Below are 57,671 nucleotides of genomic sequence, written 5' to 3'. Positions count from 1 at the left end.
TATACTGATAACAAGCAGAAAATGCAATTTAATGAGTAGCGGAGGAATGTCAGTATGTCATTACTATTATCGCCAGTTGAACTGGCGGGGTTATCGTTAGAGAATCGTGTTGTCCTTTCACCAATGTGCATGTATGAAGTGAAAAAAGAGGATGGGATTGCCACGCCATTTCACTTTGTTCACTATGGTGCTCGTGCATTAAGTAAAGTTGGCTTGCTGATCATTGAGTCAACTGCTGTGGAAGCAGATGGACGAATCACCAAGAATGATCTTGGTTTATGGAATGAAGCGCAACAAGTTGAGTTATCAAAACTCGTTGCATTGCTTCATGGTTTCGGTAGCAAAGTGGGGCTTCAGTTGAACCATGCTGGGCGCAAAGCAGCGGATGCAGGTTACCCAATAGCACCTAGCGCCGTTCGCTTTAACGAAAGCTATGCTGTTCCTCACGAAATGACGCTTGCTGAAATCAATCGTGTCCAAGAATCCTTTGTGGCAGCAGCCAAACGTGCGCAAGCTGCTGGCGTAGACATGATTGAATTGCACGGAGCTCACGGATATTTGATTGATCAATTTCTCTCACCAATCGTGAATCAGCGGACAGATGAATATGGCGGATCATTAGCAAGCCGCTATCGTTTCGTCAAAGAAATTGTTCAAGCGGTTCGAGCTGTCTTTGATGGGTCACTTTGGATGCGGTTGTCGTTAACCGATTATGAAACAGAGGATAAACAAAATTCAATCACAGAATGGCAACAAATTGGACAGTGGCTTGAAGCAGATGGGATTGATTGTTTAGATATCTCTACGGGCGGTTTGTTAGATAGAAAGCCAACGATCCCGGTTTATGAAGGGTATCAAACACCTTTTGCAACAGCTATGAAAGCAGCTGTTAAGATCCCAGTGGCTACCGTTGGGATGCTGGATAACCCTAATTTATGTGAACACATTCTGCAAACCAAGCAAGCGGATTTAATTTTACAAGGACGAGCGTTGATTAGAAATATTCACTGGTTGGCAGATGCCGCTACCCAGCTCCACGATCGCTCATTTCAACCTTATAATGATTCCTATGGGCGAGGAATCAAAAGATAACCGAAAACACAGTATGTTTACACGTACTGTGTTTTTATTTTTTTAGCTAGTATGCTTTACATACTAGATGCTTTTTGATATACTCAAATCAACTAATAGGTAAAACATACTAGTAGGAGATGATTCGTGGAGGTGAATGTCGTGAGAGAAACGCAACTGTTAAAGGGCGTCTTAGATGGATGTGTCTTGCAGATTATTTCAAAAAAAGAAATTTATGGGTACGAGCTTGTACAAGAATTGAGAGGATATGGTTTTGAAACGATCGTTGGCGGTACGATTTACCCCTTACTTCAGAAACTGGAGAAACAACGTTTGATCAAAGCTGAACTGAAAAAATCACCAGATGGACCAGACAGGAAATATTTTTCATTGACAGAAGCTGGAGAAGAGTACCTAAACAGCTTTAAACAACAGTGGGAAAACCTAGTGAGTAAAGTAGAACGAATTATTGAGGAGTGAGAACATGAATAAGAAAAAACAACTAGCTTATTACCGAGACAAAACAAATGAGATTTCAAAACAACTGTCAGCAAGCAATCAGAAATATTTTGAAGATTTGAGGGAGTACTTATTTTTTTCTAGCCTGTTTCAAGATGAATATGCTGTGGTTGCTCAAGTCTATGAGATAGCCAATGATTTACTTGAAGCCCAAAATCATGGTGAAACAGCAGAAGAATATTTTGGGAAAAATCCTAAAGAAATGGCAGATGAGCTGTTGCGTAACACACCTAAAAGCCGTTTGATCGATCAGTTGAATTTGATTTATATTATGGTCGGCGTCTCATGGCTGGTCAAACTGTTTAATGACTTTTCTTCTGATAGTGTCTTGCAGTTAAATCTTTATTCTTATGTGACAACTGCTGTTTTTTCAGTCGTTTTGGTCATCCTTTTTTTCTTTGGGGTGCAAAAAACGATTTATTTAAAGCAAGGTTTTTTTCAGAGTAAGTTAAAGAAATTTTTGGTTTTGTGGGTGATAGCGATGGTCTGGATTGGTGGTTTGGTTTTACTGAATCTATATACCCCTAACCTTTTTGTGGTGACGTTATCTTATCCAATGGATATGGTGCTAATGTTGGTGCTATTAGTCGCTGCCTGCGCCTTGATTTTCTTGCGCAAGGAAAAAGACTTTTATCCCGTCGCCTTTATGCTAACGATTTTCGTTATACTTGGAATCCTTCAACGATGGGCCTCCAAAGAGAATTTGACAAATGATAATCGGTTTAAAGGGCTGTTGATTGCATTGCTTGTGGCAGCTTTTGCTGTTTATATCCTTTGGACCAGACGTTCTGCAAAAGATAAGTAAGCCGTGATCGAGAATACGAACAGAAAAATCGTAGATCTTACAATCCTGGATTGGTGAAAACGTCATAACCCATCTTTTGTGCCATTCATGCTACACTAGTTGTAGCTGAATGGAGGGAACGTATGGCGATTACAACAGATCTTTTTTTTCATGGCAATACGAAGAAAGCTGCATTTTTTGAAGGATGGTATTTCAAACATCAAATTGGGGATGAGGTGTATGCATTTATTCCAGGGCTATCGATTGAATCGGATGGAAGAAAACAGCCATTTATTCAAGTGATCAGCCATGAAGGATCCCATTATTTCCCCTTTAGTGAAGCGGAATTTTCAGCTGCTGAAGACCAGTTATTAATTAAGATCGGGGAGAATTACTTTAGTGAACGAGGAATTTCGCTATCATTAGAGAGTACTGAATTATCAGTTAAAGGCACATTGACCTACGGTGCCTTTCATCCAATATCTCGGAGTCGCTATGCCCCAAGTATTATGGGGCCTTTTTCCTACCTTTCATTTATGGAATGCTACCATGGTATTTTAAGTATGGCTCATAGCCTCTCGGGAACTTTGCTATGGAATGAGCAGTCACTTGATTTCTCTGAAGGAATCGGGTATCTCGAAAAAGACTGGGGAACCTCGTTTCCTGCTGCCTATCTATGGGTACAATGCAATCGATTTGAGGCACCTGATGTCCGTTTCTTTTTCTCAGCAGCAGACATTCCTTTTTTAGGAACGGCTTTTTTAGGGATTATTTCAGTCTTACAAATAGGGGATAAAGAATATCGCTTGGCAACGTATTATGGTGCCCGCTTAGATTCTGTGACTCGCAAACAAGGTCGATTAGTGATTATTGTTAGGCAAAAAGTGCTTGAACTAACGATTGAAGTTGCAGAAAAAGAGGGCCATTCCTTGATGGCACCAACGGATGGTGTGATGAATCGAATTATTCGGGAAAGTGCCAGTACGGAGATTTTGCTGACGTTGATAGAAAATGGTCAGACGATTTTCCGACAAACGGGTTTCTCTGCCGGTTTTGAAGAATCCGGCATCGTTCGTGGATATACCTATTAAGAATAAAGAGTAAATCCGCTGACATCACGTCAGCGGATTTTGCTATAATGGAATTATCCTAATTTTGGAGGCGGGTAAATGAAAATAAAAAAAGAGTCGTTGTTTGAGTTGAAGAGTGTGGCACAGCCAGTAGCGGCTGGGAACCGTATCTTTTATCTTGAGAATACGGTTAACGAAGAAAAGAACTGCTATCAATCAGAAATTTTCAGTGTTGATCGAGAGACAAAAGAAAGGCAGGTATGGGGCAACCAATTAAAAAATAGTACCGAGCTAAAAGTTTCTCCCGATGAAAAATGGCTGAGCTTTCTGTCGACAGAGAAAGAAACAGAAAAAAATCAACTAATGATTATGCCGTTAAACGGTGGACGAGCTTCTGTCTTAGTAGCAGAGCAGGGAATCAGCAATTATTTTTGGACAGACGATGCTACAGCGGTCTATTATCAAGTCTCAGCAGATAAATCAAAAGAACGAGTGGATGACTCTGAGAAAAAATACGATACGTCAAAAGAAAAAGCTGCTGAAAACGATTTTCCTAAAATAAAAATGACGACCAAATTAGGCTATCAAGCAGATGGTGCGGGCTTTTTATCTGAGAAAATCACGCGCGTAAAGAAAGTCTTATTAACGACGAAAGAATCAGCAACTATTTTTGAAACAGATCTGGAAATCCATCTTGAAGCAATCATGGAAAAAGAGCAAGGTCTACTCTATACCGCAGAGACGAAACCCGAACGAGAATGGCATTATGGAAGTATGCTGTATGCGTATGATCTGACAACGAATCAGCATCACTCATTTGAATCTGATCTGCCTGAAGGGACTTATTCTTTTGCTGCTTTATCTGGCAACCAACTGCTGCTTTTGGGGAATGACCTAACCTATGGATTTGTTACCCAGGAAGATCTTTATCTCATGGACCTTGAAACAAAGGAAGTAGTCAACCTCTCAAATGAACAAGACCTTGCCATCGGCAATACGATCATCGGTGATTTTCAACAAAAAAATCGTGGTGTTTCAGTAACCTGGATCAACAAACAACAGTTTATTGTACCAGTGACTACTCATGGAAAATTGCAATTGTACCGTGTCGATACGAAAGGACAATGGACATTACTATTTGACCAATTAATGGATATCACTGATGCAGCAAAGATTGATGAAACCCACTTAGCAATCACTTATTCGACACTAACGATCCCAAGTCGACTAGCGGTGCTTGACTTAACTAGTGGCGAGCTAGAACTAGTAGCTGATCCGAATGAAGCTCTGATGAATGAACTGTCGATCAGTGAACCGCAGCGTTTTTGGTATGAGGGAGCAGATGGTTGGCAAATCCAAGGATGGTATCTACCACCGATCGAGACCAGTCAAGAGCACCCTGCGATTTTATATATTCACGGTGGACCGCAAGTTTGCTACGGGGAGACTTTCTTTCACGAAATGCAAGTTCATGCAGCCAATGGTTACGGAGTGATATTGCTGAATCCTCGCGGTGGGCAAGGCTATGGTCAGGAGTTTGTTCGCTCGATCCTAGGAGATTATGGCAATAAAGATTACCAAGACTTGCTCTTAGGTGTGGATGACGTGCTTAATCATCATCCAGAGATCGATCCCCAAAAAATTCATGTCGTTGGCGGTAGTTATGGGGGCTTTATGACCAATTGGATCGTAGGGCACACGGATCGTTTCTGCTCTGCCGTCACACAGCGGTCGATCTCCAATTGGATCAGTTTCTATGGAACCAGCGACATTGGACCATTTTTCGTAAAATATCAGTTGCTGCATGACCTAGATGAGTCTAAGACACTCTGGGAAATGTCACCATTAGCGTATGCAGATCATGTCAGCACACCAACGCTTGTTTTACATGGCGAAAATGATCTGCGTTGTCCGCAAGAACAAGGGCAACAATTTTATACGGCATTAAAACGGAATGACATTGACACGAAATTGATCCTCTTTCCGCATTCTAGTCATGGCCTTTCTCGCAGCGGGTTGCCCAATCTACGTCTTGAACGCTTATCGGCTATCACGGAATGGATGAAGACACACGAATAATAAAAAACAAGATACCAGTAAAGTATTGGATAATTACTAGAACAATTTTTAAGAAGTTGTTCTAAAATACCAGCTTGCGGGTATCTTATTTTTTTGTTAAATCAAAGTTTTTAAAGAGAGAAACAGCTATTTTTATTTCTGGTATTTTATTAAATAGAATTTTTTTCAGAAACGATCAACGACTCATATGAAACATCTTTCATTTATAAAATAACAAAAATATAAAAAACTTCTTGAATCTTCTACTCTTCTATGATAAGGTTTAAAACGTAATCGTTACGTTTTGTTTTTGAAGAGATTTTTGGAAGGAGTTTGAGGATGCAAAATAATATTATATTGGAATGTGTAGAAACCGGAGAACGACTCTATCTGACTAGCAAAAATCAGCGCAACACACCCTATCGATTGGAATTAAAAAAATATTCACCAAAACTACGGCGAAAAGCAATTTTTCGTGAAATAAAGAAGTGAGTAAAGAATACAGATGAATCTTAAAGAGAGAAGTAGGACGATAAAGGAGGAAAAATGATTGGAAAAAACAGATCTGGCAAGTGCTTATCGCCGCTTGAAAAGTCCAAATATCAAGACTCGCAAGCGTGCGCTAAAAATTATCCATGAATACAAGCGGAACAAGAAAAAAATTAGCTAACGAAACTATTTTTCCAAGAAAGGATTAAAAAATGGCAGTACCAGCTAGAAAAACTTCAAAGGCAAAGAAAAACCGGCGGCGGAGAAATCAACAATTGAAGAAGCCAGCCATCCATTTTGACAGTACCAGTGGGAATTATACACGAAGTCACCATGTGTCATTAAAGGAATATCTTTTGAAGAAACTGATCATAACGAAAGCAAATGACTGAAAGGAAGTAGAGAATAATGATGATCCAATATCCATCATTGGTTGAAGAGGCTTATTGCTACAAAAAGAAAGTTGATCCGACAGTCACTAAAGCAGAAATTTTTCAGCTGTTATATCACAAAGGATTGATTGGGCCAAAGGGTGAACCAACCAAAGAAGCATTAGATTCAGGTTACGTAAAGGATTATACAGAGTCCATGGACCTGACATACACTGACTTCTTGATTCTTTATCCAGTATTTGCCAGGTTTTCGGCTGACCATTTCAAAAAGATCGACCATTTCTGGGAAATGGATCGAACACTGCAAGAAAGGATTTTAGGTGAAGTAGAAATGAATCAGTTTACAGAGGATGAATTGATTGATTTATCGGCTTATTTTGAAGACCGTAGATTATCAGAACCAACTATCGAATAGAAAGATCAATTGAAAAAAGCTTTTTTCAATAGAAGATATGCAAATACTTTAACAAAAAAACGGTGTTGTTTTCCATCCGAAAAATAGCCCTTCCTACTTTCGTTTTTCTTTTGGAGATATTAAAACTGGGAAAAACAAAGCAAATCAATTTGGTTTTTAAATAGAAGTTGCTACAATAAGATTCAGGAGGGGAAGTACAATGAAAAAAATTGAAGATGTGAAAGAAACTGAGGTGCTTGCCAAAGCCTATATCGCTGTAAAAGGGTATCAAGACCAAATCAATGTTTCAGGGGATGAAGTAAGTTTTTCCGGAGAAGTCGACAGTGGTAAGCATGATGGGGTACCAAGCAAATTACCCGATACAGAAGATGAAATCAAACAAGCAATCGATCAAATGATTGAAACCATTAAAAAAGAAACGATTTAAGTAGCCACAGCTGACAATGATGCAAAAACAGGAAGCATCCATTGAAACGCATAATGAGCACAACCAATCATTTATGATTTTAATTGTATTCAATAAAAAGGCATTGGCAAAATCAGGTGATTTTTGCCAATGCCTTTTTATTCAATTATTGAAATCAGCAAAGGACATAACTAGACGACTAGCTGTTTTAAAGAAAAAACAGTAAAAAAAGAAAGAGGTGATACGAATGAGGCTGCTAGATTCTTTTATTCGTTTATTAAAACCCTTTGATTACCTCCTCTTTGCTGCATTGATTGTAGGATCTTTTCTGCCAGTCTTTTTCTCTGCCCAAGCTACGGAACATACAGGTGATCGTTACGCCATTGTTCGAATCAACGGGCAGGAGGTTGATCGATTCAACCTCGAAAAAATAGAATCATTGACAAAAACGTATGTTCCGTCTAGAAAACAATATAATATTATCGAAATAAATAACGGGAACATTCGCGTGAAAGAAGACAATAGTCCAGATCAGATTGCTGTTAAAACGGGCTGGATCTCTCAAAATGGACAAACCAGTATCTGTTTGCCTCATAAATTAGTGATCGAGATCTATCAAGCAGGAAGCGATGACTATTATATTTACTGATTGAGACCGTCTGGATTGAATAGTATTTATCGTAGAAGCAGTTGAAAAGTGCTCTTGCCAGTCATTCTAAACAAGAGTTAGTTCTGCCTTTTTGAATGATCAACAACTCGTCTTTGTTCTTCTAAAAAATAGTTGAATGTTTCGTCATTGTTTCCGGTAATATCGATGGTGCCTCTATTGATTTTAACGAGTGCACCATTTGCACCGCCGGATCCGGTATCGACCATGGGGTGCCACCCTTTATGAGGATCTTTTCCTCTTTCACGTAATTCAAAGTTCTTTTTTCTTAAAATCAGTTTTTTTTGCTCTTTTTTCTTTTGGTGATTTTCAATGGAGTTCTTGATGATTTTCATGAGAATACGCCCTTTCACGGTGTGTTGTCGGCCTTTTGATCCTATATAGCTTTATTGTAATGTTTTTTTGCTTTAAATACAATAAAACACCTTCTCAACTGAATTGAGAAGGTGTTTTGCCTTTTACGATGCATCAATAGATTTTTTTTGTAAAATATTTCAAAATCAGTGGGGAGATCAGTGTGCTCAATAAAACCACAATTACTAAGGGTGAATAAAGAGCAGGTGTGATCAAGTTATTTTGTTGTCCGATTTGTAAAATGATCAGAGCCATTTCGCCGCGAGATATCATCCCTGCACCAACCATCCAAGCACTATTGTTGGAGAACTGAGCGATTTTTCCGCCAGCAAAACCTCCGACAAGTTTAGTCAAAATAGCTACTACCGTAAAGGCTAAGATAAAGAGTAATTGCTCATTCAACAAAGAAAAGTCTACTTCTAAGCCGACACTAACAAAGAATACTGGAATAAACACGGCATATCCCAATGCTTCTACACTGTGTTCCACTTCTTCTTTGACTTTTGTTTGGCTAACAGCGATCCCGGCAAAGAAAGCACCAATCACAGAGCTCAAGCCGACTAAGTCAGCAAGATAAGCCATACCTAAACAGATGATCAGAGACATGATGATGACTGAGGCATTGGCAAAGAGCTTTTCTGCTAAAGAAAGTAAGAACGGCGCAATCCATTTAACAAGTAAGAAGATCAAAACAAAATAAATAAGTTCTACAAATAGTGTGACAGGCAAAGGGGTGCTTTGCGTACCAGAACCTCCCAAAAAGGAAAGGCTGAGGCTCAATACCAAAACGACCAAAATATCGTCGACAACTGAGGCGCCTAGAATCGTCGAACCCTCTTTGGTATTAACAACATTTAGTTCTTTGAGTACCTCGACAGAGATACTGACAGAAGTTGCTGCTAGAACAATACCAAAAAAGAAGGCTTCCGTTCCGCTGCTTTGAAATCCGATACCTGTGAGATAGCCGAATAACATCGGGAAGAGGATCCCCAAGATCGCTACAAACATTCCAGGGCGAAAATAGCGTTTCAGTAAAGAAATATCACTTTCTAAACCAGCTAAAAACATTAGCAAAATAACACCGATCTCAGAAAAATCGTGTACTAAAATGTCTGGATGTACCCAATTAAGTCCTGCACCTCCTAATAAAACACCAGCCAACAATTGCCCAATTACAGCAGGGACGCCAATCCGTCTTGCTATATGAGAGAAAAGAGTTGTTGTGAGGAGGATTAGGCATAAGATACCCACAAATTCCATTAAATTCATCCTTCTTTCTTTCAAATAATCATTTTTAGTATAGCATGTAACCAGCAATCTTGGTGTAAGTAAGCATTATTTGCTGATTTTCAAGTTGAAAGAGAAGAAAAATTGATCAAAGGCAGCAGAGGGTTCTTTTTATAACACTCTGCTGCCTGTCAAAAATGATTTTGTTTTAGTTTTTTTGTCAGTGGTCATTTAACCAGGTATTTAAACGGGAAAAAACCATTTGGACTTGGTCATCATCTGTTTCTTTCAGGAAGTCATGCGGCAGGTCATAAACAGCTATAAATTTACTATCTGGAATTTTCTTTAATGCCTTACTATAGCGAAATGGGACTTCTTCATCGGTACTGCTGGCTGTACTAAAAACAGGAGGAAAGAGTTGTAGCTCTTCCGCTGGGAGCGCATAATCCGTCAACTGATTGGAGGAAATGCCATATACCTCAGTCAATTTTTGTTGCTGAAGTGCATAAATATAAAAGAGATAACGCTGAAACTGGGGATCATCCCATACTTTCTCTGTTAACTCGATTTTTGGCAGAAGGGACTCAGACAATGGTGGTTGAGTCGTCTGACGAGAAGTTTCAATGAAAGCTAAGTCTGTATAGCCATAAAAGTTAATTAGGCTTTCGGGCATTGGCAGTTTTTCAGCAAAAATTTTTTTCGTCAATGCCATCATCAAATACCCTCCCGCTGAACGACCGCAGATTCGATAAGGGTGCTCCTTGATTACTTTCGCTTTTAATTCCAAGAAATTCTCCCAGGTAGCGGCAATAATTTCAGAAAGTGAACTGTTTGGTGCCAACAAATAGTCCATAGATAGGATCGTATAGTTGTGTTCATGAAACAATTCGATCAATGGTTTGGGAATATCCTGCCGACTGCCGTAAACGAATCCACCGCCATGCAAGTAAATCAGATAGCTCTCTTGCTCAATGGAATCAGCAGGATAAAGACTAACTGAGGCACCGGTAGATAATAAAAAGTCTGTTTTCATTTATAAACGACTCCTTTTCTTCAATTCTAATAAATACGTACCGATTTCATAATTGACCAATTGGATAGGATTTGTCAAATCAATCTCCAGCAACTGCTCGATTTTGTTGAGACGATAGCGAATCGTTTTCGAATGCAGAAAAAGAGCCTCGGCAGTTTTCTTGTAATTGCGGTTGCTGATAAAAAAAGTATAGAAAGTAGTGAATAATTCCTCGTCTTCTTCTGACATTTGGTACAACTTTGGGGGAATGCTTTGCTGCAGTCGTTCCAGCTGATTTTCTTTGATAAAGGAGCTAAAGATTCCTAAATCACTGTAAGTTAAGATCGGTCCTAGATAGAACTGGCGGTTGAAGCGAATGGCATCGAGACATTGGGGCAAGATTTCCTTGATATGTTCTTTAGTGAAGACTTCGCTGACTGCTAAGCAAGCAGATTCTTCTGATAAGAGAGAGACTTCAAATTGTTTTTCCAAGTTCTTTTTACTGATTTCTTGGGCTAGCTGCTGAAAATTATACAGGACGACTAAATAATTATGATGCTCAAAAAACACATGGGCAGTTTTCAATGCCCGTAATTTGTGCAGGACAGCTATTTTTCTTTGCTTATCTTTAAAGGTATTGGAGGCAAAAGCAATTCCTTGGTAGTAATCATAACGATCTAATTGTGCCTCTTGCAGCAATGCAGCTAATTCTTCGGAATTATTCGGTGTACTTTGCAAAATGGCTTCGGCCAGATTGTTCATCCGATTATAGCGCTCTTTTTTTAGAAGATATTCCATTTGCAGCCGTTCGTAAATAACGTCTACGACATTCTCGATAATCATGACCTTTGCTTCGGGGATCTGAGAATCTTTTTGATAAACGATCAATGTACATAAGTCATTGAATGGGTTGATGATATCCACTTTGATTGCAGTGACATACTGATTGTTCTCATGAGAAAAAAGCTCTAGATATTCATAATGATTTTTTGTGAATTCGATGGTTTTCATTGGTTCACTCTTTGTGACTACATAATTCTTAAAGGATTGACCGATCGCAACTTGAACATCCAAATGGGGGATCCGTAATGAACAAGGTTTTTCGATCAACTGATAAAACTCTTGCATGATCTGCTCAAAGGACGAATGGTTGCGTTCAACCTTCATGAAACGCTGACGGACCTCATAGTAGGTTCGCAAGAGATGTGTTTGGTGATTCAAAAGCGGTTCATAAACCGCCAACATGATTGCTTCGTAACTAACATCTTGCTGTACTTTGATCAATGGGATCTGATAATCAAAACTAAGACCAATGATCCATTCAGGAATCATTGGAATCAGGCGATCGACTTTGACGACTAACCCACTGACCCCAATCTGCTGCATCTTTTCAAAAAAAACACGCAACTGATCCATAGAAAGATCCGTGAAGGCATAGAATGAAGTCAAGATCAACTGATCTTTCTTACTCCATTTTTCAATATCGATGGCTTCAAGCACCATGACAGAGGCCACTGGATTTGTTAAACCAATCGTGCCAGTCAGTGTCTTGCTATTTTTGAAAAGCGGCAGCTCAATCAATCCTTTTAATTGCATAAGATTCTCCTTTTTCCCCTTTTGGATAAAAAGTATAGCATTTTTTTAGACTTTTATCCAATGAAAACGCAAACAAGTCGCGTTAGAATAAAAATATAAGAAAAGGAGGAGAACAAATGTTAAACACAGTGATCTTAAAGAACAACTATCAAGATTCGATCAATCTCATGTTGTTGACGAATACGATCAATGATCTTGATGGCGTGACAATGAGTCAGATCATGATGGGGACAGATGCAAACAAAGATATTTTAAATAACACTGGCTTGCTGACGCCTGAAGCAGAAGCTGCTTCCCCGAATGACATGATGATCGTTGTCGACAGTGAAGACGAGCAAATCATGGAGGAAGTTTTACCGGCGATCGATACCTTTCTAGCTGATCTTTCCGCTAAAGGTGACGACAAAGAGAAACCTGCTGCAGCTTCTTGGCAAGAAGCACTGACTGCTTTGCCGGATGCCAATGTGGCGTTGTTCAGTATTCCGGGAGAATATGGCGCAGCCGAGATGGAAAAGGCTTTGAAGAATGGTCTGCATGTTTTTTCTTTTACGGACAATGTAGCTATTGAAGATGAAGTTCGCTTAAAGAAATTAGCACATGAAAAAGGACTATTAATGATGGGACCAGATTGCGGAACAGGGATCATCTCTAGTATCCCGATTGCCTTCACCAATGTGGTTTCACCTGGAAATATTGGTGTAGTTGGTGCATCAGGGACAGGGATCCAAGAAGTCACAACGATCATCGATCGTCTAGGTGGCGGGGTAGTACATGCAATCGGAACTGGTGGACGTGATCTCAGTGATAAGGTGGGAGCCATCACTGTGAAAGATGCGATCGTCGCTCTGGAAAATCATGAACCAACCGATGTGATTTGTGTCATCTCGAAGCCACCTGCAAAAGAAGTGCGGGATGAAGTCGTTCAATTGCTGCAAAGCATCAGCAAGCCAGTCGTTGCTATTTTCTTAGGAGAAAAACCTGAAGCCCATGAAGGAAAAGTTTACTTGGCACACACATTGGAAGAAACTGCACAAATCGCTGTTGATTTAGCAAATGAAGAAGCTGTCAAACGGAATTATTTTACAAAATTGGACAAACCAAACGTATCCACTTTAGACAAAGACAAAGTTGTTAAAGGCCTTTATTCTGGCGGCACACTAGCTGCTGAAGCGGGCATGTTGATTTCGGAAGCGTTGAACTTAGAAGGTTTAGTCAAGCAAGAAGGATATATTTTGCATTCTCACGGCTACGATGTGATCGATTTAGGCGATGATATTTATACGCAAGGAAAACCTCATCCAATGATCGATCCAGAGGTACGGATTCAAAAAATCGAAGAGTATGCAGAGGATGAACAAACAGGAATTATTTTGTTCGATGTGGTTTTAGGTTACGGTGCACATGAAGATATGGTCGGAGCATTGCTACCTGCCATCGAAGCAGCACAAACAAAAGCTAAAACAGCTGGGGGTGATCTTTACTTCGTGGCTACAGTCTGCGGAACCACGAAAGATCCGCAAAATTATCAAGATGCAGTCGATCGCTTGAAAGCAGCGGGGGTTTATGTAGCAGAAAGCAACGCGAAAGCTGTTCAATTAGCACTCTTGTTAAAAGGTGTCGAAATGTCAGAAGCAGATAAAGCGGTGGAAGACTACACGGGGACAACGATTGATGTACCAACGGTTAGTGAGCAAGTGATGGAATTATTGACAACAAAACCGCGAATCATCAATGTCGGCTTACAAAGTTTTAATGAATCAATCTTGCAATATGGTGGACAAACGGAGCAATTTAACTGGCGTCCTAGAGCGAGCGGCAATAAAAAAATGATTCGCATTCTGGATGCACTGGAAGATTTTGAGGATCAAATTACAGCGGACAACCAAGAAGTGACAGACAAAATCAAGAATGCGCAACCTTTCTTGATCGATGTGGTACCTGCTAAAACAGTCATTGCTGAACTAAATGAGCAGCAAAAAACGTTATTACATGCTGGACCTCCAATTGAGTGGTCAGAAATGACTGGACCGATGCAAGGTTCTTGTATTGGCGCGGCGTTATTTGAACGGTGGGCAACGAATGAAGAAGAAGCACGCCGATTGTTGGAAAGCGGAGAAGTTCGTTTCATGCCTTGTCATCATGTACAAGCTGTCGGCCCGATGGGAGGGATCACTTCTGCAAACATGCCTGTCTTTGTGGTTGAAAATCGTCTGACAGGAAATCGTGCTTACTGTATTTTGAACGAGGGTATCGGTAAAGTGTTACGTTTTGGTGCTTATTCCCAAGAAGTCATTGATCGCTTGGATTGGATCAAAGATGTTTTAGGACCGACGATCGCTAAAGCATTGCAGTTGACAGAAGAAGGCATCAATTTGAATGTCTTGATCGCGCGTTCGATCACGATGGGGGATGAATTCCACCAACGAAACATTGCGGCCTCATTGAACTTCTTGAAAGAAATTTCGCCACTAATCATTCAAACAGATATTCCGGAAGATCAAAAGTACGAAGTTATCAAGTTCTTAGCAGATACTGATCAATTCTTCTTGAATATCATGATGGCTACCGGTAAGGCCATCGTTGACGGTGCTCGTTCAGAAACAAAAGGGACAGTGGTGACAACGATGACCCGTAACGGTGTCAATTTTGGGATTCGTATCGCAGAAACAGAGGACGAATGGCACATTGCCCCGGTCAATACGCCAAAAGGTCTGTACTTTACCGGCTTTACTGAAGCAGACGGTAATCCTGATATCGGAGACAGCGCCATTACGGAAACCGTCGGTGTTGGGGCAATGGCCATGGTTGCTGCACCAGGCGTGACGCGTTTTGTCGGTGCCGGCGGTTTTGAAGATGCCTTGGAAACATCGAATGAAATGGCAAAAATTTGTCTGGGACACAATTCGACATTTTCGATCCCAACATGGGACTTCCAAGGAACATGTTTAGGAATTGACATTCGAAAAGTAGTCGAAACAGGGATCACACCAGTGATCAATACTGGAATCGCCCACAAAGAAGCTGGAGTAGGACAAGTTGGTGCGGGAACGGTTAGAGCACCTCTAGGCTGTTTTGAAAATGCTCTAACAGCTTATGCGAAGAAACTAGGGATCGACGTTGACTGAAAAAATCATTGCGAGTGATTACCTGTCTCCGATCCAGCAATTTGGAGGAATGGGGAAAATCCATAGTGTATTTGATCGTTCATTTAATATTCAAGTCAATGAACAGTTGATCAACATCAATAATTACCGCAGCTATCTGGCAGGATTTGGGATGTATTTACCTGAAGAACAGTTTCGGGCAATCATGCCTTATGTGGAGCCGGGAAATTTAGTCAAGATACGTAGTCATAGTTTGACATTTTATAGTACCAAAGGAACGATTGTTTTGCCTTTGACAGATGTTGCTTTTGTTTCGCTGCAAGTGAAGGACCTTACCTTCACTGCAGCGGAGCGAAACAGCTTAAAAGAAATACTGACCCAGCAAAATTTAGTAGAAAAAATTGGACTTCCTTTAGAAAAACGAGCCTTAGAAATTTTTGAAGTGTTGCGGCATCCCGAGCCAGATTGGCAGCAAGTGACTGCTTATCTAATTGGCCGAGGGAAGGGATTGACACCTAGCGGAGATGATCTATTGGTTGCTTACCAAGCAATGTTTTATGCCTTTGACCAATCAGCGGAGAAGTTAGCAACTGCTCTAGCGGTTCCTTTGTCTACTACTGATGTCAGTAAAGCCTATATTTCCGCCTCTATCAAAGGTTATGTCAATTCATTGATCTATCGATTATTGACTGATTTGAAAAGCCAAGATCAGCAGCTGATCGAAAAAGATGTAAAGGATGTCATGAAAATCGGCCATTCATCGGGCATTGATTTGTGTTTTGGCATGCTGCTAGCATTGGAATCAATCACTTTAGAATAGAAAAGAGGAGAAATCATGGAATCTATCAACCAGCGACCAGCTGAAAAAGTAAGTAACAATTATTGGAAAAAAGTTGTTGCCATTTTCTTTGTGGGTTGGATCTTAATGTATGCCACAAGGACGATCTTTAATCCAATCATGGGTGTGATCGGAGAACAATTCAATTTAAGCAATACGCAACTAGGTCTAGCAAATAGTATCTTCTTCTTGACCTATGCCATCGCCCAAATTCCTTTTGGGATCGTTGGGGACAAAATCGGTCGAAAGCTAGTCATTGCCATTGGTTTTGTACTGCTGGCCGTGACCACGTATTTCAGTGGATTAGCTACGAGTTTTGTCTTGTTCTTAGTCATTCGCGCAGTTGCCGGTATCGGTCAAGGTGCGTATTATGGGCCTCAATACGCGTTATCAACAGAAGCGATTCCAGATAACAAACGAACCGTTGGGAATGCGATTATCAACAGCGGAATGGCTTTTGGGACTTCTGGCGGGTATCTATTGTCAAGTAAACTTGTTTTGGATAATGGCGATCATTGGAGCAAACCATTCTTTATCATGGCGATCCCAACATTGATTCTCGGTATCTTGTTTTACACGGTATTGAAAGAGAAAGTCATCCGTCCTGAAGATGAAGAAAAAGTGGTTAAAGAAGAAGGACCAAAAGAAAAAATCTCTCTTAAACAAATTTTTTCTAATCGTAATTTAGTGGCTGCCTTTATCTTATGTTTTACTAGCATTTATGCAAATTTTGTTATCATTACATGGTTACCACAATTTTTGATCGCAGAACGTGGATTTGAAGGAGCAAGTGTTGGATTTATTGCTTCTCTCGTCCCATGGGCTTCGATTCCTGGTGCCTTGATTTTTGCTCGGTTGAACGACAAAACAGGAGCAACGAAAAAACTGGTGTATTTCTTGGTACCCCTTGCGACACTTTCAGTTTTTGCGATTGCCTTTGTTACAGACCGCACGATATTGATCGCCGTGTTGATTTTGTATGGATTGACGGGCAAGCTTGCTCTTGATCCAATCGTGGTGACATTTGTAACGAAAAATGCACCAGCCGGAGCGTTAGGCACGACGCTTAGTGCCTACAACTTCATCGGAATGTCTGGTTCGATCCTCGCGCCATATGTCACAGGATTTTTAGCAGATTCATTAGGATCAATGCAAGTCGGTTTTTACTTATCGTGTGTGTTGCTGCTGATCGGATTAGGAATATTTGCCGTATTAGCGAAGGAAAATGAGAAGGAGACAGTAAAATGAGTTTAAATGTGATCGCACTAGGCGGAAATGCCATTTTGGATAAAGACCCTAGTGATAGTGGACAAAAAGCGGTAGTTGCTCAAGCAGCCAAATATATTGCTGATTTTGTTGAAAAAGGCGAACAAGTGATTTTGTGTCATGGAAATGGCCCACAAGTCGGTAATTTGCTGCTTCAGCAAAAAGCTGCTGAAAGCGAAAAAAATCCACAGCTGAAATTGGATACCTGTGTTGCGATGACACAAGGAAGTATCGGCTATTGGTTGCAACATGCACTAACCAATGAATTTGCCCAACGGGATGTGCCGCAATCCGTGATTTCTTTAATCACACAAGTCAGAGTGGATAAAAACGATCCTTCTTTCCAGAAACCATCGAAACCGATTGGTCCTTTTTATGATAAAGAAGAAGCGGAAGCAGCGATGGCTAAAACCGGGGGTGTCTATCAAGAAGATGCCGGACGGGGCTACCGAAAAGTGGTTCCTTCTCCGATGCCACAAGAAATCGTCGAAAAAGACGTGATCAAGACCCTAGTCGATGCCGGGGTAATCACGATTTGTGCTGGAGGTGGTGGGGTACCTGTTTATCAAGAAAATCAGCACTATGTTGGCGTGGAAGCAGTCAATGACAAAGATTTTGCAGCCAAGGTTTTGGCAGACAATGTCCAAGCAGATCGTCTGATTATTTTAACGGGTGTTGATAATATCTACATTAACTACAATCAACCAGACCAACAAGCTCTCAAAGAAATCACTGTCGAGCAAGCAGAACAGTATATTGAAGAAGGACACTTTGCTGCTGGCAGTATGTTACCGAAGATCCAGGCAGCCATCGGCTTTGTAAACGAGGATGCGTCAAGGACAGCGATCATTACTTCAATTGAAAATTTAGCTGTACTTGATCAACAGGTAGGGACTATACTCCGCAAATAAAGAGGGGATCAAGGTGAAAATAAAAAAAATACCAATGGTCACACAAATCGTTATTGCTGTTTTGTTGGGGATCGTTTTTGGATTGCTGTTTTCACAAGCGGGCGTTCACTTAAAAATCGTTGGCGATATTTTTCTACGGCTCATGCAAATGGCAATACCGGTATTGATCTTAGGGCAAATCATTCAGGCTGTTGGGGGCATTGCCCCCAAAGAATTGACACGGTTAGGTGGGAAAACAATCGCGGTCTTCGGGATTTCCTCCTTACTTGCTGCGGCTTGGGGTGTCGCAATGGCAGTTTTCTTTACCCCTGGTAAAGGGATCGATTTTTCACAAACGGCTGCTGACACTGTCCAAGCGCAAGAAATCTCACCATCGGAGACGCTGATCAATTTTATTCCTACCAATATTTTCGATGCCTTGTCAAAAGGATCGATTATTCAGATCATCGTTTTTGCCCTGTTTTTTGGGATTGCTTTAAATCGTTTTTTGCAAAAGAATCCGCAGTCGCAATTATTAACAATCATTGTTGACTTGAATGAAGTCGTGCTGACGATCATCCGCTATGTCATGATTTTAGCGCCCATCGGGATCTTTGCGCTGATTGCTTCAACGATCAGTTCTTTGGGGTTACAGATCATTTTACCTCTAGGAAAGTATCTTCTAATCTATGGGTTAGCCACACTGACGTTTCTTGCCTTATGGATTGTTGCTTTGATGATCTATTGCCGCGTGAATCCATGGCGCTTGATCCAAAATATGAAAAATATGACCATTATGGCATTAGCGACTACCTCGTCCGCCATCACATTACCGGTCGCTATGGAAGAAGCCCAACATAAGCTGGGATTAAGCAGCCGTATCACAAATCTAGTCTTACCACTAGGAATGTCTTTAAATAGTAATGGTTCTGCGATGCATATGGCGATCACAGTGATGACGATTGCCCAGATGTATCAAATGCCTTTTGATTTGATCCAAATGATTACAGTGGCTGTCACTGCAACATTCGTGTCCTTGGCGAATGCAGTTGTTCCGGGAGCTGGCCTCGTTTCACTGGCGATTGTCGTCCCTCAATTAGGACTCCCAATCGAGAGTATCGCGATTTTTGCTGGTGTAGAATGGTTTGTCGGTATGCTGCGAACGATTTTGAATGTCAATTCAGATGTTTATTCTGCGATGATCATTGCGAAATCTGCGGATGAATTGGACTATCAGATATTTAATCAATAAGAGAAAGGAGAAGTCGCTGTTGTCACTATCAGGTACTTCTCCTTTATTGTTAAAGGAGGATTCACGATGGAAGAACTAGTCACTCTTTCTATTACTCAATTGGAAGAATTGATGAAGAAAAAACTGATTGCTGCTGGGTTGCCGCAAGAAGCTGCCAGCGAAACGGCGAAACATTTAGCTATTGCAGATGCAACAGGTGTCCATTCCCACGGTGCTGTACGCATGGACTATTATGCCGAACGGATCGCTAAAGGCGGAATCACATTGGCGCCTAAATTATCTTTTGAGAAAACCGGCCCTGCTACAGGGATTTTTCATGGCGACAATGGCATGGGACAATACGTCTGTAATGAAGCGATGAAGATTGCGATCCATCTTGCCAAAGAAGCTGGGATTGCCTATGTCGGTGTCGAACAAACCAGTCATAGTGGTACCATGGCTTATTATGTCAAAAAAGCGGCAGAAGAAGAGTTGATCGCATTAGCGATGTGTCAATCAGATCCAATGGCAGTTCCCTTTGGCGGTACCCGCAATTACTTTGGCACGAACCCAATTGCATTTGCTGCGCCACGAGCGGGACATGAACCCATTGTTTTTGATATGGCTACCACCGTTCAAGCGTGGGGCAAAATACTCGATGCCCGAGCCAAAAATCAGCCGATCCCAGAAAATTGGGCAGTGGACGATACAGGACAACCAACCACAGATCCTACGGACGTTAAAGGATTATTACCGATCGCTGGCGCCAAGGGCTATGGCTTGATGATGATGGTGGATATTTTAGCCGGTTCACTGTTAGGACTGCCTTTCGGGAAACATGTATCTTCTATGTATGCCGATCTCACTGAAAAAAGACGCCTAGGACAAATGTTTCTAGTCATTGATCCCAAACGCTTTACGGATCTTTCGGCATTTAAAGAACAGATGGATCAAATGGTAAATGAATTACATGAAATTCCGCCTGTAGAAGGACAATCAACGGTCTATTATCCAGGCGAGATCAGTCAACTACAGTTTGAGAAAGCAAAGCAAGATGGTGTACAGATTCCGCGTTCCATCTACGAGTACTTGATCAGTGAGATCATCCACCAGAATAAGTATGGAGGGCAAGATGCATTTGCGAAGTAGGTGCTGAACTATTTTATAGTGGAAAATAACGAATAGGTATACGTCTTAAAAAGAAGATAAACATACGTATTGAGGATACATATGTTCATCTTCTTTTATTCTGTGCTAGTTATCTTTGGTAGTAGCATTTTTTGCTGAATAACTAAGATAATAAAATCCAGATACGAGAACTGCACCACCTACTATATTTCCTAGATAGACAGGGATAAAATTTAAAACAAACGCTTTCCAAGTAGCTTCTCCTTCAAAGATTGCTGCGGGAATAACAAAGCAGTTAGCGACACTATGCTGGAATCCAATTGCCACGAAAATCATGACTGGAAACCAGATAGATAGAATCTTTCCTGCCGCATCTTTTGCACCGTAGCATAACCATAATGCGAGTCCAACAAACCAGTTACAGCCAATACCGGAAATGAAGGCTTGTGAAAAAGAAGTGTTTAGCTTGTGCTGCGCTATTTTTATGACCTGTTCTCTAAAGACATCAGTATGCGTCAGTCCAACAAAGTAACCAAAAAAATAGGCAACAAAAATTGCTCCAATCATGTTTGTGATTGTAATCAATACCCAGTTGCCTACAAGCTTCTGATAAGAAATCCGGTGATCGTAAAAGGCAATTGTTACAGCCATCATGTTTCCAGTGATTAATTCCCCGCCAGCTAGTAAAATGACGATTAATCCAATAGGAAAAATTGCTGATCCTAACAATGTCCCTAATCCGGAAAAGTTTGATGGTATGGGGGCGGATACTCGGATATAAGCTAAATATCCCAAAGAAATCATAGCACCGCCAATAAAGCCTAACAAACATTTTGCTATTAGTGTTTTTTTTGTTTTGTTTGCCCCGTTTTTGATTGCTATTTCAACAATTTCTTCTGGTGCGTACATGGTTCGCTTCCTTTCAGTAGATCACTTAAAAAAGGAAGTGTGACAGAAGTATAAACTAGCCAAAAGGTATCCGTTCTCTATAATGATGAATTGTCTTTCTCTTATGATTGTGCTGAAGACCGACTTCACCGTAAATGGTATCATGCAGTTCAGATGTTTAGTTTATTAAAAAGTACTTATATCACAGTTCCTGGGAAAAAATAATCCGTGTTTGATTTAATCAAAAAGCGCATTGATTGCGGCATCGATGCTGCTTTGTTCTGCAAGATAAGGGATAGTGATATGATCAGTCCCTTGATTCATTTTGTTATATTCAATGGACGTTTCAATTGCGTGATCATTTCGAGCCCAGCTTCTACGTGCCACTCCGCCCATCGTATCCCAGGCAATCGCTGACTTGATGATCTCGTCCACTTGTTCTGAACCATCTAGTACAAGTCCAAAACCGCCATTGATTGATTTGCCAATTCCGACACCACCACCGTTATGCAGTGCAATCAAAGACATCCCCCTAGCTGCATTTCCGGCGTAGCATTGTGTAGCCATATCGGCACAAACATTACTTCCATCTTTAATATTTGATGTTTCACGGAATGGAGAATCTGTTCCAGAAACATCATGGTGATCACGTCCTAGCATAACAGGACCAATTTTACCTTCTCGAACCAATTCATTAAATTTAAGTGCAATATTCACTCGCCCCATACAGTCTTGGTATAAGATTCGAGCTTGTGTACCAACGACTAATTGATTTTTTTCTGCATCACGAATCCAGTTGTAATTGTCTCGGTCTTGATAACGGCGAGTCGGATCAATCACTTCCATTGCAGCATGGTCTGTTGCGACCAAGTCTTCGTGTTTACCGCTTAAGCACACCCAACGAAATGGACCGTAGCCATAATCGAAAAGCATTGGTCCCATGATATCTTCAACATAAGATGGCCAAATGAAGCCATCCTTATCATCAATCCCATTTTTTGAGATTTCTTTAATGCCAGAATCATAGATTGCTTTCATGAAAGAGTTACCATAGTCAAAGAAATAGGTGCCTTTTGCAACAAGCGACTTGATTACATGGTAATGGCGTTTCAATGTTTCATCCACTAGCTGATGGAATTTTTCACTATTTGTGGCTAATAGTTTTGTTCTTTCTTCAAACGTAATGCCAGCAGGGCAGTATCCTCCATTGTACACATTATGACAAGAGGTTTGATCAGATAGTAAATCAACTGGTACATCATTTTGGTCAATGTATTCCAATAAATCGACAATATTGCCGTGATAGGCAATTGAAGTCTTTTCATTTTTATTTAGATAGCTTGTAGCAATGTTTATTGCTTCTTCTGGAGTTTCCGCAAGATTAGAAATCCATCCTTGTTCTAATCTTGTATCGATTCGTGACTTATCCACTTCAGCAATAATTGCCACTGCATTGGCGATTTCTCCAGCCTTACCCTGAGCGCCAGACATCCCACCAAGTCCAGAGGAAACAAACAGTTTTCCAGCTAAATCGCCATCATCTTTAATTCCAAGTTTCAAACGACCAGCATTCAAAAGGGTATTGAACGTGCCATGAACGATTCCTTGAGGACCAATGTACATCCAGCCGCCAGCGGTCATTTGTCCATAATTGGTTACTCCCATTTCTTCGGCAATTTCCCAGTCATCAATATTATCGTATTCCCCAACTAATAATCCATTCGTGATAATCACACGGGGAGCGTCTTTTTTTGATTTGAAAAGGCCCAAAGGGTGACCTGATTCAATCACCAATGTTTGTTCCTCTGTCATGATTTCGAGATATTTTTTAATCAAGTGATACTGCATCCAGTTGGAACAAACCTGACCAGTTTCTCCATAAGTTACAAGTTCGTAGGGATAAAGCGCCACAGCAAAATCAAGGTTATTATCAATCATTACCTGCATTGCTTTTGCGGCAGTACATTTACCTTTATATGCATCAATTGGTTTGCCATAGATTCTTTCCTTAGGATACCACCGATAACCGTAAATACGCCCACGTGTCTTTAACTCTTCTATAAATTCTGGAATCACGATTTCATGATATTTTGGATGAATGTAACGCAATGCATTTTTTAATGCGAGTTCTGTCTGGTCTTTTGTTAAACGGAATCCGCGATCAGGTGCGCGGCGAATGCCTTCTTGAAAAATAGTTTTTTCAGGTAAAAAGTCATCTAACTTAACTGTCATCGCTTGTTCGATGTCTTGTAATTGAATCATTAATATTTCCTCCTCAAGTGTATAATAATGGTGAATGAATAAAATATTCTTAATCGGCTTACGATTCTCAGTATATATAAGCGGTGTCAACGAAACGTCTATCCGCACAAATAATTTTATTCCAATTTTATAAATGGTTGAGACGCATCGTTTGACTTCTGTTAGACTATGATTTTTTATACTCAGAATATGAATAATTTGTAGAGGAGTAAGAATAATGAAAGCAGAAAAAATTTTAAACAATTTTAGTCAAATTTTTTGTCCGATTGATCAGGGTGCACCATTGAGAGGAAAGCAGATGAGTGAAGCGATAATCATCAACGGAGGCTATATCGCTATCAAGGATGGAAAGATTTTGCACGTAGGGGAAGGACAGCCAAACAATGATTTGGTTGATAAACATACGGAAATTATTGATTACACAGGGAAACTAGCGACACCTGGATTAATTGATTGTCACACACACCTCGTATATGGTGGTAGCCGAGAGCATGAGTTTGCCAAGAAATTAAATGGTGTGCCTTACTTAGAGATTTTAGCTGATGGTGGTGGGATTTTAAGTACAATGAATGCGACTAGACAAGCTTCATTTGACACGCTGTATAATAAATCTGCAGATCTGCTGGATAAAATGCTGATGCATGGTGTGACAACAGTAGAGGCTAAAAGCGGCTATGGATTGAATTGGGAAACAGAAAAAAAACAATTGGAAGTTGCAAAAAAATTGAATAACGAACATGCAATCGATATTGTTTCTACTTTTATGGGAGCTCATGCGATTCCAGCAGAGTATCAGGGACGTTCTAATGAGTTTATTGATTTAATCATTGATGAAATGCTCCCAAAAGTAAAAGCAGAAAAACTAGCAGAATTTTGTGATGTGTTTTGTGAAGAAGGGGTTTTCTCTGCCGAAGAATCTTATCGATTGTTAAAAGCCGCAAAAGAAATGGGATTTAAATTACGTATACACGCGGACGAGATTGCATCGATTGGGGGAGTAGATATTGCTGCACAGTTAGGTGCAGTTAGTGCTGAACACTTAATGATGATAACTGACGAAGGAATCAGAAAGTTGAGCGAAGCCAAAGTTATCGGGAATTTGCTGCCTGGAACCACCTTTAGCTTAATGGAAGACACGTATGCACCAGCAAGAAAAATGATCGACAAGGGTATGGCAATTACATTAACGACAGATAGTAACCCTGGAAGTTGTCCAACAGCAAATTTACAGTTTATTATGCAGTTAGGTTGCTTTATGCAAAAGCTTACTCCAATTCAAGTCTTTAATGCGGTTACGATTAATGCTGCGTATTCTATTTGTCGATCAAAGAGCGTAGGAAGCCTAGACAAAGGAAAATCGGCAGATATTACTATTTTTGATGCACCGAATATCGATTTTCCATTGTATTTTTTTGCGACTAATTTGGTTACACATGTATATAAGGCTGGAGATCTTGTCGTCTCGCAACGTCAGCATAGTTAGAAATCTTTTTGCAGAGAACTCTCCAATTCTAGTGATAGAGTTAGAGAGTTTTTCTTATAAAAGGTTTAGAAGGTTTAGAAGGTTATAATGGACAGTGTTGTAAGCGGTATCTTTATTAGGTTGGTTGTTTTAAAATAAAGATTAGTAAAACTGAAAGAAGGAGCAGTGATGGAGCATACATTGTCGTTTAAATTATTAGGAACACCAACAATAAAAGTGGATGGGAACATAAAAATTTTTTCTTTTTCAAAAATCAATGCTTTGCTGTATTACATGGTGATCAACAAACAAATTAGTCGGGATGAAATAGCAGGTATTTTATGGCCTAGTAAAGATGAAAAAAGTGCCAAGAAGAATTTGCGAAATACAATTTATCAAGCAAATCGCTCGTTGGGAGGGGAATTTATTGTTTCACCGAATAAATCTATTTTGACGTTTAATTCTGATTTAATCATTGAGAGTGATACGTATCGTTTTGAAAAGGATGCTTATGCTCATCTGGAAGACTATCGGGATGAATTTTTAAAAGGATTTTATTTGAAAGATTCCGATCTGTTTGATGCATGGTTGACTAAGATGCGTAATCTCTATGAACATCAATTTATTGAATGCTGCTATCAAAAGGTTGCAGAAGACATTTCATTTCATGCCGTAGCCGATGTAGAAAAAAATATCAGAAAATTAATTGCAATTGATGAATTTGATGAGCGCAATTATCAATTATTGATGCAATTTTATATTGAAAATCATCGCAATGGGAAAGCAATTGAAACCTATTATGAATTGGTAGAGACACTTAGAGATGAATTAGGAATTGAACCAAGTGAAGAAACAAAACAGCTCTATCAAAGAACATTACAGATTGCCAATCAAAAACAGCGAGTAAGTCAAAAAAAACACGCGAATCACTTTTATGGTCGATCCAATGAAGTGGAGCGCTTGGAGTTGAATTTGGCGAATTTAAAACAAAAAAAGCCATTTCAATCGGTCTTAGTTACTGGAGATTTAGGTGTGGGAAAGTCTTCATTGTGTCAATTAGTCATAGAAAATATTCAATATCCTTATGAGCTATTCAAAGTGACTTGTTATAAAACGGAACAAGAGCATTGCTTGCGTCCATGGCGTGAACTACTGCAACAGATCATCCATTTATTGCAAAGAGAAAAGCTAGCTGAAGTTAGTCAATGGCAACAAACATTTAGTCAACAATTTCCATTTTTTAATGATTTAATAGCACAACGCGTACTTCGGTCCATTGATTCTGTTGAGTTAAATTTTTTAGCACAATGCATATCGGAAGCTTTGCAACAGTTGGGGAAAATAACTCCTGTTGTCATTTTTATTGAAAACTTACAATGGATGGATCGAACCAGTATTAGGCTATTAACGAGTTTAATTCTGCATAACCCCCATCGGGATATCATTTTTATCATGACATTGCAATCAAGCTTTCGCAAGGAAATACAAGACTTTATCGTAAGCGTTCGCCGCTATGAAAAAATTATCACATTGAAATTACTTCCATTTCAAGATTTTGAGGTCAGGGCTTTTTGTGAGAAACAATTGCTTAATCATACGTTCCAAACATCTACAATAGATTTTATTATGAGAGAATCAGAAGGTGTTCCTCTGTACATTAGTGAGTACTTAAATCAATTGGAAGAGAGCAACACATTGGAAAGATTAACGCAAAACATAAAGGATAAGCTTAGTCTACAGTTTGTAAACTTATTGCCTGTAGAAGTGGAATTGATTGACTTGATTTCTTTCTTTCAGAAATTAGCATTTATGAGTGTACTAATTGAGTTAGTCGATGGTCAAAAAGCAGAGGTTTATAAAGCGCTCGATAATTTAATCAAGCAAGGATTGATCAATGAGAATATTTATCTCGATGAAGTATGCTTTAGTTTTAAACATAATAAGATGAAACAATTTATTTATGCACAACAATCAGATATGAAATTACGTGTGATACATGAAAAAATTGCTGTTTTATTAGAGCAAAAGTTAAATGAAGCAAAAAACGATAGCGAATTATTGGCAGCAATCGGGTATCACTATCGTCAGGCGCATCAAGAACTTAAGTCCTTAGATTATGAACTTTCTCATCATCAATTATTTTTACGTATTCAACATGAACTCTTTCCAATCTATCATCAAGAACATTTGGCATCACGTGAATTGGTCAGAAGAGAAGCCCCAAATGAATTAGAAAAATTCAAAGAGATAGGTGCAAGACTTAAAGAAATTGAAGGACAGTATGCAGAAGATAGTACTTATCAGTTGTTGCTCGTCAGATTTCTTTATCTAGAAGGTCGCTTTTTCATCAATTCCGGGGACTATAATCGAGGAATTGAAAACATTCAGCGAGTAATCGTAAAAGCGAAAGACTTTCATCTAACAACCTATTTATTGCGCGGGTATCGTCAAATGATTTATTACTATATTCAAACTGATAATGCGACGGACATGGCACATTATATCGATTTGGCAATGGATGTAGCAATTACTGCCAATAACAACGAATCTATCGGTATTTTATTGCGATTGAAAGGTTTGTATCATCTGATGATCGGTGATTTGGATCAAGCAGAATCGTACATCCAAGAATCGATTACAATTTTTAATATTGCCAACCGTTTTGACGAAAAGTATAACAGCAATATTGCTGCCGCGTATGATTATCTAGCAGAAATCCAGCGTTTGCGGTCTAACTATGAGCAGTCTATCAAACTGCAACAAAAAGCCATCAATTTGTGTGAAGGAAATAATTTGGTGACGAGCTTGGCTATTTTTTATGTTGATATGGGAATTACACTGTATGCAAAAAAAGATTATGATCAAGCGGAAACCTATTTTCTCAAGGCAAATGAATATTTTGAAGTTACTACTTCATTATGGAAAAGGGTTCAGTTAAATGCTTATTTAACATTAATTTACCTTCACAAAAAAGATTATGGAAAAGTGATAGAGTTTATTGAAAAGACAAGCTGTTACCAAAATCAACTAGCTAATCCGCGTGATAGTGGTCTCGTTTATTTTATCAAAGCACTGGTAAAAGAAAAGTGTCTAAATGAGAGGCATGCAAATCTACAATTAAATCATTTGGTTAAAGAAGATTTATCGTACTATTTGACAAAAGCAATGGACAACCTTAGTCAATATCGAGACCGCTATGAGTTGCAAGTTTTAAAAGAATTCTTTCATGTAAATCTATAAGATTGATATCTGAGGCTGTGACAGATGTGATCAGTTTCAAGAAATGAGAAGAAAATTCCGAAAAAGCTATTACTAACCGCTTATTCAGAAGAAGCTGTGACAAAACTTTTGTCACAGCTTCTTTTCACAACTAAGGGTTGAGTCGATAAAGTTTCTTCTTTAGAATGTTCAATGCTGCTTCGGGATAGTTTTGACTTAAAAGTCCCATTGCAGATAAAAGGTAGTCTTGGTCAATAAGAATTTGCGGATCTACTGGTAGCAAAGTATTAGACATGCCCTTGATGTCAGGTTTAACTATTTTTTAGGAGATTGACTATGAATGATAACGCCACCAGTACCAATGATTGTTTGGAAATTTCGAAGATCTTTTCCATGCTGGTAGTAGATTGTACGATTTGGCGTATATTCTTTTCTTATCTTTCCAGCATGTCTCTCTAAAGCGATAGCCGTTGCCGATTGAGCTAAAAATTGATCAATTAGGCATTCTTCTCGTGTCTTTGGTACATATGTTGGATGACTACATCTATAATAGCAAGCAGCTTGAAGAGTCGTAAATTTCCAAGAAGACAATGCCCTGATTCGATTGGAATCTTCTACAATGCACCTTAGCAAGCTTACTGCAGAAGAACGCATACCGAGATCACCTTCTACGGTACGTTTCAAATAGGGTTCTTCCAATCCTTCAAAGTAAACATTTTCTGCTTGGGGTAAACCATCTCCAACAGAATGAATATCTGTTGTCGCTCCCCCAATGTCAACAACGACTAAATTCCCAAAACCTTTCGAAGCTTGTGTCCCTTCTTTTAATAGCTTGGCTGCAGCTAATACAGCTTTAGGGGTGGGGATGATGGGGGCACTTGCGTGAGCTGCAACTTGATGAATCCCTTTTGAATGAACAATTTTTTCTAAGAAAACTTTTTGGGCAATTTTTCTAACCGGAATAGGATTCAGCTTATTAACATCAGGCATCACGTTTTCGGTAAAGTAAGTATTATTTCGATCTTGCAAGAGCTTAGATAATTCTCCATAGCTGTCTTCGTTGCCAGCTACAATCAATGCAATCTCTGTAGAAAGCTGAGTAAGAAGACGGGCATTGTGACGGATGATTTCTTGATTTCCACCATTACACCCTCCTGTCAACAAAACAACATCTGGCTTTTGTTGTTCTATTTCCTCAAGCTGGTCCAGTGTCAAACGATAACAAAAAGTTTGAAGAATACGACTGCCTGCCCCCAGAGCCGCTCTTTTCGCCGCTTCTAATGTCAAACTCTCAGTTAAACCAATGGCAATCATTTTAAAGCCTCCCCATGCGGAAGAACAGAAATATTCTTCTATCTTTACTTGATCAGAAAATTTTAACGTTTGAAGTAATGCTTTTTTCCCTTCTGTATAGCACAACTGTAACCCGTCTTGACTACTTGTGGGAATCTGAGCTGTATGAAGGACTTCCATGGCGCTAGGATCGACCAGAGTTAATTTTGTATATGTGCTGCCAAAATCAATCAACAAAACAATTTTCTTCATGTTTCCACCTCTTTATTTGCTGATAATTTTCCAAAAGTTCAAAAGAATTATCGGCATAATAATTATTTTTTTCTAATGTTTATGTATAAAAAACGAAGGGCACCGACTATTAAACGTCAAAAATAAAACTTGAAGATTTTTTATGTGTTGATTACAAATTTTTGTTTATGAGTGTACCTATTCAAGCAAAAAAAGTACTTTGTAAAAGAAATCAAAAAGATTAAATAAAGTCTGTCTTGTTTTTTATTCAATGCGCAACGATAGGTTACCTTCAGTTTAAAAAAGAAAGTCAAAAAAAGGTCAAATAAAATAAAAGACAAAAAAATGCGGAAGACAATTAGGAGAATTTTCCAAAAAAAAACAGAATTTTAATTATGAAAAAATTATGAAAAGCTTTTTTTTACGGAGTTTGCAACCGATTTGAAAGAGTGATAAGCTGATTTCGGTGAATGAAAGCGGTAACAAATAAATTGGGATATTAGGAGGTGTTGAAATAAAAATAACGCTATTCATAGATTTTTTTTAATGTAGTAAGAACAAATTTATGCCGTACCTAAAGTTCAAAATAAAAACAAGGAGCAATAGACCATGACAAAATTAATTGAATGTATTCCGAACTTCAGTGATGGAAGAAATCAAAAGGTTATTGATGGGTTGGTGGAGATCGCTAAGAATGTTAAAGGTGTCACATTGTTGGATCATTCTTCTGACACATCTCATAATCGTAGTGTTTTTACACTCGTTGGTGATGAAGAAGGAATCCAAGAAGTAGTATTTCAATTAGTGAAGTTTGCAAGTGAGAATATTGATATGACGAAGCATCAAGGAGAACATCCTCGTATGGGGGCAACAGATGTGGTTCCTTTTGTGCCGATCAAAGATGTCACCATGGAAGAGTGCATTGCTATTTCTAAGAAAGTAGCTCAACGAATCAATGAAGAATTACAGATTCCCATTTTTCTATATGAAGATTCAGCCACTACACCCGTACGTAAAAATTTAGCGAAGATCCGCAAAGGACAATTTGAGAAAATGCCAGAAAAACTTTTGGAAGAAGAATGGCAACCAGATTATGGCGAACGCAAAATTCATCCAACCGCTGGTGTCACAGCAGTGGGTGCCAGAATGCCTTTAGTTGCATTCAATGTGAATTTGGATACAGATAATATTGAGATTGCCAATAAAATCGCTAAAATTGTTCGCGGATCCTCTGGAGGATGGAAATACTGCAAGGGTATTGGTGTCATGCTTGAAGATCGTAATATTGCTCAAGTATCTATGAATATGGTGAACTTCGAGAAAACACCGCTGTATCGTGTGTTTGAAACGATTCGCTTTGAAGCAAAACGTTATGGTGTGTCGGTTATTGGCAGTGAAGTAATCGGATTAACGCCAGCAAAAGCCTTGATTGATTGTGCTGAATATTATTTACAGATTGAAGAGTTCAATTATAATAAGCAAGTTTTCGAAAATCATTTATTGAATTGATAGGGGGATTGTCATGAAACTCGTTGAGATGCAAATAAACGATTTCATTGCTGTTTTAGGTTCGGATACACCGGCACCAGGTGGGGGATCTGCTTCAGCATTAGCTGCCGCACAAGGAATTGCTTTGACAAAGATGGTGACAGAACTCACGATTGGCAAAAAAAAATATGCAGAGTTCGAAGACGAAATTGAATTACTGCAAAAAAAAGCTAAATCTTTGCAAGAGGGTTTACTCAGGGCAATTGATGAAGATACAGAAGCTTTTAATCAAGTGTCAGCTGTTTTTGGACTCCCAAAAACAACCGAAGAAGAAAAAAAAGCCCGCCGAGAAGCAATGCAGAGTGCTTTAAAAGGAGCAGCTGTTACACCTTTTTCTATGATGGAAAAAATTGTGGATGCGTTAAAAGTCACACAGGCTGCGGTTGGCAAATCAAATACCAATGCTGCTAGTGATTTGGGAGTAGCTGCTTTGAATTTAAAGGCAGCTTTACAAGGTGCGTGGTTGAATGTATTGATTAACCTTGCAAGCATCAAAGACGAAATGTTTGTTCGCCAATACCGCAAAGCCGGGGAATCGCTAGTTGAGGAAGGCAGCAAAATTGCTGATGCAACCTATCAACAAATACTTGAATCGCTGTAATCATTTAGATTGGTAGATAGAAAGGAAGTTTATGGACATGGTCTTATCAGATATTGAAATTGCAAATTCTGTTGTGATGAAGCCGATTGAAGAAATTGCTGAATCAATTGGTATTGCTAAAGAAAATCTGTCTCTTTATGGAAAATATAAAGCAAAGATCAATAATATTGAGTCATTGGATGACAACGAGGATGGCAAGCTCATTCTAGTGACCGCAATTACGCCTACACCTGCTGGAGAAGGAAAAACCACTACTTCAGTAGGTCTCGTCGATGCATTGACAGCCATTGGGAAAAAAGCAGTGATTGCATTACGCGAGCCTTCATTAGGTCCTGTATTTGGTGTGAAAGGTGGTGCTGCTGGTGGTGGACATGCTCAAGTAGTCCCAATGGAGGACATCAACTTACATTTTACCGGTGATTTTCATGCAATTAGTGCCGCCAATAATTTATTAGCGGCACTATTAGATAATCATATTCATCAGGGGAACCTTCTCCAAATTGATTCTCGCAGAATTACTTGGAAACGTGTGGTAGATATGAATGATCGCCAATTGCGTCACATTGTAAATGGTCTTCAAGGACGAGTAAATGGCGTGCCACGTGAGGATGGGTATGACATTACAGTTGCATCAGAAATTATGGCCATTCTATGCTTAGCTAACGATATTGCTGACTTAAAAAATAAGCTGAGAAAAATCATCGTTGCATATAATTACGATGGGGAGCCGGTAACTGCTGGGGATTTGAAAGCAGAAGGGGCAATGGCCGCCCTATTAAAAGAGGCAATTCAGCCAAATATTGTACAGACATTGGAGCATGCCCCTGCTTTTATTCACGGAGGTCCATTTGCAAATATCGCACATGGATGCAACAGCGTATTGGCAACGAAACTTGCGCTAAAGTATGCCGATTATGCAGTGACAGAGGCCGGCTTTGGCGCTGACTTGGGAGCTGAGAAATTTATAGATATCAAATGTCGTTTAGCTAATCTACGACCAGATGCGGTTGTTTTGGTAGCAACGATTCGTGCGTTAAAAATGCACGGTGGCGTGAAGAAAAGCGATTTAGGAATAGAAAATGTCGATGCAGTATTTGCTGGAATACCTAACTTGTCTAAACACTTAGAGAATATTAAAGAAGTATACGGGATGCCAGTTGTTGTAGCTATTAACAAATTTCCAACAGATACAGATGCAGAATTAGCTGCGGTAGAGAAAGCTTGTAAAGAAATGGACGTTGCAGTTGTTCTATCTGATGTTTGGGGGAAAGGAAGTGCTGGCGGTAAAGAGCTGGCGGAAAAAGTAGTTGCACTAGCAGAAGAGCCAAATCATTTTAGCTATGTCTATGATTTGGATGATTCAATTGAAGAAAAACTAAATAAAATCGTCCAAAAAGTATACGGTGGGGCAGGCGTAGAATTGGCACCAAGTGCGAAAAAAGAATTAAAGGAATTGGAACGTCTTGGATTTGGTAATTATCCAATTTGTATGGCAAAAACCCAATACTCATTTTCAGATGATGCGTCACTACTTGGAGCGCCAAAAGATTTTACTGTGATGATCCGTAATCTCAAAGTATCTGCCGGGGCAGGATTTATTGTTGCGTTGACAGGAGCTGTTATGACGATGCCGGGATTACCAAAATCTCCAGCAGCTGAAAGAATTGATATTGATGAAAAAGGAAATATAACCGGATTATTCTAGCAGTTTAGAGCTATTTTACAAGGAGGTGGAGGGAACTCTCTTTGTAAAATAGCTAACATGAACTGCTTACTAGAATAAAACGTGTAATTGAAAACGTTTTACAATAAAAAAAGAAGAGGTGAAATAGTATGCAAAAAGATGTCGAGGTTTCAGAGATAACGGATATTAAAGACATTGACTCCGCAGAGCTAGCGAAAAATGAGAATGCAAAATTTAGCTTTGGTGGTGCGACGCTATACGGAATCAATGCAGTAATTGGTTCAGGAATTTTTCTTTTGCCCCGAACCATTTACCAAGATTTAGGTCCTGCTTCTCTTGTTGCAATGGTTTTAGATGCGGTCTTGGTTTTGATGTTGGCCGTTTGCTTCGCCGAAGTTGCGGGTTACTTCAATAAGAATGGCGGAGCTTTCCAATATTCGAAAACAGCATTTGGCGATTTTATTGGATTTAATGTTGGTGTTCTGGGGTGGTTTGTGACGATTATTGCGTGGGCTGCAATGGCTGCAGGTTTTGCGAAACTTCTGATCCAAACTTTTCCAGCGTTAGAAGGACAGAATACATTGATTAGCATTTGTTTGGTTATTTTCTTATCTGTGATTAATAGTATGGGGATTAAGACTTCAAAAATTTTTACGATTGTTATTACAATAGCTAAATTGATTCCAATTATTGCTTTCACACTGATTGCAGTTTTTTTCATCAAAAATGGAATCAATCAAGGAAACTTTACACCGTTTCTACAATTGAATCCTGACATGACTTTATCTAAAGCCATGGCCTCAACGTCACTCACTGTCTTTTATGCTTTTATTGGTTTTGAAGCTTTACCTGTAGTAGCTGGAGAAATGCGGAATGCCAAAAAAAATGTGCCAAAAGCGATTATTGGATCCATAAGTATTGTTTCGCTGCTTTATTTTATGATTATTGCGGGAACGATTGCCATGCTTGGAACGGGAATTTTACAAAGCAATGCGCCAGTTCAAGATGCTTTTGTTGAAATGATTGGACCAGCTGGGAAATGGATTATTTCAATCGGGGCCTTGATTTCAATTGCTGGCTTGAATATGGGAGATTCTCTGATGATTCCGCGATATGGAGCTTCAATCGCGGATGAAGGATTGTTACCTAAGGTGATTGCTAAAAAAAATAATAAAAATGCACCTATCGTTGCTATTATTTTTTCTGGTTTACTAACCATAGCTTTTCTACTAAGCGGATCATTTGAACAATTAGCGGAACTGTCCGTAGTCTTTCGTTTCTTCCAGTACATTCCGACTGCATTGGCAGTTATTTGGTTGAGAAAAAAAGACATGGAAAATGTGCCTGCTTTCCGGCTGCCGTTTGGTCCAGTCATTCCAATTATCTCCATAGTTGTTAGTATTTGGATGGTCGCTGCGGCCAATCCGATCAATTTAATAGCTGGAGTTATTGGAGTTATAGTAGCAAGCATCTTGTATCTACTCTTAAACAATAATAAATCGAAGCAAGTAAATTAGAAAACTTGTGGAAACTGATACTTGGAAGGAATTTATTAGAAAAGTGGGGAATAAAACGATGAAAATGTTGATAAAAGAAGAAGCTCAGAATACCATTCCTAGTCAAGAAATGATTATTTTGGATGGTGCTAGCCTAACTTTAGAAGACGTAGTGGCTGTAGCACGCAACCATCGTCAATGTGTAATAGCCGAAAGTGCCAAAGAAGCAGTGAAAGAGTCGCGCAGGATTGTTGATAAAATTGTAGAGGAACGTCGTGTTGTTTATGGAGTCAATACGGGATTTGGTTCTCTTTGTAATGTCAGTATTTCAAAAGAAGACACTGTGCAATTACAAGAAAATTTGATTCGTACTCATTCTGCTGGTTACGGCGAGCCATTTTCGGAAGATATTGTACGAGCTATTATGCTGATTCGAATTAATTCGTTGATTAAAGGCTATTCTGGTATTCGTTTAAGCACTGTAGAAGCATTGTTAGCGATGTTGAACGTAGGTGTCCATCCCTACATTCCAGAGAAAGGCTCATTAGGAGCATCCGGTGATCTAGCCCCATTAGCTCATATGGTTTTACCATTACTAGGTTTAGGTAAGGCTTATTATAAGGGCACGTTGTATTCTGGGAAAGAAGCAATGGAAAAAGCAGGATTGAAAATGATTCAATTAAGTGCCAAAGAAGGATTAGCTTTTATCAATGGGACAACAGTTTTGAACGCGGTTGGGGCATTGGCAACGTATGATGCTATTCAGTTATTAAAACTTTCAGATGTTGCAGGAGCACTCTCATTGGAAGTTCATGACGGAATTTCTAGTCCTTTTAAAGAAGACCTTCATACGATTCGCCCGCAAAGTGGGCAATTAGCAACCGCTCGTAATATTCGTCGTTTAATTGAAGATAGTAAATATATTACGGAAGCGACACCAGATCATGTTCAAGATCCTTACACATTACGTTGTATGCCGCAAATTCATGGTGCTAGTAAAGATTCGATTGCATATGTAAAAGAAAAAGTAGAAATTGAGATTAATTCAGTTACTGATAATCCAATCATTTCTAGAAATGGTGAAGTGATTTCCGGAGGGAATTTTCATGGAGAACCTTTGGCGCAACCATTTGATTTTTTGGGTATTGCTGCCGCTGAGATTGGCAATGTATCTGAACGAAGAGTAGAACGATTGGTGAATCACCAATTAAGTAATCTGCCTTCGTTCTTGGTGAAACATCCGGGGTTGAACTCTGGTTTTATGATCACACAATATGCATGTGCATCTCTGGTTTCAGAAAATAAAATCTTGGCACACCCAGCTAGTGTAGATTCAATACCATCCTGTGAAAATCAAGAAGACTTTGTTAGCATGGGTACAACTGCTGCCCGAACAGCTCTAGAAATCGTCAAAAATTCTCGGCGGGTCGTTGCAACTGAAATCATGGCGGCTTGCCAAGCACTAGACATCAAAGGATATCAGTCAGGACTTGGCAAAGGCACAAAAGCAGCTTATCTTGCATTTCGTCGACAAGTAAACTTTATTGAGCATGATAAAGACATCGAAATGTATGATGAATTAAACAAAGCAACTACCGTTTTAGAAGATAGAGATTTCTTAAAAGAAATTGAGAAACAAGTGACATTGGATCTGCAGTTTTAAAGGTATGACCTGATTTGTGCCGATTGACCGATATCAGAGGAAGAGATGTCTTCCTTTTATTTAAAGAAAAGGAAAGAGGATTATGTCACGTTTTAAAAGAATAGATATCTGGCAAGAGGTGGTTACAAAATTAACAGTGATTCTTATTTATGCCTTTTTATATTCCTTGGCGCTGAATCTTTTTTGGCAGCCAGGGAATATTTATGCCGGCGGCTTAACTGGGATCGCACAAATCATTGCGACTGGTCTTGCTAAAAGCCATATTGAAGTCCCTATTTCAGTTATATATTATCTCCTGAATGTTCCAATGTTTATGCTTGCATGGTTCAAAATTAATCGCAAGTTTGTCATCTATACGGTTATTTGTGTAACGGTTGCATCATTTGCCATCCACATCGTCCCAAGTACTGAGCTAACTACAGATCCGATTATTTGCGCCATTTTTGGGGGAACAATCAATGGCTTTTCTTTGGGGCTGGCATTAAAATATGGACTTTCAACTGGTGGTATGGATGCGCTCATTCTTACAATCAGACAAATCACCGGTCGAAGTATTGGCGTGATTTCGATTGTTTTGAATGGAGTCATTGTATTGGTAGCCGGTTATTTATTTGGCTGGCCCTATGCTTTTTATAGTGTTTTATCCATTTTTATAAGTGGAAAAGTTACAGATCTAGTGTATGTCAAACATAAAAAAGTTCAGGTGACGATTATTACGCAAAAGCCGAATGAAGTTATCCCAGCTCTGCAAGAAAAATTAAGTCGTGGAATCACGATCATTCCATATGCACTAGGCGCATATAATCAAGAAACTCAAGCGATTCTGATTTTGGTTATTACTACTTACGAAATGGAAATTTTGGATCAAATCATGAAAGATGTTGATCAAAAGGCTTTTGTCAGTGTGGCACAAGATATTAAAATTTTGAGTCAATTTGAAGAATTAGATATTGTTTAAGGAAGAAGTGTGGGAACAATCGAGAAGAAAACATGTGAAGATTACTTGTCCACAAAGTGGTCTGGAGGACAGACTACAGAACTTTTAGTGGAACCTGATTCAAGTAGCTTAGCTAAACGAGATTTTGATTTCCGTCTCTCAACTGCGACAGTGACTATGAATACCGTGGAATTTTCTGACTTTACTGGTTATCAACGAATCCTTATGTCTTTGGATAATCCAGTTAGATTAGGGCAATTAGGTTCTTGGATTAGCCTAAATGCTTTTGAGCCCCACCATTTCGATGGTAAATTAAAAACAACGTGTCAGGGTGAGTGTCAAGATTTTAATGTTATTTTTAAAGACGATTACGACGTCTTTGTTCAGGCGCTTAAAGGAAATGAGATGCATTTTATTAAACCGCAGACTATTGCTGTCATTTATGCATTGGAGAATCTTTCAATAGTGCTTCTGGGCGATAGGACACAGCGACAAATGTTGCAAAAAAATGAAATGCTGGTTATAAAAGATGAAACATTTATACAAGTGGAATCTAGTTCATCAGAGAAACAGAATCTTGCAAACAACAGGATTGCTGTTTTGACAAAAATAAAAAAACAGAGTAGAAGATAGAGCGTTAAGTGCTATAAGGATGGGATGTTGCCTTTTAGACGAAGAAACAAATTTCACGATTCTATCTTTGCATTCGCTGCATAAATTAATTGTGTAGCAGCTCTATTAAAGGAGATGCTAAGAATGAAGAAAAAAATAGACGCACATATTATCGCAACAATGGGATTACTGATTGGATTAATGGTCGTTTTGTCTCAAGTATTAGGGTTTGAAACCCAGCTGTTGAAAATTACCTTTGATTTTGTTCCAGAAGTGGTTATGGCTAGTTTATTTGGCCCTTGGTGGACAGCAATTGGTGCTTCAATTGCTGATATTATCGGGAATACTCTTTTAGGGAAAGCTCCTTTTTTCATTGGCTTTACACTGAATTCATTCATTGCAGGTTTGCTTTATGGCTACTTTTTTTATAAAAAGCCCATTACAATAAAAAATTCTTTTCTATGTGTTCTTTGCAATACATTAATTATCAGTTTGTGTCTGACACCAATTTGGTTGTCAATGATGTATGCAATTCCTTTGACCGATACGAAACTTTGGGGAATACGTATTGTCAAAGCGGTGATCATGCTACCTGTACAAACAGCCATGATCGTATTCTTTGGTCATGCGATTCCTTTGAAACGCTTCGCTCGTAATATTTTCTAAACGAACTAACAATTCTATTGGGGATGATAAGAATGTTTAAAACAGGAGATGAAGCAGTACGCTGGATTCATTCGCGCAAAAAATTTGGATCGCGGCCTGGTTTGATACGAGTCAACGAGCTACTGAAGCTGTGCGGTCATCCCGAAAAGAATAGTATCGGGATTCACATTGCAGGAACAAATGGAAAAGGTTCGACGGTAACTTACTTGCGTTGTTTATTAGAAATGCAGAAGCTAGCAGTGGGTACATTTACTTCGCCGTACATTGAAAGTTTTTATGAACGTATTTCGATTAATGGGAAAGCAATCTCCGCAGAAGAATTTGTCCAGCTAGCAAATGAATTTCGCCCTCTGGTAGATAGTATGGATGAGGATACACGCTATCAGGGAATAACAGAATTTGAGATATTGACTGCAATGGCCTTTTCTTATTTTCAAAAGCACGCAGACATCGCAATTTTCGAGGCAGGTATCGGGGGAAAATGGGACAGTACGAATGTTTTTATACCAATTTTAACTGCTATTACTACGATTGGATTAGATCATACAGATATATTAGGCGAAACTGAGGAAGAAATTGCCTTGCAAAAAGCTGGCATTATCAAAAAAAACATACCTATTTTTACAGGAAACATTTCGCAAAATGCAGTGAAAATAATTGAAGAAGTCGCTTCTAAAAAAAATGCGCCACTCTCTAAGAAAAATACCTCTTACCAAGTTCACTATGTGAAGCAAAGCCCTGAAAGTCATAGTCCTAAGGATTCTATAAGTGGAGAAATGTTTCACTTCGAAAATGAAGACTTTCAATTTTTAAATCTTAGAATTCCTTTATGTGGAAAATACCAAGTGGAAAATGCAGCAACTGCCCTTCAACTTTTTTTGCTTTATTGTCAGCAGCAAAACAAAGCGATACAAAAAGAGAGCATACAGAAAGCTTTAGAAAAAGCGCGATGGCCAGGTCGTATGGAGAAAATCAGTTCACAACCGACGATCATTATCGATGGGGCACACAATCCACATGCCATAAAAGAATTTGTTGATACAGTTACAGAAAAATTTCAACAAGGAAAGAAATATATTTTGTTTTCAGCGCTAACAACCAAAAATAGTAGGAAAATGATCCGACAGATGCAGCAAATCCCTAATAATTGCCTTATAATAACCACATTCGATTACCCGAAAGCGTTGAAAAAAGAAGATCTTGTTCGAGAAAATAGCCAATTTAAATATTATCAAGAGTGGCAACAAGGTATTAAGGAGATTGTTGCTAAAATGGGATCGAAAGATACTCTTTTTATTACTGGTTCATTATATTTTGTATCGCAAGTTCGCACATATTTATTAGATGATAGGAGATGTTTAGAAGGTATCTGAAGGAATAATCTGATCCATTAATCAACGTGTGTGAAGAAACCAGAGAAGCAATATAAGAATAAATATGAAAGAAACAGTAGAATGGTTAGAAATGACATACTTCAGTTTTTCCATCTTTGGAAAGCCTGAAGTATGTCACTTTTTTGCGAATGCTTTTATTTTTTCTAAAAACTATTTAATGAGGAACCCTTTTCTTAATTTCTTAAGAAGTGAAAAAGCATCTTGTGAGAAAAGAAACTTTTCATTATACTTCAAGTAATTGAAAACAAAAGGTGGGTTTTTCCCGTGAAAGAGCATAAAAAAATAGCAGCAATTCGGGTAGCGTTAGCTGTCGGTTTGACACTGATTGTGATTGGGCTAGTCATCTGGTTCATCATTGGCTTTTCTGTAGGACGAGCGGTCAGTTCGAGTGGTTCAAAATCATCAACTGTAGAGACTTCTCAAGTAAACCAATCCGCTATCAAAGAACAGCCCGTTACTTATTTTAATCAATTTCTGCCCTTTGAAAGCGAATTTAACTATGATCCGAATACACAAGGATTTAATTTATTTTATGATTTGATGCGCTATTTTTCTTCTGTGAAGGTGCAAGAAGATGTACGGATCGATTCTTACAGTGTGAGTGGTGCAACCTATCAAGATGGGCTGCTGACGGTAAAATTTACTGTGTGGCCCAAGTCGATCAATCGTGAGACGATGACATCTTATTGGGGGAAAGTTTCCGATGACGGTTCTGTGCGGGACATTTGTTGGCAAGTTAAGGTTGCTACGACTGCTCAAGGGGACAAAGCGATCACGAATGTAGATGCGGGAGATCTAAGTGCGATCACCGATAAGAACAATCAAATGACCACCTCAAAGGAAACGAATCAGACGATTGCGTATAAAACAGAAATTGGTAAGAGTCAATTGAAATTAACTTATGATAGCTGGAAACATCAAATCATTCTGCCCTATCCGTTAGATGATTTTTTTGGCGGCGAGTATAGTGGCGACAAACAAGCGCTGATCGCTGGCAGCTATATTTTGACTCCTGAACGGACTGGATTTATCCGAACGGAATATGCTAGTGAGGGCAGTCCAACTCAAAATGTCTATTATACTTATACGGAAAATCAAGGAAATACGTGGAAGAATGTTGCTCTGGCAGAGCAGACAGCAGCTGTACGTTTTCGCAAATTGACATTTGGCCAAGACGGTTTTGGTTACATTTTCTTATCGGGTGGCCGCGTAATGGGGCAGGAAGGCTATCTCTCATATGTGACCCAAGATGGTGGCAAGACTTGGCAGGAAAAGCAAGTGGCTAAGGGAATCAGCCGACTCTTGACGGACGCGTGCTACCTCAACGAGAATGTTGGCTTTATGAGTTTCGGCGGAGTAACGCCAACAGAACCAAGTCTCTATGTGACGACAGACGGAGGAAACACGTGGCTGGAAGCTGCTTTTGAAATGCCTGATGAATGGAAGAAGGTTTTCGTGGTTGCTGAAGCACCTTATCTAGAAGATGGAAAGTTGAAAGTTATGGTCAATCAAGGTCCCATGGGGGATTACAAAGGTGGAACAGTCAAAGGCGTATTTACCTCAGAAGACAATGGCATGACGTGGACGTATGTCTCTGAAATAGATTCAACGACTGATGAAGGCTAAGCTCGGTTAAATTTTGTTTAAAAGTCAGCGACAAAAACTGTAGAAGATCACTATAGATGTTCTCAAAAGAATTGCAAGAAATTTTTTTTGTGATAGACTATGGCTAATCTTGCATTAGTGCGAGTCTAAATAAAATGTAGAGTGAGGGAGTAACGTGGCAACGAACAAGGTGATCCTTACTGGGAAAATTAATGAGATGCCCAGTCGAGAACAACTGGCTTCTGCAGCAGCAAATAATACGTGTGTACGGTTTAATTTAGCAGTCGCTGCACAGTGGCAAACAAGCGAACAGTTGCAAACAGAATGGTTTGCTTGTGTTATCAACGGCAAGCAAGCAGAAACTTTTTTGCGGTATACCCAGAAAGGTGCAAGTGTTAAAATCAATGGACATTTGCATATGTGTCCTTTTGAAACCAAGGAAGGACAATCTGTCTATGGTGCCGAAGTTGTAGTAGATAGTTTCCAATTGCTGGAATTGCCGCCAGAATCTCTACAAGAAACCGTCGAATCGATCGCTCAGCCTGCGGTCTCACCTAACCGTCGTCAGGAAGCTTCTGATACGGATACATTGAAAAATCAAGTATTGGAATTTTTGAAGGATGAACATTTTATTTAAGACCTAAAAGGATGTTCCCCATTTCTTCATCTTCTGAACTGGTATCGGACATCCTATTTCAAAAAAAGCGCGGCAAAAAAGAGACGAAAATGACCTTCATAAGCCTGTTCAAACGAGTAATAGTTTGTCGATTATTAAAATAGTAAAGAACAAAGTGTTGAAAAACGAAACTTTTTTAAGAAAAGACTTCCCATGCAGGAAGTCTTTTTTTGGAAGCAGATTTCTTTGTGGGCGGATTATAAAAAACTTTTTTTTGTGCCAAATAATGGCGTCCTTTGTCTTGACAGACTAAGGATTATCAAGACAAAAGAGAAAAAAGAACAAGAAGAATTCTTTCAGAATGGGAAAAGAATAAAGGGTCTTTTTTTATCATTAAGTGATGAAAAGGACTATAAGAAAGTCAATCGTTTTAAAAAAAATTAATAAAAATTCTTGCAAATTCTCATAGTTATCTGTAAAGTGTTACTTGTAGTCAGCAAATAAAAAAAGAAGGAGGGATTACGATGCAAAACGTTACAGCAAAATTCGCAAACAACAAAATAGTAGTTAATCCCTTATTCGGTAATCCGTTAGTACACAGATAGTGTCGATATTTTTTGACGTTATGCTCTGTCCTTTTTCCGAAAGGGCAGAGCTTTTTTGTGTACTTTTTTAGATTGAGAGGGAAGAAAATGAAATATATTTTACAACAATTAACGACGTATTTTAAAGCGCATAAATTGCGTTATGCAATCGTATTTATTTTTATGGTTATTGCCAGTGCGATGTATGTAGCACCGATCTATATTTTGCGCTTATTCATTGATGCACTGATTCAAGATGACTTTACGATGGCAATTTTGATTCGCTATGTCAGCTTGTTTGCCGGTGCGATACTTTTAGGCTATATTGCAGAATTTATTTGGACATTTAATTTATTTATCGGATCATACGATTTGCAAAAGCAATTGCGTCAGCAATTGATGAAGCATTTCTTAAACATGGGGGCTCCCTTTTATCATCGGTTTCGAACGGGAGACTTAATGACTCGTTCTAGTGACGATGTTCAAGTCATGGGAATGACCGTAGGCTATGGGTTGATGGTTTTCTTGAATACGAGTCTCTATTTGAGTTTCATCGTTGCCATGATGGCGATTACAGTCTCTTGGGTATTGACAATCATTGCACTGATTCCTATGCCCCTCTTGGCGTACTACATTTTCAAATGGGGTTCGCAAGTAGATAAAGCTTTTACAGAAGCACAAAACTCTGTTTCAGAGATGAATAGTGAAGTGTTGGAGATCATCGATGGTATCCGAGTGGTACGGGCATTCGGCTTAGAAGCAGCAACGACGCAGCAATTTCAGCAAAAAACAACAGAAACTCGTGAAAAAAACGACATCGTTTCCGAGATTGATTCCCGTTTTGGGCCGCTGATTACAATTATTTTGGCGATTAGTTTTGTGATGAGTTTCGGGATCGGGGCTTTCCTAGTAGCCAATCAACAAATCACTATTGGTGCGATGGTATCTTTCCAAGTCTATCTAACGATGGTGGTTTGGCCGATGATTTCAGCAGGAGATCTGGTAAATGTGATGCAGCAAGGGGCTGCTTCTTGGCGTCGGATCAATGAAGTATTGCAGACTGGCGATCAGCTAGAATCTACAGGACAACAACTTGTACCGATGATCCAAACAATTGAATTCTCTGAGTACAGTTTCAAATATCCGAATACGGAACGATTTGTCTTACAAGACGTTGATCTGACTATTACCAAAGGAGAAGTGTTGGGGATCGTCGGCAAAACAGGTAGTGGTAAGACTTCCTTGCTACGTCAGTTCGGACATCGGTACCCGTATTCAAATCAAATGCCAATGATCAATGGGCAGCCTTTGACTGCTTTTCAGACAGAAGAGATTCGTCGTCACTTTGCGGAAGTTCCGCAAGAGCATACGTTGTTTTCACGAACGATTCGCGAAAACCTATTGTTCGGGGACCCAGACGCATCCGAAGAACGCTTATGGCAAGCGTTATCACTCGCATGTTTCGCTGAAGACATCAAACGGATGCCAGAAGGCCTTGAAACATTAGTCGGTGAAAAGGGAGTTTCTTTATCAGGGGGTCAAAAGCAACGTTTGTCGCTAGCACGGGCCTTTCTGCGAAGGAGTGATGTACTGTTGCTGGATGATGCTTTGTCAGCTGTCGATGCAAAAACAGAGCAAACGATCATCGCAAACCTTAAAGCAATGACAGATGCACCGACTTCGATCATCGTGACCCACCGCTTATCCGCCATCACGGACGCCGATCAAGTGATTGTTTTGGAAGAGGGGCATGTTATCCAAAGAGGGACCCATCAGGAGCTGATCGCAGTTCCTGGATGGTACCAAGAGCAATATTATCATCAACAGTTAAAGGAGGACGATCCAGATGTTCTCAACGATTAAGCGCCTGCTGTCTTATGTAGGCTATTACAAAAAACAATTTTCGATCGGTGCAGTATTGCTACTGCTAGGTGCTGCACTGGAATTGACATCACCGCTGATTGCCAAACGATTGATTGACGGCGTCATGACTCCATCGGTTGAGACAGGGAATTTGAATATCCTTTTCTTGATCCAATTATTAGCGGGTTACTTGCTGATCAATTTGATTGGCTCGCTCTTTCGTTATATCAGCTTGCTGCAGCTGCGTAAAATGTCAAATCGCATTGTGAAGAAAATGCGGGACCAGCTTTTTGACCATATGCACCAATTGCCCGTTTCTTATTTTGATCAGATTCCTGCTGGGAAAGTAGTCGCGCGAATCACGAATGACACGGAAGTTTTGCGCTCCAATTTCTATGTGATCGTCATCAGTAATTTGATGAGCAATATCATTCAAATCATTGGGGCTTTCTTGGCACTCTTTTTCCTGAATCATACTCTAGGATTGGCTATGCTTATTCTGATTCCGATTCTGGGTATTTGGCAACATGTCTATACGAAGTATGCTTCCCGTTATAATATTGCCATGCGGGAATATATTTCTCAAATCAGTGGTCAGTTAAATGAATTTGTTCAAGGAATGGCAGTTATTCAGGCCTTTCAGAGAGAAGGCCAACTGCAGAAAGAATTCAATGAAACCGTCGAGAAATGGTTTCAGACAGGTCGAAAGTATCTGTTATTGGATTCGAGTATTGCCTGGGGATTGGGCAATCTTTTGCGGAATTCAACGATCCTGATTCTGATCACGACATTATCGGCATTCTTCTTGGATGGTCGGCTCGCTATCTCCGCAGGTTTGCTTTATGCCTTTATTGATTATATCAATCGACTCTATGACCCAATCGAAGGTCTGGTCCAAACGATCACCAATGTTCAGCAATCGCTAGCTGCTGGCAAACGAGTCTTCGAGTTTGCTGATCAGCCAATTGAAAAACAGCAAGAAGCAGTTATTGCGATCAAAGAAGGAAATGTTTCTTTCAATCAAGTAACCTTTGGATATGACCCAGAGCAAGCTGTTTTACACGAGATTGATTTTCAAGTATCTGCAGGTGAAACAGTCGCATTAGTAGGGCATACAGGATCTGGGAAATCCAGTATCTTGAACTTACTGTTCCGTTTTTATGACCCTCAAGCAGGGACTATCACGATCGATGATCAAGTGATCGAAGCATTCGACCGTCACAGCGTTCGTCGTTCGATGGCGATCGTGATGCAAGATCCCTATCTGTTTACAGGAACGATTGCCAGCAATATCGGTATGAATGATCCGTCAATCACAGAAGAGATGATCCTATCCGCATTAGAAAAAGTTGGTGCCGGTTACCTGCTGACGCGTTACCCGAAAGGTATCCATCATCCCGTCGTAGAAAAGGGCAATGAGTTTTCCAGTGGCGAACGTCAATTGATCAGCTTTGCCCGTGCTTTGGTATTTGATCCAAAAATCTTGATTCTAGATGAAGCAACGAGTCACGTTGATACCGAAACGGAGTCAATCATTCAAAAAGCAATGACAGTCTTGCAAAAAGGACGGACCACTTTTATGATCGCTCACCGCTTATCAACGATTAAGCAAGCTGAGCAAATCCTAGTTTTAGATCAAGGTAGAATCGTTGAACGGGGCAATCATGCCAGTCTGATACAAGCTGGGGGAATCTATCAGCAAATGTACCAAATGCAGTCAGAGCAACTCTGATTCATCAAGGATAAGACTCACTTTTTTAATAAGATAGAAGAAGCGTCAAGCCTAGGAATTTCCTTGTTTGCTTGACGCTTTTTTAGAGCAGTCTTTACTAACCGCTAATCGGTCAATGGCTGGATGTCACTGAGTTTGGCTACGCCGTAGCTGCCCCCTTCTAAAAGTTCGACAGTCGCTGTATTGCTCAGTAAGCGAACGATCTTGATCTTTTGTAAGGTAGGTTGTCCGATTACTTTCGCTAAATAGGATTTACTTGTACAAAGTTCTTCTTTTTTCATAAGCTTCACCTTCTTTTTTAGAGTTATACCATAGAAGTCCTTTTACAAGGAAGGCGTTTCACAAAACATTCAAACTTTTTTCGTAATTTGACAATAGCTGTCTTTATCCAATCCTCTTAAATCAAGACTTACCTGCACAGAAAGAGGAGAAAGAGGAAAAGGACAGCTAACGTTTGTAAAAAGAAAAAATCTGCCGTAGAATGAGAAAAAATAAGCGAAATGAGATGATTGGATGAAAGTTCTTTTAGTGGGACATACCGGAACGTTAGGGAAAATTTTGCTGGCTGGTTTACAAGACAAATCTGTTGAGGTTATCAGGGCGAGTCGAAGTGCAGGGGACTACCGGGTGGAGATTGCTGATCCAGAAAGTATTCGGACGCTGTTTTCAGAGATCGGTACTGTAGATGCTATTATTTCCGCAGCGGGTAGTACCGTCTTCAAACCTTTTGCGGAGTTGACACCGGAAGAAAATCAGCGCTCCATTGACAGCAAGCTGCAAGGCCAAGTCAATCTAGTGTTGATCGGACAGCATTATTTAACGGAGGGCGGCAGTATCACGTTGACCTCAGGCATCATTCAAGACGAGTTTATTCCGATGGGTACTTCTTCGGCATTGGTGAATGGCGCAATCGGTGCTTTTGTTGCTTCAGCGGCGTTAGAAATTGGTCGTGGCATTCGTATCAATGCGGTCAGTCCGAATGCGCTGGCAGGCTCTTGGGAGACCTATGCTCCCTCATTCCAAGGCTTTCTGCCTGTCGCGGATGAAAAAGTATTTGCTGCCTATGAAAAATCAGTTTTTGGTATCATGACAGGACGGACCTTTACTGTTTATTAAAGCCGTCACTCGCTAAAAAAAGCCGTCAGAAGAAGCAAATTCTTCTGGCGGCGTTTTGGTTTACGAAACAGGTTGTGGGTGAATATCAGGCATCGTTTGGAGTAGATAGTTTCTTGCGAAAGTCACATCCGTGATCCAAGGCAAAACATCTGCCTTCGACAACAAAACAGGCATCCGATCATGGATTGGTGCAATCGTTGCATTGGGCTTGGTCGTCAAAATAATGGATTCATCTTCCGAACCGCTGGCAGTAGAATGGTTCCGATAGAAACCAGCAAGGTAGAGGGGCTCCGAGGAGTCAAAGAGAAACTTGTGCTTATCGCTATCCCACTCATAAAAGCCAGACATTGGAAAGGCACAGCGTTTTTCCAGAAATGGCTTCTTGAAAGTACGTTTTTCTTCTACGGTTTCTGCTCGGGCATTGATTAAAAGTTGGCCTTTTTTGAAACCAGTAAAGCCCCAATGGGTTAGGATCGGTACGATTTGCTGCGTGTCATCGGCAATCAGCGTGACGACCTGGTTGGAAGGGAAAACTTCATCAACAGCGATTTTTTTGTTTTGTTCTTTAGCTATCGTGACTAGTTCTTGATAATAATCAGACAGCTCACCCGTCCTTGGATCAAATAAATATCTCCCACACATGGTGTTTCCTCCTTTTTAGCAATGCTGTGAATTCCGGCTGGTCCACAGATTCAATTTATCAGCAAAAGAGATAGGCGTATAGCAAAATGCTTAGCAGCCATCCTATTTTGGACGAACTGCTTTGCCTTGAGGTTCGTTTGAGATACCATCCATTCCACCGGCATGACCACCAACGAGATTCGCCCGTGCAATCGCTCGTCCGCCTTCTAATTTGCTGGCAGCATGAACGATTGAAGTAAATCCATATTTGGCGCGAATTTTATCGATCAGTAAATCAAGCTTTCGCTGTTTTAGTTGTTCTTCCGGATCTTGGAACAAATCGAGCTGAACGCTTTGGGTAAAAACCAGTCTCGAATAAGTGATCCCCACATGACGAACCACTTGTCCTGTGTAGTATTTGCGAAATAAGAACAGTGCGTGAGCAATCAATAGTTTGGTGTTATCTGTCGCAGGGATTTTCATTTGGTGGGCAAAGCCCTTCTGTGTCTCTCCAAAAGCTGTTCCAATATAGAGATGGATACATTGTGTTTGGCAGCCTTCACGGCGGATTCGGGCGGCGACTTGTTCTGCCATTTCTTTGATAACTAATTCGATCTCGCTCTGCAAGTAATAATTTCGATTTAAGACTTGATTATTGCCATAACTTTTTTCCATTGTCTTTGGGGCTGGTTCTGCTAAAATCGTTCGATCGATCCCGTTGGCATGGTGGTATAATTGTTCCCCAATGATGCCCATACGGCTGCGCAAAAAATCTGGATCAGCATGAGCCAATGCTTTGATCGATTCGATCCCCAACTGAGTCAATCGTTTTTGGGTTCGAGAACCAATCCCCCAAAAATCAGTCATCTGCGAAATTCCCCATACTTTGCTTTCCACATCTTGATATGTCCATTCGGCAATGAAGGTGGGATTTTTCTTTGCTTCGGTATCGAGGGCCAATTTTGCAAGAAGAGGATTATCACCGATCCCGACAGTTACCCGCAGTCCGGTCGCTTTGAAGACATGGGCTTTGATTTTTTCTGCCATTTTGTGCCGCTTCTCGCTTCTAGAAAGAGAAGGATCAGGAAAAAATAAATGTAACGTTTGCGTCACATCCATCAGCGACTCATCAATTGAATAGAGTAAGAGATCTTCATCCGCCACATAGTTCCGATAAACGTTGTTGACTTTCAAATTTTCTTTGATATATAGATTCATGCGAGGTGAAACTTTATATAGATCCGGATGGTTGGGCAAGTTGTCAGCACGAGTGACATTGGTGATCCCCAGAACAGTTTTCGCCATTGGCGAAGCTGCCAAGACTAATCCGTTTCCTGTGTTATCTGAATGAGACATGACTACTAGCAAGGCGGTCAAAGGATCTAGCCCTCTCTGGACACATTCGACAGATGCATAGAAAGATTTTACATCAATGAACAAAATATCCCGTAACGGTTCTTCTTCATAATTAAATCTCCCCATCAAAAACGCCTCCCTAGTTGTATAATACAAACATACGTTCTCTTTTGTAAAGCGAACACACCTTAAAACTTTTGATTTTTGTAAAATCATCGCGGCAATTAAAAACAGCTGCAACAAAAAAAGCCCTTGAGAAGGGCTTTAATGACATAAAAGCAGAACAGAAGCCGGCGCTAATAGTCACGCGATGAGCTATCCTGTAATTTTTTCATTGCAGAAAAACAAGAGGGAATTTCCGTGACAAACTAAAATGAGTTTCGGCTGATGACGACAAACAATAGCTGGTTTTTTATTGTACTTTTCGTCAAACCTTCATTCTTTTTCGTTATAATAAAGGTATAGTGAATGAACGAACAAAAGGCTTAGATAAGTAATGCAAGCGATTACTGAACGTTGCCGCTATCTACTGGAATCCCTAGTGTAAAGGTCGTTCCATAGACGGTGCTTTTTACTTGTAAGATCCAATCGTTTTTCTTAGCAATCGATGAGACGATGAATAAGCCGAGACCAGTTCCATTGGACTCTGTCTTCGTTGTGAAAAAAGGCGTGAACATTTTACTTTCTATTTCTTTCGGGATCCCTGGACCATTATCTGTCACGGTAAGTTGCGCAAAATGTTTGTCGCAATAAGCAAGTGAATGGTTTTGGAATGCTGTCAACTGCTTATCTGCTGCTGCACTAAGTCTGACTTGGATGTGCGGGTTTTCTGGCTGAGCCTGATAAGCATTGGTGATCAAATTGTATAAAATAACTTGTAAGTCACTGGCTTCAATGAGTGCAGTGCCCACAAAAGAAGCTTGATAGGACAATGTGACTTTCTTTGGTACGAGTACGCGCATGGTGTCAATGGCTTCTGATACCACTTCTTCGATCGAGAGGGATTCTTTCGTTTTGATTCCAGTCTTAGTAAAGCGCAATACATTCGTAGACAGGTTTTGGCCTTTTTGCGCTGCTTGGTAGACTTCATTTAGATCAGCAACGAGCGCTTCGTTTGACTGGTATTCTTCAATCAACAGTTGCAGATTTCCGATCATCGGAGTAAGAAAATTATTCATGTCATGAACAATGGTAGTGGTTAGCAGACCTACTGTTTCCAATTGCGATTTTTGCATCATTGATTTTTCAAGGGCATGCTTTTCCTTCAAAAAATTTTGCCGTTCAACTAAACGCAGATTTTCGATATAGGTCCGGTTTTGGCGATTGTAATGACTAAAACTGACTGCTAAAAGAATGATGATTGCTAAGAGAATGGTCAGTAAGCCAAGTATGATCAGATTTTTTTGCAGTGCGAGTCCATTTCGTTCATAAAAGTCCGATGAACTGGCAACGATCCAGCGTGCATCCCCAACCGTAATCCATTCATAGGCTGAGATTTTTAAAACTTTTTTGGGGTCTTCTTCTGTCCACCAGTAAGAATTGTAGCTTAATGTTCCTTTTTCATTGGTCTTTTGGACATCTTCTAAATGAGCCAAATCGCTGTAGTCGAGGTCAGGATATTTCAGCTTTCGCCCATTGATGATGTCTAATCCGATTTGTTCGGTGGAAGGGTGCATGAGCACTTTCATTTCTTCATTTTTGACCATCGTATAGCCATTTTGTTTTTCTGTTGTGTCAATCTCTTGCTGATATAGCTCTTCAAGATTGATTGGCAGAACCAAGATAGATTGAAGCACATGATGCTTGTCATAGACCGGTCGATATAAATTGACATAAGACGTATCATCAGCAAAGTAAGCTTCGCCGTTTTGAAGAACCGAACCCTTTAAAGCTTTGAGATAAAGGGGATCTTGATCAAAAGCCGTGACTTTGACAGGTTCTTTAACAAATTGGTCAGCATGGATGTCTTTGCCAGAAAGGAGAGTGCCCGTTGGTGAAACAAGATATAATCCGGCGGCAGCCGAGGTCTTGAATAGGAGACTGTTGTCCAACTGAGTGTCTTCGATCAGTTCATGGTAATTTTTTTCATTAAAAATATTCGAAGCATAATCTTCCAGTGCTAAAGTGTAAGATTTGATTTCCAATCGCAATATTTTGATTACAGAGTCATTGATTTTGGCTAGTTGATTCTCCCCCATTTTTAACGCATGTTTTTGTGTCTGCTGATAGCTGTTTGCTGTGATGACCATTCCTAATACAGTCAAAAAGAGGACGGTCATCATTCCTAGAACAAGCAATCTGCTTGAAGGCTTTTTCATAAAAAACGCTCCCTTTAATAATTTGATCCAAAGAACTAGGAGGAAAAAAAGTGAGAAACGAAAAAATTCTTGTCGTTGATGATGATCCAGCAATACGACGATTGATATGGAAATCACTCCAATCGACCGGAATCTTGATTTATCAAAGTGATTCGGTTGAAAAGACAGTCGATATCATGACACGGGTAAAATTTGATTTATTTTTATTGGACATTAGTTTAGAACATGAAAACGATGGGTACTATCTTGCTCAGATTATACGTGAAGAAGATCCACTTGTCCCGATCATTTTTCTCAGTGGCAAGAAAAATGAAGAAGACATCATTACTGGATTGGAAATGGGTGGAGATTATTATATTACCAAGCCATTTTTGCCTAACTTATTAAGAGCACAAGTAACAGTGACCCTTGATAGAGGGCAAGTTATCAAAGAGCATCGTGCCCTTTCAAAAGAGAGCAAAATCATGATTGGAGATTTCTGCTTTGACAAGTCTCGCTACCAACTCTACAAAAAGGAAGAACCAATCAAGCTCTCATCCAAGGAAACAAAATTGATGCAATTTTTTATAGAAAACCCGGATCAAGTTTTTTCGAAAGAACAAATCTATCAAAGCGTATGGAACGGCAGTGAGCTAGACGCAAATACGGTCATGGTTTTTATCAATCATTTAAGAAATAAGATTGAAGATGATCCAAAGCAAGCTCGCTATATCAAGACAGTATGGGGATTAGGCTATACCTTTTTGCCCGATGGTGTTTAAAGGATCTCTTCTAGTTGAGCAAAATAAATACCTAATGCCAATAGATCTGCAGAACCTCCAGGACTTAAGTGGCGTTGAGTCAAAATCCTATCATAGCTTTGTAATTCATCAAGCAATTCTTCTTTTGAGAAGGTGGCTTGGTGAATTTTTTTGCTTTCTTCTTTCACTGTTTGCCAAGCGGATAAACCACCGCGATGCAATAAATTCCCATCTTCGATTTCACTCATCAAGAAAATCAGTCCCCGCAATAAACGTTCCTCCATTGGGAAATCAACAGTTGTCCGTAGAAAGGGGAGTAGTTTATGCGACAAACTAGGGTAGCCTGCTGCGGCTTCTCCTCGAATTCCGGTTATTCCGTATTCCAGATAAAGCTTTTCGCCATAAGTGAGCTGGGTCTTTATCTCTAAGTCTTTGAAATCTTCTGCGAGTAGGTGGTTTGTCATTTGCTGCGTGTAAGTCAAAATCCTCTCACTATCTTCTTTTATTAAAGGCAATGCCTTTTCTTGCAAGTACCAGCCAGTCGCCCCTAAAATGACTGCAAAAGAAAAATTGGCTCCTTTATGCGTATTGATGGCATGTGTTGCACGCAGCATGGCTTTTTCTGCAGCTACTCCGATTTTTCTAAGCTTATCAAACAACTCCCTAGGGGTTCCTTTGTGTGTCAGCCCTGCATGTAGGTACTGTTGAAAATAAGGACGTAAGCTGATCGTGCTATCGATAAATGTGAATAAGTTCATGTCTTGGTGCGCACCGGTTGTCAAGGGATCCACAAGTCCAGGTTTAGGACTGAGACTGACTTCATAGAACAATGCTTTGATGGCATAGTCGGTAATCTGGTTCGAAAGGGACTCAGTCAATTTGTCTACGCTCCATTTCCGCCAAAATAAACTGCAAGGATCGATCAAGGTGTTCATGCGTGATCAGCGTGATTTGTTCGACATTTTTTGTTTTCATCCCGCGAAAAATCAGCCAGTGTTCTTCCAATGCTTTATCTCTTCGTTTCGTCGAACGGATAGCGATGTCGCGAAAATAAACGAGATAGGCTTGTAGTTCTAGGACAATTGATTTTAAGCGAGGCATTTGACTTTTTTCATAGATAAATGCGTTGAAATCAGAGAAATTTTTTAAAACCAGCTCTATTTCATCGGCCTCATTATATTGTTCCCCTTGTTCTAATAATGTTTGCAGTTCTTGGAAATCTGCTTCAGTCATTTGATTCATGGCTTTGATCGTTGCTAGGGTATCTAATGATTTACGGATATCATAAATTTCGTAGGCATCTTTGATACGAATACCTTTGACGACGATTCCAGCTTTAGGAATATGTTCGACAAGTTTTTCATTCACTAATTGCTTCATAGCCAGGCGAATAGGAGTTCGACTAATGTTCAATTCTTCAGCAAAGACTTTCTCGTTGATTCGAGTACCTGCTGGAATATCACCAAGGATGATGGTTTTTCGAAACGCTTCATAAATCAGAACGTTTAATGTTTTGTTTTGTGTTAAATCAAGATTTTTTTTAACGGCTTCAACTATATTACTCATTTATTTTCCTCATTTCTCATGATACCTCTGAAAATAAAACATGCTAGTAAATTTTTTTCAAGATTTTCTTTGATTTCCTCATGTATTACTAATAAAAATAGGGACGAGACCGCAATGACGACCCGTCCCTATCAATCCTGAATATTATTGTGGAATGTAAAGCGGCATATGACCTAATAACACAATGGTAACGATAAAGATGACAAAGATTCCCAATGCATATTTTGCTGATTCTTTTTGCCATTGACCCATATCCAATCCAGTCAAACGTAACAGCAAGTAGATAAAGGCAACCAATGGGCTTAATAAGTGGAACGCCTGTCCCATCAATGAAGCAAGAGCCATCTGCATATTGGTAAAGCCATAAGCACGCCCTGCTTCTGCTAATACAGGTAGCACACCAAAATAGAAACCATCATTTGAGATGAAGAAGGTACCTGGCGCAGAAATAAGGGCGATAACTAGCCCCCAGAAGCCGGCTAATTCTTTCGGAATAATGTGGGTAAAGCTGTTAGCCAATGCTTCTGCCATACCTGAACCTTGGAACAATCCCATAAATACGCCCGCTGCAAAGACTAAGATAACGACTTGAACAGCATCTCCGCCATTGGCTCCAATTCGTGAAGATTGGTCTTTTAAAACAGGGTAGTTGACCATTAAAGCAATACACGTTCCAACTAAGAACAACAAAAGTGGTGGCAGTGCAATCGAATCAATGAATGAGCTAGCTACGAGCCATGCAATCAATCCAATCGTCAAGATACCATTGAAAAGAAAGTTTTTTGGCCGGCGAATCTGTAGTGTTTCAGGGTCTGTTACCGTTGTCATTTCTTCGATTTCATCTGCAGTCAATTCAGTGATTCCTAAGCGTGCCCGTTCCTGTTTCCCCATTCTGCGAGCAACAAAGAAGATGACATAAAGAACTGAGATGATCATTCCTGGTGCCAGATAAGTAAGGATATCGGCATCAACTTCTAAAACGGCCATAGCTCGAGCAGTAGGTCCTCCCCAAGGGAGCAAGTTCATAATGGTATTTTGCAAGATCACCAGTACCCCAAGGTTCATCATTTTCATGTTTAATTTTTTATAAATCGGAATAAAGGCTGAACAGCAGATCAGGGTAGTAGTCGTTCCATCCCCATTTAAAGAAACGGTGGCCGCAACGACAGCAGTTGCCATCAAAACTTTCATCGGATCGCCTTTTGCGAAATAGATCATTTTTTTTGTAATCGGATCAAATAATCCAGCGTCCAGCATGATCGAGAAGTATAGTATCGCAAACAGCAACATAATCCCCGTATTAGAAGTTGTTTTGATTCCTTCTAGAACAAAATCCCCGATGTTTCCTTCTTTGGATACTCCTGACACCATTGCAACTAAGGTGAAAATCAAAGGAATGACCACCAAAGAAGTGAATGGAGACATTTTCTTTTTCATGATTACAAACATAAAGACAATAATCATGGCATAAGATAAAACCGTCAATAACATATTTTTCTTCCTTTCTACAACTGATTTAATAATTTCTGTTTTTGTAAACGGTGCCAATTCATTCCAATAAAAAACAAAGCTTCATGCCTTTTGGGGGAGAAAGACACGTATTGGAAACAATTAGCTTTTCCGTTTGACGACTATAGAATAAGCAATATTCATTTGATAAGATAGATTGAATTCTGAAAAAGAACAGGAAAAAAACAATTTGGTATAGGTGTTCTTAAAAGAGGCTTAACAAGATATTAATAAAATCTTAACGGTTGATAAACGTTGATTTAACAATGTTTATAAGCCTTTTTGTTGTAAGGTGAAGAAATAGGAACAGAAAAAAAACAATAATCTTTGATTTAGAACTACCGGATTGGTCCATTATCAATATAATGTGGTTGAGAACGAAAAAAATGAAAGGAGTAACTTCATGGGATTATTCGCCCGACTGTTCAAAAAAAGTGAACCACATCAAGAAATAACAAAAACATCTTCTGAAACGCTCGATGATAATGAATCTGAAATGAAATGGAAAGCGGTTCCTGCATATATCGAAGCTAGTGAAGAAGAATATCAACTTGTTAGTTTGATCGCGACAGCCATTGCGGCAGGTGATCAACCTAAGAGCCAATTTGTGGTCAAGAAAGTAATGCAGCGCAATCCGGAGGCGAAACTTGTTTCCATCATCGCGTCAAGTCTAGCTGCTGGATTAAATGAAAAGAGTCAGTTTGTTATTCGAAGAATCAACAAAAATTAGCATTTTGGAGGAAAAACAATGTTACGTAAATTTAAAATTTCGATTGATGGCAAAGAATATCTAGTAGAGATGGAAGAAATCGGTGGTACACCACAACCTGTACTACCCGTTCAACCTGTAGTTGAAACACCAGCTCCGCAAACCGCAACACCAGCCGCATCCGAGGCACCATCTGTTTCTGAGGCACCCATTGCCGCAGGCGCAGATGCCATGCCTTCTCCAATGCCGGGAACGATTTTGAGAATCTTAGTGAATGTTGGAGATACTGTGGCGGAAAATCAACCATTGATGATATTAGAAGCCATGAAAATGGAAAATGAGATTGTTGCCGGAAAAGCGGGAACGGTAGCTGGTATTCATGTCAATCAAGGAGAGATGGTCAATCCTGGTGACCCATTGATTACGATTCATTAATAGGGATGAATCAATAAAAAATTTAATGAATAGAGGAAGTGACGTTAGTGGAAACTCTGATTGAAGGCTTTTTAGGGATGGGACAAGAACCCGGACGGATTGTCATGATGGTAGTCGGTGGCATCCTGATGTATTTAGGAATCAAAAAAGAATATGAACCAACACTACTAGTTCCGATGGGACTAGGAACGATTTTAGTAAATTTCCCGAACTCTGGTGTTTTGAGTGCTGGCGGGGAACCTGGTCCTTTTCAAGTATTGTTTGATATGGGGATCTCAACCGAGTTATTTCCATTGCTTTTGTTTATCGGAATTGGTGCCATGATCGACTTCGGTCCGCTGCTCCAAAATCCTTTTCTGCTTTTATTTGGGGCTGCAGCCCAATTTGGTATTTTCTTTACGATTATCGTCGCTGTTTTATTTGGATTT

52 protein-coding genes and 1 riboswitch (1 of these 53 cut by a window edge) are annotated in these 57,671 nt (G+C 39.7%); of the genes, 37 read left to right on the top strand and 15 right to left on the bottom strand.

What is annotated here, in order from left to right; all coding sequences use genetic code 11:
- Positions 1 to 54 precede the first annotated feature (54 nt).
- The 11 genes from EGX73_RS01475 (at position 55) to EGX73_RS01425 (ending at position 7,853) form a co-directional block, all read left to right on the top strand.
- Positions 55 to 1,092, top strand: a complete 1,038-nt coding sequence (locus EGX73_RS01475; protein WP_003125693.1) for an NADPH dehydrogenase — start codon at positions 55 to 57, stop codon at positions 1,090 to 1,092.
- Positions 1,093 to 1,233: 141 nt separating this feature from the next.
- A complete protein-coding gene (locus EGX73_RS01470; protein WP_005470611.1) occupies positions 1,234 to 1,551 on the top strand; it encodes a PadR family transcriptional regulator in 318 nt (105 codons plus the stop codon).
- Positions 1,552 to 1,555: 4 nt separating this feature from the next.
- Positions 1,556 to 2,395, top strand: coding sequence for a hypothetical protein (locus tag EGX73_RS01465; RefSeq protein ID WP_029486489.1), 840 nt, complete (start codon positions 1,556 to 1,558; stop codon positions 2,393 to 2,395).
- Between the two features lie 122 nt (positions 2,396 to 2,517).
- On the top strand, positions 2,518 to 3,465 hold the full coding sequence (locus EGX73_RS01460; RefSeq protein ID WP_123866659.1) for a tocopherol cyclase family protein: 948 nt from the start codon (positions 2,518 to 2,520) through the stop codon (positions 3,463 to 3,465).
- Positions 3,466 to 3,543: 78 nt separating this feature from the next.
- Positions 3,544 to 5,523, top strand: coding sequence for a S9 family peptidase (locus EGX73_RS01455; protein WP_123866658.1), 1,980 nt, complete (start codon positions 3,544 to 3,546; stop codon positions 5,521 to 5,523).
- A gap of 318 nt (positions 5,524 to 5,841) precedes the next feature.
- Complete coding sequence (rpmG, locus tag EGX73_RS01450) at positions 5,842 to 5,994, top strand: 50S ribosomal protein L33 (protein ID WP_003125699.1); 153 nt, start codon at positions 5,842 to 5,844, stop codon at positions 5,992 to 5,994.
- A gap of 58 nt (positions 5,995 to 6,052) precedes the next feature.
- On the top strand, positions 6,053 to 6,172 hold the full coding sequence (locus EGX73_RS01445) for a putative metal homeostasis protein (RefSeq protein ID WP_021150266.1): 120 nt from the start codon (positions 6,053 to 6,055) through the stop codon (positions 6,170 to 6,172).
- Positions 6,173 to 6,203: 31 nt separating this feature from the next.
- Positions 6,204 to 6,383 (top strand): 50S ribosomal protein L32, encoded by a 180-nt coding sequence (rpmF, locus tag EGX73_RS01440; protein ID WP_086269035.1) that lies wholly within the window; start codon positions 6,204 to 6,206, stop codon positions 6,381 to 6,383.
- 16 nt (positions 6,384 to 6,399) lie between these two features.
- A complete protein-coding gene (locus tag EGX73_RS01435; protein WP_005470614.1) occupies positions 6,400 to 6,798 on the top strand; it encodes a hypothetical protein in 399 nt (132 codons plus the stop codon).
- A 199-nt stretch (positions 6,799 to 6,997) separates the two neighbouring features.
- Positions 6,998 to 7,225 carry a hypothetical protein gene (locus EGX73_RS01430; protein WP_003125702.1) on the top strand — a complete coding sequence of 76 codons (228 nt, stop codon included), beginning with the start codon at positions 6,998 to 7,000 and terminating at the stop codon, positions 7,223 to 7,225.
- 226 nt (positions 7,226 to 7,451) lie between these two features.
- Positions 7,452 to 7,853, top strand: a complete 402-nt coding sequence (locus EGX73_RS01425) for a NusG domain II-containing protein (protein ID WP_005470615.1) — start codon at positions 7,452 to 7,454, stop codon at positions 7,851 to 7,853.
- 77 nt (positions 7,854 to 7,930) lie between these two features.
- On the opposite strand, the gene EGX73_RS01420 is transcribed toward EGX73_RS01425, so the two are convergent.
- The 4 genes from EGX73_RS01420 to EGX73_RS01405 form a co-directional block, all read right to left on the bottom strand.
- On the bottom strand, positions 7,931 to 8,206 hold the full coding sequence (locus EGX73_RS01420) for a hypothetical protein (RefSeq protein WP_005470617.1): 276 nt from the start codon (positions 8,204 to 8,206) through the stop codon (positions 7,931 to 7,933).
- Between the two features lie 133 nt (positions 8,207 to 8,339).
- On the bottom strand, positions 8,340 to 9,485 hold the full coding sequence (locus tag EGX73_RS01415) for a cation:proton antiporter (protein ID WP_005470619.1): 1,146 nt from the start codon (positions 9,483 to 9,485) through the stop codon (positions 8,340 to 8,342).
- 187 nt (positions 9,486 to 9,672) lie between these two features.
- Entirely contained in the window at positions 9,673 to 10,485 is an 813-nt protein-coding gene (locus tag EGX73_RS01410; protein ID WP_003125709.1) for an alpha/beta hydrolase, read from the bottom strand.
- Positions 10,486 to 12,060 (bottom strand): PucR family transcriptional regulator, encoded by a 1,575-nt coding sequence (locus tag EGX73_RS01405; protein ID WP_123866657.1) that lies wholly within the window; start codon positions 12,058 to 12,060, stop codon positions 10,486 to 10,488. It abuts the gene before it with no gap.
- Positions 12,061 to 12,176: 116 nt separating this feature from the next.
- Here EGX73_RS01405 and fdrA point away from each other — a divergent pair, with 116 nt between their 5' ends.
- From fdrA to allD, 6 genes are all read left to right on the top strand, one after another.
- Entirely contained in the window at positions 12,177 to 15,185 is a 3,009-nt protein-coding gene (gene fdrA / locus EGX73_RS01400; protein WP_034706799.1) for a DUF1116 domain-containing protein, read from the top strand.
- Positions 15,178 to 15,984: a DUF2877 domain-containing protein gene (locus EGX73_RS01395; protein ID WP_123866656.1), complete on the top strand. Its 807-nt coding sequence runs from the start codon at positions 15,178 to 15,180 to the stop codon at positions 15,982 to 15,984. The genes fdrA and EGX73_RS01395 overlap by 8 nt, the downstream gene beginning before the upstream one ends.
- A 15-nt stretch (positions 15,985 to 15,999) precedes the next feature.
- Positions 16,000 to 17,250 (top strand): MFS transporter, encoded by a 1,251-nt coding sequence (locus EGX73_RS01390; RefSeq protein WP_003125713.1) that lies wholly within the window; start codon positions 16,000 to 16,002, stop codon positions 17,248 to 17,250.
- On the top strand, positions 17,247 to 18,179 hold the full coding sequence (gene arcC / locus EGX73_RS01385; RefSeq protein ID WP_003125714.1) for a carbamate kinase: 933 nt from the start codon (positions 17,247 to 17,249) through the stop codon (positions 18,177 to 18,179). Before EGX73_RS01390 ends, arcC begins: the two co-directional genes overlap by 4 nt.
- Before the next feature lie 13 nt (positions 18,180 to 18,192).
- Positions 18,193 to 19,410, top strand: a complete 1,218-nt coding sequence (locus EGX73_RS01380) for a dicarboxylate/amino acid:cation symporter (protein ID WP_003125715.1) — start codon at positions 18,193 to 18,195, stop codon at positions 19,408 to 19,410.
- Positions 19,411 to 19,476: 66 nt separating this feature from the next.
- A complete protein-coding gene (allD, locus tag EGX73_RS01375; RefSeq protein WP_086269041.1) occupies positions 19,477 to 20,538 on the top strand; it encodes an ureidoglycolate dehydrogenase in 1,062 nt (353 codons plus the stop codon).
- 105 nt (positions 20,539 to 20,643) lie between these two features.
- On the opposite strand, the gene EGX73_RS01370 is transcribed toward allD, so the two are convergent.
- Together EGX73_RS01370 and EGX73_RS01365 are read right to left on the bottom strand one after the other, a co-directional pair.
- Positions 20,644 to 21,426 carry a formate/nitrite transporter family protein gene (locus tag EGX73_RS01370; protein ID WP_003125717.1) on the bottom strand — a complete coding sequence of 261 codons (783 nt, stop codon included), beginning with the start codon at positions 21,424 to 21,426 and terminating at the stop codon, positions 20,644 to 20,646.
- Between the two features lie 216 nt (positions 21,427 to 21,642).
- The gene (locus EGX73_RS01365) at positions 21,643 to 23,667 is read right to left on the bottom strand and encodes a urocanate hydratase (protein WP_003125719.1); all 2,025 of its coding nucleotides are present in this window, start codon (positions 23,665 to 23,667) and stop codon (positions 21,643 to 21,645) included.
- Positions 23,668 to 23,884: 217 nt separating this feature from the next.
- Between EGX73_RS01365 and hutI the strand changes: the two genes are divergently transcribed.
- Positions 23,885 to 25,150, top strand: a complete 1,266-nt coding sequence (gene hutI, locus EGX73_RS01360) for an imidazolonepropionase (RefSeq protein WP_003125720.1) — start codon at positions 23,885 to 23,887, stop codon at positions 25,148 to 25,150.
- Between the two features lie 168 nt (positions 25,151 to 25,318).
- Positions 25,319 to 28,369 carry an AAA family ATPase gene (locus EGX73_RS01355; protein ID WP_123866655.1) on the top strand — a complete coding sequence of 1,017 codons (3,051 nt, stop codon included), beginning with the start codon at positions 25,319 to 25,321 and terminating at the stop codon, positions 28,367 to 28,369.
- A gap of 130 nt (positions 28,370 to 28,499) precedes the next feature.
- Here EGX73_RS01355 and EGX73_RS16095 read toward each other — a convergent pair whose 3' ends face one another.
- Positions 28,500 to 28,643, bottom strand: a complete 144-nt coding sequence (locus EGX73_RS16095; protein WP_253764175.1) for a glutamate mutase L — start codon at positions 28,641 to 28,643, stop codon at positions 28,500 to 28,502.
- 20 nt (positions 28,644 to 28,663) lie between these two features.
- Complete coding sequence (locus EGX73_RS01350) at positions 28,664 to 29,893, bottom strand: glutamate mutase L (RefSeq protein ID WP_253764174.1); 1,230 nt, start codon at positions 29,891 to 29,893, stop codon at positions 28,664 to 28,666.
- A gap of 588 nt (positions 29,894 to 30,481) precedes the next feature.
- Between EGX73_RS01350 and ftcD the strand changes: the two genes are divergently transcribed.
- The 13 genes from ftcD to EGX73_RS01285 all read left to right on the top strand — a co-directional run bounded on the left by ftcD (position 30,482) and on the right by EGX73_RS01285 (position 46,873).
- On the top strand, positions 30,482 to 31,381 hold the full coding sequence (ftcD, locus tag EGX73_RS01345; RefSeq protein WP_003125723.1) for a glutamate formimidoyltransferase: 900 nt from the start codon (positions 30,482 to 30,484) through the stop codon (positions 31,379 to 31,381).
- A 13-nt stretch (positions 31,382 to 31,394) separates the two neighbouring features.
- A complete protein-coding gene (locus EGX73_RS01340; RefSeq protein WP_003125724.1) occupies positions 31,395 to 32,021 on the top strand; it encodes a cyclodeaminase/cyclohydrolase family protein in 627 nt (208 codons plus the stop codon).
- A 37-nt stretch (positions 32,022 to 32,058) separates the two neighbouring features.
- On the top strand, positions 32,059 to 33,726 hold the full coding sequence (locus EGX73_RS01335; RefSeq protein WP_034704066.1) for a formate--tetrahydrofolate ligase: 1,668 nt from the start codon (positions 32,059 to 32,061) through the stop codon (positions 33,724 to 33,726).
- Positions 33,727 to 33,854: 128 nt separating this feature from the next.
- Positions 33,855 to 35,222 carry an APC family permease gene (locus EGX73_RS01330; protein ID WP_003125727.1) on the top strand — a complete coding sequence of 456 codons (1,368 nt, stop codon included), beginning with the start codon at positions 33,855 to 33,857 and terminating at the stop codon, positions 35,220 to 35,222.
- A gap of 109 nt (positions 35,223 to 35,331) precedes the next feature.
- Complete coding sequence (hutH, locus tag EGX73_RS01325) at positions 35,332 to 36,864, top strand: histidine ammonia-lyase (RefSeq protein WP_003125729.1); 1,533 nt, start codon at positions 35,332 to 35,334, stop codon at positions 36,862 to 36,864.
- Between the two features lie 82 nt (positions 36,865 to 36,946).
- Complete coding sequence (locus EGX73_RS01320) at positions 36,947 to 37,822, top strand: YitT family protein (protein WP_086269045.1); 876 nt, start codon at positions 36,947 to 36,949, stop codon at positions 37,820 to 37,822.
- 9 nt (positions 37,823 to 37,831) lie between these two features.
- Positions 37,832 to 38,434: a HutD family protein gene (locus EGX73_RS01315; protein WP_086269046.1), complete on the top strand. Its 603-nt coding sequence runs from the start codon at positions 37,832 to 37,834 to the stop codon at positions 38,432 to 38,434.
- A riboswitch (THF riboswitch) is annotated at positions 38,418 to 38,515 on the top strand. (Overlaps the previous gene by 17 nt.)
- 42 nt (positions 38,516 to 38,557) lie before the next feature.
- Positions 38,558 to 39,079, top strand: a complete 522-nt coding sequence (locus EGX73_RS01310) for a folate family ECF transporter S component (RefSeq protein WP_005470644.1) — start codon at positions 38,558 to 38,560, stop codon at positions 39,077 to 39,079.
- A 32-nt stretch (positions 39,080 to 39,111) separates the two neighbouring features.
- Positions 39,112 to 40,452 carry a folylpolyglutamate synthase/dihydrofolate synthase family protein gene (locus EGX73_RS01305; protein WP_123866654.1) on the top strand — a complete coding sequence of 447 codons (1,341 nt, stop codon included), beginning with the start codon at positions 39,112 to 39,114 and terminating at the stop codon, positions 40,450 to 40,452.
- Between the two features lie 285 nt (positions 40,453 to 40,737).
- A complete protein-coding gene (locus EGX73_RS01300; protein ID WP_005470649.1) occupies positions 40,738 to 42,099 on the top strand; it encodes a hypothetical protein in 1,362 nt (453 codons plus the stop codon).
- Positions 42,100 to 42,253: 154 nt separating this feature from the next.
- Positions 42,254 to 42,715, top strand: a complete 462-nt coding sequence (locus tag EGX73_RS01295; RefSeq protein WP_003125737.1) for a single-stranded DNA-binding protein — start codon at positions 42,254 to 42,256, stop codon at positions 42,713 to 42,715.
- A 671-nt stretch (positions 42,716 to 43,386) separates the two neighbouring features.
- Complete coding sequence (locus tag EGX73_RS01290; RefSeq protein WP_123866653.1) at positions 43,387 to 45,141, top strand: ABC transporter ATP-binding protein; 1,755 nt, start codon at positions 43,387 to 43,389, stop codon at positions 45,139 to 45,141.
- Positions 45,125 to 46,873, top strand: coding sequence for an ABC transporter ATP-binding protein (locus tag EGX73_RS01285; RefSeq protein WP_003125741.1), 1,749 nt, complete (start codon positions 45,125 to 45,127; stop codon positions 46,871 to 46,873). Before EGX73_RS01290 ends, EGX73_RS01285 begins: the two co-directional genes overlap by 17 nt.
- A 104-nt stretch (positions 46,874 to 46,977) precedes the next feature.
- Here the strand turns inward: EGX73_RS01285 and EGX73_RS15880 are convergent, their stop codons facing one another.
- Complete coding sequence (locus tag EGX73_RS15880; protein ID WP_172956404.1) at positions 46,978 to 47,154, bottom strand: hypothetical protein; 177 nt, start codon at positions 47,152 to 47,154, stop codon at positions 46,978 to 46,980.
- Between the two features lie 232 nt (positions 47,155 to 47,386).
- Here EGX73_RS15880 and EGX73_RS01280 point away from each other — a divergent pair, with 232 nt between their 5' ends.
- A complete protein-coding gene (locus tag EGX73_RS01280; protein ID WP_003125744.1) occupies positions 47,387 to 47,989 on the top strand; it encodes a short chain dehydrogenase in 603 nt (200 codons plus the stop codon).
- A gap of 60 nt (positions 47,990 to 48,049) precedes the next feature.
- Here EGX73_RS01280 and EGX73_RS01275 read toward each other — a convergent pair whose 3' ends face one another.
- The 3 genes from EGX73_RS01275 to EGX73_RS01265 all read right to left on the bottom strand — a co-directional run bounded on the left by EGX73_RS01275 (position 48,050) and on the right by EGX73_RS01265 (position 52,284).
- Positions 48,050 to 48,631 carry an SOS response-associated peptidase gene (locus EGX73_RS01275; RefSeq protein ID WP_003125746.1) on the bottom strand — a complete coding sequence of 194 codons (582 nt, stop codon included), beginning with the start codon at positions 48,629 to 48,631 and terminating at the stop codon, positions 48,050 to 48,052.
- 102 nt (positions 48,632 to 48,733) lie between these two features.
- Positions 48,734 to 50,092: a Y-family DNA polymerase gene (locus EGX73_RS01270; RefSeq protein ID WP_003125747.1), complete on the bottom strand. Its 1,359-nt coding sequence runs from the start codon at positions 50,090 to 50,092 to the stop codon at positions 48,734 to 48,736.
- Between the two features lie 380 nt (positions 50,093 to 50,472).
- Complete coding sequence (locus EGX73_RS01265) at positions 50,473 to 52,284, bottom strand: ATP-binding protein (protein WP_172956403.1); 1,812 nt, start codon at positions 52,282 to 52,284, stop codon at positions 50,473 to 50,475.
- Between the two features lie 50 nt (positions 52,285 to 52,334).
- Here EGX73_RS01265 and EGX73_RS01260 point away from each other — a divergent pair, with 50 nt between their 5' ends.
- Entirely contained in the window at positions 52,335 to 53,045 is a 711-nt protein-coding gene (locus EGX73_RS01260) for a response regulator transcription factor (protein ID WP_003125750.1), read from the top strand.
- Here EGX73_RS01260 and citG read toward each other — a convergent pair.
- The 3 genes from citG to EGX73_RS01245 form a co-directional block, all read right to left on the bottom strand.
- Positions 53,042 to 53,902, bottom strand: coding sequence for a triphosphoribosyl-dephospho-CoA synthase CitG (gene citG, locus EGX73_RS01255; protein ID WP_086269048.1), 861 nt, complete (start codon positions 53,900 to 53,902; stop codon positions 53,042 to 53,044). The two genes, EGX73_RS01260 and citG, sit on opposite strands and share 4 nt — an antisense overlap.
- A complete protein-coding gene (locus EGX73_RS01250) occupies positions 53,895 to 54,590 on the bottom strand; it encodes a GntR family transcriptional regulator (RefSeq protein WP_003125752.1) in 696 nt (231 codons plus the stop codon). Before EGX73_RS01250 ends, citG begins: the two co-directional genes overlap by 8 nt.
- A 144-nt stretch (positions 54,591 to 54,734) precedes the next feature.
- The gene (locus tag EGX73_RS01245; protein WP_005470665.1) at positions 54,735 to 56,081 is read right to left on the bottom strand and encodes a CitMHS family transporter; all 1,347 of its coding nucleotides are present in this window, start codon (positions 56,079 to 56,081) and stop codon (positions 54,735 to 54,737) included.
- Between the two features lie 421 nt (positions 56,082 to 56,502).
- Here EGX73_RS01245 and EGX73_RS01240 point away from each other — a divergent pair, with 421 nt between their 5' ends.
- The 3 genes in view from EGX73_RS01240 to EGX73_RS01230 are tightly spaced (at most 47 nt apart) and all read left to right on the top strand, a layout consistent with a single transcriptional unit that may run on beyond the window.
- Positions 56,503 to 56,829 carry a hypothetical protein gene (locus EGX73_RS01240; protein WP_005470668.1) on the top strand — a complete coding sequence of 109 codons (327 nt, stop codon included), beginning with the start codon at positions 56,503 to 56,505 and terminating at the stop codon, positions 56,827 to 56,829.
- Positions 56,830 to 56,847: 18 nt separating this feature from the next.
- Positions 56,848 to 57,243, top strand: coding sequence for an acetyl-CoA carboxylase biotin carboxyl carrier protein subunit (locus EGX73_RS01235; protein ID WP_003125756.1), 396 nt, complete (start codon positions 56,848 to 56,850; stop codon positions 57,241 to 57,243).
- Positions 57,244 to 57,290: 47 nt separating this feature from the next.
- A protein-coding gene (locus EGX73_RS01230; protein ID WP_005470669.1) for a sodium ion-translocating decarboxylase subunit beta crosses the window boundary here: on the top strand, positions 57,291 to 57,671 show its beginning. The gene runs 735 nt beyond the window's last position; only the first 381 of its 1,116 coding nucleotides appear in the window; it begins with the start codon at positions 57,291 to 57,293; its stop codon lies beyond the right edge, outside the window.

This window comes from Enterococcus sp. FDAARGOS_553, assembly GCF_003812305.1.
Taxonomy (GTDB): domain Bacteria; phylum Bacillota; class Bacilli; order Lactobacillales; family Enterococcaceae; genus Enterococcus_D; species Enterococcus_D gallinarum.
Note: the sequence above shows the minus strand (reverse complement) of the source record. Positions and strands in the feature narration are given on the sequence as shown.

Coding starts and splice junctions, on each gene's coding strand:
- EGX73_RS01475 (WP_003125693.1), top strand. CDS start 55: ATGTCATTACTATTATCGCCAGTTGAACTGGCGGGGTTATCGTTAGAG.
- EGX73_RS01465 (WP_029486489.1), top strand. CDS start 1,556: ATGAATAAGAAAAAACAACTAGCTTATTACCGAGACAAAACAAATGAG.
- EGX73_RS01460 (WP_123866659.1), top strand. CDS start 2,518: ATGGCGATTACAACAGATCTTTTTTTTCATGGCAATACGAAGAAAGCT.
- EGX73_RS01455 (WP_123866658.1), top strand. CDS start 3,544: ATGAAAATAAAAAAAGAGTCGTTGTTTGAGTTGAAGAGTGTGGCACAG.
- rpmG (WP_003125699.1), top strand. CDS start 5,842: ATGCAAAATAATATTATATTGGAATGTGTAGAAACCGGAGAACGACTC.
- rpmF (WP_086269035.1), top strand. CDS start 6,204: ATGGCAGTACCAGCTAGAAAAACTTCAAAGGCAAAGAAAAACCGGCGG.
- EGX73_RS01435 (WP_005470614.1), top strand. CDS start 6,400: ATGATGATCCAATATCCATCATTGGTTGAAGAGGCTTATTGCTACAAA.
- EGX73_RS01430 (WP_003125702.1), top strand. CDS start 6,998: ATGAAAAAAATTGAAGATGTGAAAGAAACTGAGGTGCTTGCCAAAGCC.
- EGX73_RS01425 (WP_005470615.1), top strand. CDS start 7,452: ATGAGGCTGCTAGATTCTTTTATTCGTTTATTAAAACCCTTTGATTAC.
- EGX73_RS01420 (WP_005470617.1), bottom strand. CDS start 8,206: ATGAAAATCATCAAGAACTCCATTGAAAATCACCAAAAGAAAAAAGAG.
- EGX73_RS01415 (WP_005470619.1), bottom strand. CDS start 9,485: ATGGAATTTGTGGGTATCTTATGCCTAATCCTCCTCACAACAACTCTT.
- EGX73_RS01410 (WP_003125709.1), bottom strand. CDS start 10,485: ATGAAAACAGACTTTTTATTATCTACCGGTGCCTCAGTTAGTCTTTAT.
- EGX73_RS01405 (WP_123866657.1), bottom strand. CDS start 12,060: ATGCAATTAAAAGGATTGATTGAGCTGCCGCTTTTCAAAAATAGCAAG.
- fdrA (WP_034706799.1), top strand. CDS start 12,177: ATGTTAAACACAGTGATCTTAAAGAACAACTATCAAGATTCGATCAAT.
- EGX73_RS01390 (WP_003125713.1), top strand. CDS start 16,000: ATGGAATCTATCAACCAGCGACCAGCTGAAAAAGTAAGTAACAATTAT.
- arcC (WP_003125714.1), top strand. CDS start 17,247: ATGAGTTTAAATGTGATCGCACTAGGCGGAAATGCCATTTTGGATAAA.
- allD (WP_086269041.1), top strand. CDS start 19,477: ATGGAAGAACTAGTCACTCTTTCTATTACTCAATTGGAAGAATTGATG.
- EGX73_RS01370 (WP_003125717.1), bottom strand. CDS start 21,426: ATGTACGCACCAGAAGAAATTGTTGAAATAGCAATCAAAAACGGGGCA.
- EGX73_RS01365 (WP_003125719.1), bottom strand. CDS start 23,667: ATGATTCAATTACAAGACATCGAACAAGCGATGACAGTTAAGTTAGAT.
- hutI (WP_003125720.1), top strand. CDS start 23,885: ATGAAAGCAGAAAAAATTTTAAACAATTTTAGTCAAATTTTTTGTCCG.
- EGX73_RS01355 (WP_123866655.1), top strand. CDS start 25,319: ATGGAGCATACATTGTCGTTTAAATTATTAGGAACACCAACAATAAAA.
- EGX73_RS16095 (WP_253764175.1), bottom strand. CDS start 28,643: ATGTCTAATACTTTGCTACCAGTAGATCCGCAAATTCTTATTGACCAA.
- EGX73_RS01350 (WP_253764174.1), bottom strand. CDS start 29,893: ATGAAGAAAATTGTTTTGTTGATTGATTTTGGCAGCACATATACAAAA.
- ftcD (WP_003125723.1), top strand. CDS start 30,482: ATGACAAAATTAATTGAATGTATTCCGAACTTCAGTGATGGAAGAAAT.
- EGX73_RS01340 (WP_003125724.1), top strand. CDS start 31,395: ATGAAACTCGTTGAGATGCAAATAAACGATTTCATTGCTGTTTTAGGT.
- EGX73_RS01335 (WP_034704066.1), top strand. CDS start 32,059: ATGGTCTTATCAGATATTGAAATTGCAAATTCTGTTGTGATGAAGCCG.
- EGX73_RS01330 (WP_003125727.1), top strand. CDS start 33,855: ATGCAAAAAGATGTCGAGGTTTCAGAGATAACGGATATTAAAGACATT.
- hutH (WP_003125729.1), top strand. CDS start 35,332: ATGATTATTTTGGATGGTGCTAGCCTAACTTTAGAAGACGTAGTGGCT.
- EGX73_RS01320 (WP_086269045.1), top strand. CDS start 36,947: ATGTCACGTTTTAAAAGAATAGATATCTGGCAAGAGGTGGTTACAAAA.
- EGX73_RS01310 (WP_005470644.1), top strand. CDS start 38,558: ATGAAGAAAAAAATAGACGCACATATTATCGCAACAATGGGATTACTG.
- EGX73_RS01305 (WP_123866654.1), top strand. CDS start 39,112: ATGTTTAAAACAGGAGATGAAGCAGTACGCTGGATTCATTCGCGCAAA.
- EGX73_RS01290 (WP_123866653.1), top strand. CDS start 43,387: ATGAAATATATTTTACAACAATTAACGACGTATTTTAAAGCGCATAAA.
- EGX73_RS01285 (WP_003125741.1), top strand. CDS start 45,125: ATGTTCTCAACGATTAAGCGCCTGCTGTCTTATGTAGGCTATTACAAA.
- EGX73_RS15880 (WP_172956404.1), bottom strand. CDS start 47,154: ATGAAAAAAGAAGAACTTTGTACAAGTAAATCCTATTTAGCGAAAGTA.
- EGX73_RS01280 (WP_003125744.1), top strand. CDS start 47,387: ATGAAAGTTCTTTTAGTGGGACATACCGGAACGTTAGGGAAAATTTTG.
- EGX73_RS01275 (WP_003125746.1), bottom strand. CDS start 48,631: ATGTGTGGGAGATATTTATTTGATCCAAGGACGGGTGAGCTGTCTGAT.
- EGX73_RS01270 (WP_003125747.1), bottom strand. CDS start 50,092: ATGGGGAGATTTAATTATGAAGAAGAACCGTTACGGGATATTTTGTTC.
- EGX73_RS01265 (WP_172956403.1), bottom strand. CDS start 52,284: ATGAAAAAGCCTTCAAGCAGATTGCTTGTTCTAGGAATGATGACCGTC.
- EGX73_RS01250 (WP_003125752.1), bottom strand. CDS start 54,590: ATGAGTAATATAGTTGAAGCCGTTAAAAAAAATCTTGATTTAACACAA.
- EGX73_RS01245 (WP_005470665.1), bottom strand. CDS start 56,081: ATGTTATTGACGGTTTTATCTTATGCCATGATTATTGTCTTTATGTTT.
- EGX73_RS01240 (WP_005470668.1), top strand. CDS start 56,503: ATGGGATTATTCGCCCGACTGTTCAAAAAAAGTGAACCACATCAAGAA.
- EGX73_RS01235 (WP_003125756.1), top strand. CDS start 56,848: ATGTTACGTAAATTTAAAATTTCGATTGATGGCAAAGAATATCTAGTA.